The sequence below is a fragment of the Nostoc sp. UHCC 0870 genome, from assembly GCF_022063185.1.
Classification (GTDB): domain Bacteria; phylum Cyanobacteriota; class Cyanobacteriia; order Cyanobacteriales; family Nostocaceae; genus Trichormus.
Genome location: NZ_CP091913.1, coordinates 4304387 through 4362057 on the forward strand (window position 1 = coordinate 4304387; position 57671 = coordinate 4362057).

General features: G+C 41.3%; 43 protein-coding genes (2 of these 43 running past the window's edge). 24 read left to right on the forward strand and 19 right to left on the reverse strand.

Annotation, left to right across the window (positions count from 1 at the left end):
• The 8 genes from L6494_RS18150 to L6494_RS18185 all read left to right on the forward strand — a co-directional run.
• On the forward strand, positions 1-218 hold the 3' portion of the coding sequence (locus tag L6494_RS18150; RefSeq protein ID WP_237989078.1) for a hypothetical protein. It extends 61 nt beyond the left edge of the window; 218 of the gene's 279 nt are visible here — the last part of the coding sequence; its start codon lies off the left edge, out of view; the stop codon is at positions 216-218.
• Between the two features lie 255 nt (positions 219-473).
• Positions 474-5810: a type I polyketide synthase gene (locus tag L6494_RS18155; RefSeq protein ID WP_237989079.1), complete on the forward strand. Its 5337-nt coding sequence runs from the start codon at positions 474-476 to the stop codon at positions 5808-5810.
• 159 nt (positions 5811-5969) lie between these two features.
• Positions 5970-7703, forward strand: coding sequence for an SDR family NAD(P)-dependent oxidoreductase (locus L6494_RS18160; RefSeq protein WP_237989080.1), 1734 nt, complete (start codon positions 5970-5972; stop codon positions 7701-7703).
• Between the two features lie 239 nt (positions 7704-7942).
• Positions 7943-9304, forward strand: a complete 1362-nt coding sequence (locus L6494_RS18165; protein ID WP_237989081.1) for a beta-ketoacyl [acyl carrier protein] synthase domain-containing protein — start codon at positions 7943-7945, stop codon at positions 9302-9304.
• Positions 9305-9433: 129 nt separating this feature from the next.
• Positions 9434-12775, forward strand: coding sequence for a PfaB family protein (locus L6494_RS18170; protein ID WP_237989082.1), 3342 nt, complete (start codon positions 9434-9436; stop codon positions 12773-12775).
• Positions 12776-12885: 110 nt separating this feature from the next.
• Entirely contained in the window at positions 12886-14544 is a 1659-nt protein-coding gene (locus L6494_RS18175; protein ID WP_237989083.1) for a PfaD family polyunsaturated fatty acid/polyketide biosynthesis protein, read from the forward strand.
• Positions 14545-14615: 71 nt separating this feature from the next.
• Complete coding sequence (locus L6494_RS18180) at positions 14616-16148, forward strand: thioester reductase domain-containing protein (protein WP_237989084.1); 1533 nt, start codon at positions 14616-14618, stop codon at positions 16146-16148.
• A 548-nt stretch (positions 16149-16696) separates the two neighbouring features.
• Positions 16697-17551 (forward strand): SDR family NAD(P)-dependent oxidoreductase, encoded by an 855-nt coding sequence (locus L6494_RS18185; RefSeq protein WP_237989085.1) that lies wholly within the window; start codon positions 16697-16699, stop codon positions 17549-17551.
• Positions 17552-17593: 42 nt separating this feature from the next.
• On the opposite strand, the gene hetI is transcribed toward L6494_RS18185, so the two are convergent.
• From hetI to L6494_RS18205, 4 genes are all read right to left on the reverse strand, one after another.
• Positions 17594-18298 carry a 4'-phosphopantetheinyl transferase HetI gene (gene hetI, locus L6494_RS18190; protein WP_237989086.1) on the reverse strand — a complete coding sequence of 235 codons (705 nt, stop codon included), beginning with the start codon at positions 18296-18298 and terminating at the stop codon, positions 17594-17596.
• Between the two features lie 533 nt (positions 18299-18831).
• The gene (locus L6494_RS18195; protein WP_237989087.1) at positions 18832-20127 is read right to left on the reverse strand and encodes a hypothetical protein; all 1296 of its coding nucleotides are present in this window, start codon (positions 20125-20127) and stop codon (positions 18832-18834) included.
• Between the two features lie 90 nt (positions 20128-20217).
• Positions 20218-20868: a hypothetical protein gene (locus tag L6494_RS18200; RefSeq protein WP_237989088.1), complete on the reverse strand. Its 651-nt coding sequence runs from the start codon at positions 20866-20868 to the stop codon at positions 20218-20220.
• A 1109-nt stretch (positions 20869-21977) separates the two neighbouring features.
• The gene (locus L6494_RS18205; RefSeq protein ID WP_237989089.1) at positions 21978-22994 is read right to left on the reverse strand and encodes a sulfate/molybdate ABC transporter ATP-binding protein; all 1017 of its coding nucleotides are present in this window, start codon (positions 22992-22994) and stop codon (positions 21978-21980) included.
• Positions 22995-23275: 281 nt separating this feature from the next.
• Between L6494_RS18205 and chlP the strand changes: the two genes are divergently transcribed.
• On the forward strand, positions 23276-24532 hold the full coding sequence (gene chlP / locus L6494_RS18210; protein WP_237989090.1) for a geranylgeranyl reductase: 1257 nt from the start codon (positions 23276-23278) through the stop codon (positions 24530-24532).
• 410 nt (positions 24533-24942) lie between these two features.
• Here the strand turns inward: chlP and L6494_RS18215 are convergent, their stop codons facing one another.
• The gene (locus tag L6494_RS18215; RefSeq protein WP_237989091.1) at positions 24943-25686 is read right to left on the reverse strand and encodes a response regulator transcription factor; all 744 of its coding nucleotides are present in this window, start codon (positions 25684-25686) and stop codon (positions 24943-24945) included.
• 711 nt (positions 25687-26397) lie between these two features.
• Between L6494_RS18215 and ebsA the strand changes: the two genes are divergently transcribed.
• The 5 genes from ebsA (at position 26398) to L6494_RS18240 (ending at position 30138) form a co-directional block, all read left to right on the forward strand.
• Positions 26398-26775 carry a type IV pilus biogenesis protein EbsA gene (ebsA, locus tag L6494_RS18220; protein ID WP_237989092.1) on the forward strand — a complete coding sequence of 126 codons (378 nt, stop codon included), beginning with the start codon at positions 26398-26400 and terminating at the stop codon, positions 26773-26775.
• Positions 26776-27147: 372 nt separating this feature from the next.
• Positions 27148-28236, forward strand: a complete 1089-nt coding sequence (locus L6494_RS18225; protein WP_237989093.1) for a phosphotransacetylase family protein — start codon at positions 27148-27150, stop codon at positions 28234-28236.
• A 327-nt stretch (positions 28237-28563) separates the two neighbouring features.
• A complete protein-coding gene (locus tag L6494_RS18230) occupies positions 28564-29067 on the forward strand; it encodes a DNA recombination-mediator protein A (RefSeq protein ID WP_237989094.1) in 504 nt (167 codons plus the stop codon).
• Between the two features lie 75 nt (positions 29068-29142).
• Positions 29143-29538: an MAPEG family protein gene (locus L6494_RS18235; RefSeq protein WP_237989095.1), complete on the forward strand. Its 396-nt coding sequence runs from the start codon at positions 29143-29145 to the stop codon at positions 29536-29538.
• A 108-nt stretch (positions 29539-29646) separates the two neighbouring features.
• Positions 29647-30138 (forward strand): YajQ family cyclic di-GMP-binding protein, encoded by a 492-nt coding sequence (locus tag L6494_RS18240; protein WP_237989096.1) that lies wholly within the window; start codon positions 29647-29649, stop codon positions 30136-30138.
• Between the two features lie 149 nt (positions 30139-30287).
• On the opposite strand, the gene L6494_RS18245 is transcribed toward L6494_RS18240, so the two are convergent.
• Both L6494_RS18245 and L6494_RS18250 read right to left on the reverse strand, forming a co-directional pair.
• On the reverse strand, positions 30288-30857 hold the full coding sequence (locus tag L6494_RS18245) for a glutathione S-transferase family protein (RefSeq protein ID WP_237989097.1): 570 nt from the start codon (positions 30855-30857) through the stop codon (positions 30288-30290).
• A gap of 12 nt (positions 30858-30869) precedes the next feature.
• On the reverse strand, positions 30870-31322 hold the full coding sequence (locus L6494_RS18250) for a hypothetical protein (protein ID WP_237989098.1): 453 nt from the start codon (positions 31320-31322) through the stop codon (positions 30870-30872).
• Between the two features lie 421 nt (positions 31323-31743).
• Between L6494_RS18250 and L6494_RS18255 the strand changes: the two genes are divergently transcribed.
• Positions 31744-32445, forward strand: coding sequence for a tetratricopeptide repeat protein (locus L6494_RS18255; RefSeq protein WP_237989099.1), 702 nt, complete (start codon positions 31744-31746; stop codon positions 32443-32445).
• Between the two features lie 260 nt (positions 32446-32705).
• Here L6494_RS18255 and L6494_RS18260 read toward each other — a convergent pair whose 3' ends face one another.
• Positions 32706-33119: a hypothetical protein gene (locus tag L6494_RS18260; protein WP_237989100.1), complete on the reverse strand. Its 414-nt coding sequence runs from the start codon at positions 33117-33119 to the stop codon at positions 32706-32708.
• Between the two features lie 803 nt (positions 33120-33922).
• Complete coding sequence (gene psaM / locus L6494_RS18265) at positions 33923-34018, reverse strand: photosystem I reaction center subunit XII (protein ID WP_027404816.1); 96 nt, start codon at positions 34016-34018, stop codon at positions 33923-33925.
• A 159-nt stretch (positions 34019-34177) separates the two neighbouring features.
• Between psaM and L6494_RS18270 the strand changes: the two genes are divergently transcribed.
• Both L6494_RS18270 and L6494_RS18275 read left to right on the forward strand, forming a co-directional pair.
• On the forward strand, positions 34178-35425 hold the full coding sequence (locus tag L6494_RS18270) for an FGGY-family carbohydrate kinase (RefSeq protein ID WP_237989101.1): 1248 nt from the start codon (positions 34178-34180) through the stop codon (positions 35423-35425).
• Between the two features lie 634 nt (positions 35426-36059).
• The gene (locus L6494_RS18275) at positions 36060-37115 is read left to right on the forward strand and encodes a WD40 repeat domain-containing protein (RefSeq protein ID WP_237989102.1); all 1056 of its coding nucleotides are present in this window, start codon (positions 36060-36062) and stop codon (positions 37113-37115) included.
• A 7-nt stretch (positions 37116-37122) separates the two neighbouring features.
• On the opposite strand, the gene L6494_RS18280 is transcribed toward L6494_RS18275, so the two are convergent.
• Both L6494_RS18280 and L6494_RS18285 read right to left on the reverse strand, forming a co-directional pair.
• Complete coding sequence (locus L6494_RS18280) at positions 37123-38091, reverse strand: N-acetylglucosamine kinase (protein ID WP_237989103.1); 969 nt, start codon at positions 38089-38091, stop codon at positions 37123-37125.
• 80 nt (positions 38092-38171) lie between these two features.
• Positions 38172-39431 carry an MFS transporter gene (locus tag L6494_RS18285; RefSeq protein WP_237989104.1) on the reverse strand — a complete coding sequence of 420 codons (1260 nt, stop codon included), beginning with the start codon at positions 39429-39431 and terminating at the stop codon, positions 38172-38174.
• Positions 39432-39781: 350 nt separating this feature from the next.
• Here L6494_RS18285 and L6494_RS18290 point away from each other — a divergent pair, with 350 nt between their 5' ends.
• The gene (locus L6494_RS18290; protein WP_237989105.1) at positions 39782-40054 is read left to right on the forward strand and encodes a GlsB/YeaQ/YmgE family stress response membrane protein; all 273 of its coding nucleotides are present in this window, start codon (positions 39782-39784) and stop codon (positions 40052-40054) included.
• Between the two features lie 236 nt (positions 40055-40290).
• Here the strand turns inward: L6494_RS18290 and L6494_RS18295 are convergent, their stop codons facing one another.
• The 3 genes from L6494_RS18295 to L6494_RS18305 form a co-directional block, all read right to left on the reverse strand.
• Complete coding sequence (locus L6494_RS18295; protein WP_190705351.1) at positions 40291-40473, reverse strand: CsbD family protein; 183 nt, start codon at positions 40471-40473, stop codon at positions 40291-40293.
• Between the two features lie 528 nt (positions 40474-41001).
• Complete coding sequence (locus tag L6494_RS18300; RefSeq protein WP_237989106.1) at positions 41002-41790, reverse strand: hypothetical protein; 789 nt, start codon at positions 41788-41790, stop codon at positions 41002-41004.
• A gap of 110 nt (positions 41791-41900) precedes the next feature.
• Positions 41901-42872: a hypothetical protein gene (locus L6494_RS18305; RefSeq protein ID WP_442947018.1), complete on the reverse strand. Its 972-nt coding sequence runs from the start codon at positions 42870-42872 to the stop codon at positions 41901-41903.
• A 1076-nt stretch (positions 42873-43948) separates the two neighbouring features.
• On the opposite strand from L6494_RS18305, the gene L6494_RS18310 reads away from it, so the two are divergent.
• The 3 genes from L6494_RS18310 to L6494_RS18320 all read left to right on the forward strand — a co-directional run bounded on the left by L6494_RS18310 (position 43949) and on the right by L6494_RS18320 (position 47112).
• Positions 43949-45379 (forward strand): sensor histidine kinase, encoded by a 1431-nt coding sequence (locus tag L6494_RS18310; RefSeq protein ID WP_237989108.1) that lies wholly within the window; start codon positions 43949-43951, stop codon positions 45377-45379.
• 150 nt (positions 45380-45529) lie between these two features.
• Entirely contained in the window at positions 45530-46009 is a 480-nt protein-coding gene (locus L6494_RS18315; protein ID WP_237989109.1) for a DUF2267 domain-containing protein, read from the forward strand.
• A gap of 299 nt (positions 46010-46308) precedes the next feature.
• A complete protein-coding gene (locus L6494_RS18320; RefSeq protein ID WP_237989110.1) occupies positions 46309-47112 on the forward strand; it encodes a hypothetical protein in 804 nt (267 codons plus the stop codon).
• 222 nt (positions 47113-47334) lie between these two features.
• On the opposite strand, the gene L6494_RS18325 is transcribed toward L6494_RS18320, so the two are convergent.
• The 4 genes from L6494_RS18325 to L6494_RS18340 form a co-directional block, all read right to left on the reverse strand.
• On the reverse strand, positions 47335-48429 hold the full coding sequence (locus L6494_RS18325; RefSeq protein WP_237989111.1) for a tetratricopeptide repeat protein: 1095 nt from the start codon (positions 48427-48429) through the stop codon (positions 47335-47337).
• A 94-nt stretch (positions 48430-48523) separates the two neighbouring features.
• Entirely contained in the window at positions 48524-49153 is a 630-nt protein-coding gene (locus tag L6494_RS18330; RefSeq protein ID WP_237989112.1) for a sigma-70 family RNA polymerase sigma factor, read from the reverse strand.
• Between the two features lie 86 nt (positions 49154-49239).
• Entirely contained in the window at positions 49240-50385 is a 1146-nt protein-coding gene (locus tag L6494_RS18335) for a glycosyltransferase (protein WP_237989113.1), read from the reverse strand.
• Positions 50386-50590: 205 nt separating this feature from the next.
• A complete protein-coding gene (locus tag L6494_RS18340; protein WP_237989114.1) occupies positions 50591-52798 on the reverse strand; it encodes a hypothetical protein in 2208 nt (735 codons plus the stop codon).
• 387 nt (positions 52799-53185) lie between these two features.
• Here L6494_RS18340 and L6494_RS18345 point away from each other — a divergent pair, with 387 nt between their 5' ends.
• Positions 53186-54187: a mechanosensitive ion channel family protein gene (locus L6494_RS18345; RefSeq protein WP_237989115.1), complete on the forward strand. Its 1002-nt coding sequence runs from the start codon at positions 53186-53188 to the stop codon at positions 54185-54187.
• Positions 54184-55446 (forward strand): DUF2254 domain-containing protein, encoded by a 1263-nt coding sequence (locus L6494_RS18350; RefSeq protein ID WP_237989116.1) that lies wholly within the window; start codon positions 54184-54186, stop codon positions 55444-55446. Before L6494_RS18345 ends, L6494_RS18350 begins: the two co-directional genes overlap by 4 nt.
• A 555-nt stretch (positions 55447-56001) precedes the next feature.
• On the opposite strand, the gene speB is transcribed toward L6494_RS18350, so the two are convergent.
• Entirely contained in the window at positions 56002-57039 is a 1038-nt protein-coding gene (gene speB, locus L6494_RS18355) for an agmatinase SpeB (protein ID WP_237989117.1), read from the reverse strand.
• Between the two features lie 195 nt (positions 57040-57234).
• On the opposite strand from speB, the gene L6494_RS18360 reads away from it, so the two are divergent.
• Positions 57235-57671: the 5' portion of an alternative oxidase gene (locus L6494_RS18360; protein ID WP_237989118.1), read on the forward strand. Its footprint extends 226 nt past the window's final position; the window shows 437 of its 663 coding nt (coding positions 1-437); the start codon lies at positions 57235-57237; its stop codon lies beyond the right edge, outside the window.

Sequence of the window (57671 nt, forward strand, 5' to 3'; positions counted from 1 at the left end):
TAGATCATCAAACTAGTTTGGGAGAAGAAAGCGTTTCTGTCCTAATAGCTACTCCTAAGTTTCCGTTGCTCCAGTTAGATACAATTGCTCAAAATTTCTACCATTACGAATGGATGGAATTTACCGGTCCAGCAGCTACCGCGCTTCAAGATTATTTTACTAGTTTCAATAACGTCATCGACTTGTTGCCGCCATATCAAGAGTCGAACGTTGGATAACATGATTCAGAAGGCAGAAGGTAAAAGAGAAATCTTGACAGCCAATTCCCAATGCCCACAGATGCTTAACAAGAAATAACACTAGTCAGGGTAAGTAACAGCAATTATACCAATTATTCAAAATTCATTAATAGTTTCAAACTCAGAAAACCTTGTAATATCTGGCTTTCTTCATTTTGAATTTTGAATTTTGAATTTTGAATTGATATTACTGTCGCTGCACAATCCACAGTACCCCAGAACAGTATATACCCTATGTCTGCTAATTCAATTGATACTGCCTTAGCGGAGTTAGAAACCCAGATTAATAATTGCGAAAAGGCTTTGTTGCGGTGTATTGAGGAAAAAAAAATGAACTCGGAAAAACCAATGTCAATTAACAAAATTAACAGACAACTACAACAAAATCCTATCGCCATCATCGGTATGGCATCATTAGTTCCCCAAGCTAGAAATTTGCGGGAATACTGGCAAAATATCATTAACAAAACTGATTGTATCACCGATGTTCCCTCCACTCATTGGAGCGTAGAGGATTACTACGACCCCAACCCCAGAACCCCCGAAGATAAAACCTACTGTAAACGCGGTGGATTTATTCCAGAGGTTGATTTTAACCCGATGGAATTCGGTATTCCTCCCAGCATTTTAGAAGTGACTGATGTTTCGCAACTATTAAGTTTAGTAGTTGCAAAAGAAGCAATGGAAGATGCCGGTTATGGTGAATCTCGTGAATTTAACCGCGAGTTGGTGGGGGTAATTTTAGGGGTAGCCATGGCCAAGCAATTGGGTATGCCGCTATCTGCACGCCTAGAATATCCCATTTGGAAGAAAGTCCTCAAAAGCAGTGGACTGTCTGATGAAGACACCGACAAAATCGTCGAAAAAATCAAAAGTGCCTACATCAAGTGGGATGAAAACGCCTTCCCTGGGATGTTAGCTAACGTCGTCGCCGGACGCATTGCTAACCGCTTGAACTTTGGTGGGATGAACTGCGTAGTTGATGCAGCCTGTGCTAGTTCCTTCGGCGCATTGAAAATGGCCATTAGCGAACTAGTCGAACATCGCGCTGACATGATGCTAACTGGTGGTGTAGACACCGACAACACCATCATGGCTTATATCTCCTTCAGCAAAACCCCGGCTGTATCTCCTAGTGAGAAAGTTAAACCCTTCGATGCCAAATCTGATGGAATGATGCTGGGTGAAGGTGTTTGTATGTTGGTGCTGAAGCGTCTGGAAGATGCAACCCGCGACAATGATAAAATTTACGCAGTTATCAAAGGCATCGGTACTTCCAGCGATGGACGCTACAAGAGCATTTATGCACCCCGCAAAGAAGGACAAGTCAACGCCTTACGCCGTGCTTACGAAGATGCAGGTTTCTCTCCCGCTACCGTTGGTCTAATTGAAGCCCACGGTACAGGAACAATGGCTGGCGACCCCACCGAGTTCGGTTCTTTAAGAGACTTTTTCTCTAAACACGACAACAAAAAACAGCACATCGCTTTGGGTAGTGTGAAGTCCCAAGTTGGACACACTAAAGCGGCTGCGGGTGCAGTCAGCTTAGTTAAAACCGCTTTGGCATTACATCACAAAATTCTGCCCCCCACAATTAATATTACTGAGCCAAATCCCAAGCTCAATATTAACGATTCCTCTTTTTATCTCAACACTGAAACTCGCCCCTGGATTCGGGCGGAAGGGGAAGCACCAAGACGCGCGGGTGTAAGTTCCTTTGGTTTTGGTGGGACAAACTACCACGTAGTTTTGGAAGAATACGAAAGCGAACAAAACCGCCCCTACCGTTTGCACAGCACCCCCCGCGAAATCCTGTTATTTGCTGCTAACCCTGGGGAACTGCTGAAAAAGTGTGAAGAAGTTTTGGGTAACTTGCAATCAGAAGGTGGTGAAAGACACTTCGCCCAGTTAGCGCAAGAGTGCCAAGCTTTAGAAATTCCTCAGAATGCAGCGCGAGTTGGCTTTGTCGCGGAAAATCTGCAAGAAGCCTGCAAGTTTATGCAAACTAGCATTGGCTTACTGAAGCAGAAAGGTACAGCAACTAATTGGGAGCATCCCCAAGGGATTTACTACCGTGCATCCGGGATGGAATTAGGCGGGAAAGTTGTATCGTTGTTCTCCGGTCAAGGTTCTCAATACCTGGAAATGGGTAGAGAACTGGTGATGAACTTCCCCACCTTGCGCCGTCTATTCGGTTACATGGATGGGTTGTTGCTGAAAGATAACTTGCATTCCCTTTCGGAAATTGTTTTCCCCCATCCTGTGTTTGATGAGTCCGAGAAAAATGCTCAAGTTGCTGCATTGCAACGCACAGAATATGCACAACCAGCGATTGGGGCATTTAGTGCAGGTTTATATTCTATTCTTAAACAAGCTGGGTTTAAATCTGACTTTGTAGCTGGACACAGCTTTGGCGAAATCACCGCTTTATGGGCTGCGGGCGTATTGAGTGACCAAGATTATATGTACCTAGTTAAATCTAGGGGTCAAGCAATGGCTGCACCCAAAGACCCTGACCATGATGCAGGGACAATGCTGGCGGTGAAGGAAGACATCAGTAAAGTTGAAGCGATTCTCAAGAATTACCCACGGGTAACGATCGCTAATTACAATTCTCCCACCCAGTTTGTCTTAGCAGGGCCAACCACCGAAATTGCTAAAGTCCGTCAGGCTTTACAAGAACAAGGTTGTGCAGCCGTACCATTACCAGTATCCGCCGCTTTCCACACCTCCTTGATTGCTTTCGCTCAAAAGTCATTTGCGATCGCTACCAAAGCAGTAAAATTTAATGAGCCAAAAATCCCTGTATTCACCAACGTTACAGGTAAGCAATATCCCAAAGACCCCCAAGCAATTCAAAAAATCCTGGAAACTCACCTAGCTAACTCGGTGCTGTTCAAACAGGAAATTGAAAATATCTACGCGGCTGGTGGTTCTTGCTTCGTGGAATTTGGACCGAAGAGAATTTTAACTAACCTAGTCAAAGATATTTTAGGCGATCGCCCCCATATTACCGTCTCATTGAACCCCAGCACCCAGAAAAATAGCGATCGCTCTCTGCGGGAAGCAGTAGTGCAAATGCGGGTAATGGGTATGCAGTTGAAAAACCTCGACCCATACCAAACCCAGCCTACCCTACCCCCAGCCGACAAAAAGAAAACTCTGAGTGTGCCGTTAAGAGGTATCAATTATGTGTCCGAAAAAACCAAAAACGCCTTCATCCAAGCGTTGAATGATGGACACAAAGTTTCCTTCCCTGCTGTACCTACAGTTAATGTCCCCGCTACCCCAGTAGAAGAAACACCCGCCATCTCTGCACCTGCGGTAACAATGACACCAGCAATGTTTGCCCCAGTCAAAGAGACTAACGGTAACGGACGCACGCCCAAAATTGCCAATCAGTCTACTATCACCACCAAAGCACAACCTCAAATGAACTCTGCGATCCTTGCACCTCAACTAGCTGAAGAGAAGAAGATGCAAACACCAGAAAAACTGGAAAACTTCCAGCGAGTGCTAACAAGCCTAGAGTACCTCATGACTCAGTTCCAGCAAAACCAAACTGAGAACCTGCAAGTACATGGTACTTACCTCAACCATCAGATGGAATACACCAAAGCGTTCTTCCAACTGATGCAACAGCAAAATGCTTTGTTTGCTAACGCTAAGACCTCCCAAGAAGCTGCTCAACTCAAGCTAGTAGTGATGGAAAGCTTGGAACGCAGCATGATGCAGTTTCATTCCCAACAAGGTGAAACCCTCCGCATCCATGAAAAATATCTTCAGGAACAGCTAGCATACGCCCAAAATTTCTTTGACCTAATTCAGCAACAATATTCTCTGGTACTTTCCAGTGGGGTGACTGCACCAGCCAGCGAGACACCAGTACAAGAAGTTCCCGCTTTCAGCATCGACACACCAGTTGTTGAAGCACCTGCACCTGTAGCCAAAGTAGAACCCCAGCCTCAGCCTGTAGTTGAGCCTATAGCAAAACCTGAATTCACCATTGCTGACGCGCCTGCACCCGCAGCTTGGCAAATGCAGCCTGTAGTTGAAACACCCGTTGCTGCACCTGCGCCTGTAGTTGAAGTTAGCATCCCCGCAGTTAAAGAAGTTGAAGTTACTCCTACACCTGCACCTGTAGCTGCTCCCGCCCTAAATTTAGCTGAGTTAGGTAACAACCTCTTAACGATTATTAGCGATAAAACCGGCTACCCAGTGGAAATGCTGGAAGTGGAAATGGATATGGAGGCTGACTTAGGTATTGACTCCATCAAGCGGGTAGAAATCTTAGGCGGATTACAAGAAATGTATCCTGACCTACCCAAACCCAACTTAGAAGAACTGGCAGAAAAACGCACCATCGGTCAAATTATCGAGTTTCTGCAAGTAATGGCTGGTAGTAGCCAACCTGTAGAAGTTGCACCATCACCAGTAGAACAAGTTGTAGAAATACCTGCACCCGCACCAGTCGTTGCTCCCCCTGCACCTGAACTAGTAGCTGTTGTAGAAACCATTGTAGAAACGGAAACCGTAGCCGACACATCAGATTACGCAGACATAGCCCAAACCCTGCTCAACATCACCAGTGAGAAGACAGGCTACCCAGTCGAAATGCTGGAACTAGAGATGGACATGGAAGCCGACTTAGGGATTGACTCCATCAAACGGGTAGAAATCTTAGGCGGATTACAAGAAGTATATCCCAACCTGCCCCAACCCAACCTCGAAGACTTAGGCGACCTCCGCACCATCGGTCAAATTGTTGACTACCTCCAGAAACTGGTGGGAGGTGAAAAAAAAAAGTCTCAGTCTGAGCTTAACTGGCAAGCAGTCCAAATAATCGACGGTGTTCAACGTCGTCCAGCCAAGCTCAAATACCTACCAGCACCCGATAGTTTAGAGTTCACATTGCCAGAGGGACACATCTGTTTAATTACTGATGATGGCTCTCTGACTACCTCCCAAGTAGCGCAAACCTTAACAGAAAGCGGCTGGAAAGTGGTAGTTTTGAGCTTCCCCCAATCGATAGTTCCCCAGCGTTCGCCCTTACCCGCAGGTGTGCATCAAGTCACCCTTGCAGATATGAGTGAAGAACTACTCCAAGGAAAATTATCGGCGATCGCAACTAACTACGGCACGATTGGGGCTTTCATTCACCTCCACCCAGGATTTCAGGTAGATAAAACCGGGACAATACCTTTTATCCCAGAAGAAAAGGCGATCGTCAAACACGTCTTCTTCATGGCGAAACACCTGAAAAAATCCTTGACAGAAGCCGGAAGTTATGAGCGTAGTTGTTTCTTCACCGTGACTCGGTTAGATGGAAGCTTTGGATTAGAGCATAATGTTAATTTTGGTGCGATCGGTGCTGGTTTATTCGGTTTAGTTAAAACCCTGAGATGGGAATGGCCGAATGTATTTACTAGAGGAATTGACCTCAGCCCCAGTTTAGATCCGCAAATGTCAGCACAAAATATTATTGCCGAACTGCACGACTCTAATCTTTACATCGGTGAGGTTGCTTACGGTTCTCAAGGACGGGTTACTTTGATTAGTTCTTTCGAGTAGTTATATAGACTTTTTTTTCCTCGCGCAAAGGCGCAAAGTCGCTAAGAAGCTCGCAAATGTTCTGGGGTTGTTAAACAGAATCTGAAGATAATTAACACCTTTGCACCTTTGCGCCTTTGCGCGAAACAATCTTTTTTCCTCACTCTCTCCAAAATTAATATGACTACACTCACCCAGGTTCGTTCTTCATCGGTTTTTGTTGTAAGTGGTGGTGCTAAGGGTATTACAGCGCAATGTGTAACTAAGTTAGCGCAGCACCAGCCTTGTCAGTTAATTCTCCTTGGGCGATCGCAAGTTTTAGAAGGTGAGCCGGATTTTGCTCAGGATTGTTTTGAAGAGGCTGTATTAAAAAAACGCATTATGCAGCATCTGCTGACTCAAGGGGAGAAGCCTACACCCATGAGTGTGCAGAAAGTATATAACAAAATTGTTTCTAGCCGGGAAATTAAAGCAACCTTGGCGGCGATTCAAGAAACAGGTTCGCAGGTTGAATATTTGAGCGTTGATGTGACTAATGTGACGGAGTTACAGCAAAAGTTAGCGGCTGTGGCTGAACGGGTGGGCAAAATTACAGGTATTATTCACGGTGCGGGAAATTTAGCTGATAAATTAATTGAGAAGAAGACAGACCAAGATTTTGAGAAGGTTTACACCGCTAAGGTGCAAGGTTTAGAAAATCTGCTGTCTTGTGTGGATGCAAAACAACTAGAGCATTTAGTGTTGTTTTCCTCCGTGGCGGGATTTTATGGGAACATGGGGCAATCAGATTATGCGATCGCTAATGAAATTCTCAACAAGTCAGCCCATTTAATCAAACAATACAATCCCGATTGTCACGTTGTCGCTATCAACTGGGGCGGATGGGATAGTGGTATGGTGACACCAGAACTCAAAAAAGCCTTTGCAGAACGGGGAATTGAGATTATCCCTGTGGATGCGGGTACACAAATGCTAGTCAACGAACTTCACCCCAGCCATCGTGATTCTACACAAGTAGTCATTGGTAGCCCCATCACCCCCCCACCCAGAAATCTAGACCCCCAACTCCGCAGCTATCGCATCCGTCGCCGCATGACAGTAGATGCAAATCCCTTTTTGCTAGATCATGTGATTGCTGGTATTCCTGTACTACCAGCCACCTGTGCCATGTCCTGGATGATTCATGCTTGCGAAGAATGTTATCCAGGTTATCGTTATTTAACTTGCAAAGAGTTCAAAGTTCTCAAGGGTATTACCTTCAATGACACCCTAGCTAAAGAATATATTTTAGAAATTCAAGAAGTCGCCAAAGATGGTTCTGAATCTATCGAATTTAAGACCACAATTCTGAGTAAAAACCCCCAAGGTAAAACCTTCTATCATTTCTGTGCCAACATTACAATAGTACGGCAATTACCAGCAGCACCGATTTACGAAAACATGGATCTTACCGAAGATAATATCATTACCAAAACAGGTAAAGATTTTTATCAAAACGGAGATTCATCCCTATTTCATGGTGCAGCATTTCAACAAATTACCAGAGTTATCAACATTAGCCAAGATAAAATTACCACCGAATGTTTCTGGTCAGAAATATCACTAGAAGCCCAAGGACAATTCCCCGTCAAATGGCATAATCCCTACACCACCGACCTAAGCACCCAACCCTTATGGATATGGTTAAGCCATCTTCACCAAGAAGTTTGCTTACCCGGAAAACTAACATATTCAGAACAATTTAGAGCCATTCCTTGCAACGAACCCTTCTACGTTTCTTGTGACATTATCCACAAAACAACAACAGGTGTAACAGCCAACTACATCCTCCATGATAGAGAAGGAAAAATATATTCCCGCATCCTAGGAGCAAAAGCAGTAATTGCTCCCATGAACCTACACAAACCCAAGTAGACGGTACTAGGCTTCCAACTCCCGTAAATCCAACTCCTAAAATCTCTTCTTCTTTCTCCGTGTCTCCGTGTCTCTGTGGTTTCAAAATTCTTTATCTAACCACAAAGACACAGAGAACACAGAGGGAAGAAATTCAACAAAGCATTAAATCCTATCCAGTTCGGGGAATCAAGTAAATCCAAATAATTCTTAATTACGAATTACGAATTAATAACCTTACCCAAACGAGGATATAAACAGTGGAAAAAATCGCCATTATCGGATTATCATGCCTCTTTCCCGATGCTAACAATCCCGATCAATTTTGGCAGAATCTTAACGAGCAGAAAGATTCCACATCATCAATTACCGTCGAAGAAATGGGTTTAGATCCCACAATATTTTACGACCCAGCAAAAGGAAAGCCGGAAAAATTTTATTTCCTCAAAGGTGGATTTATCCGCAATTTTAAATTTGATGCCGGTGAATACAATCTGCCATCAGAATATGTGGAAAGCTTAGATAACACCTTCAAATGGTCACTATATGCAGCAAAACAAGCAATTGTGCATAGTGGTTATTGGGGAAATCAAGAAGTTCTTGCTAAATGTGGAGTAATTTTAGGAACTCTTTCCTTCCCCACAAAACATTCTAATCAACTTATCGCCCCAATTTATCACCAAACAATTGAGCCAGCAGTAGCAGAACTTTTACAAGACAAAGATTTCCATCTAGCGGCGATCCCTACAGCCACTAAAGCCGCTACAGAAAACGCCATGATTTCCGGTTTACCTGCTGCATTAGTCGCCAAAGCCTTCTCACTTTCCGGTACTCACTTCTGTATAGATGCAGCTTGTTCTTCCGCCTTCTATGCCATTAAGTTAGCATCTTATTACTTACAATCACACAAAGCTGATGTGATGTTATCTGGAGCTATCAGTTGCTCAGACCCTTTATTTTTAAGAATGCTATTTTCCGGCATCCAAGGCTATCCAGAAAACGGTGTTAGCTCACCTCTAGATAAAACATCAAGAGGCTTAGTTACATCCGAAGGTATTGGAATGGTCATGCTGAAACGGTACAGTGATGCTGTTAGAGACGGTGATAAAATCCTAGCGACAATTTGCGGTAATGGTCTTTCTAACGATGGTAAAGGAAAGCATTTACTAAGTCCTAATACAAAAGGACAAGTTCTAGCCTTTGAAAGAGCCTATCAAGAAGCCGAACTTAACCCCAAAGCTATTGATTATATGGAGTGTCACGCTACCGGCACATTACTAGGAGACACCACCGAATTTAAATCAATAGAAACCTTCTTTGGAAAACACCAAGCAGCACCTTTAGTTGGTTCAGCCAAAGCCAATGTCGGTCACTTATTAGTAGCCGCCGGTATGGTGAGTTTAACCAAAGCAATCTACAGCCTAAATCATGATGTAATTCCCCCCACCATCAACATCAATGATCCTATTAGTTCAGAAAATAACATCATTTCGCCCCAAAACATCGTGCGGACTCCCACACCTTGGCCGCAAAACAACCCAACCAAACACATAGCATTAAGTGCCTTTGGTTTCGGTGGTACAAACTCCCATTTGATTCTAAAAAAAGAAGAAACCTTATAGTAAATTTGCGTTCTTCTTTGCGCCTTTGCGCCTTTGCGCGAACCTCTAAATAATATTTTCAGCAACGCCAAAGTATTTATGCAAAAGGCCTAAAGCCCATAAATTCAACATTGATAGGCTAGTAAAGTGATGTTTGAACAAGAAAATAACAACACAGGCAAAATCGCTATTGTCGGCATGGATGCCTTCTTCGGTGAGTGCAATAGCCTAGATGCCTTTGAACGCAGTATCTACGACGGTAAACAGCATTTCATCCCCCTACCGCCGAAGAGATGGTACGGCATAGAAACACAACAAGAACTACTACAAAAGTACGGATTACTAGAAGGTAAAGCCCCCGTAGGCGCATATATCAAAGAATTTGATATTGATACCCTCGCTTATAAGATTCCTCCCAACGAAGTCGAAAAACTCAACCCCCAACAACTACTATTACTCACCGTCGCCGATCGCGCCCTCAAAGATGCGAAGATTCCAGAAGGGAGCAATGTAGCCGTCATTATCGCCACAGAAACAGAGTTATCTGTCCATCAATTACAACAACGCTGGGATTCGTCTTGGCAAGTTAAAGACGGTCTGAACGCCGCAGAAATTACCTTACCACCAGAAAAAATTGCCCAACTAGAAACCATCGTTAAAGATAGCGTTCACCATCAAGTAGATATTGGTGAGTATTTAAGCTACATCGGTAACATTACAGCCAATCGGATTTCCTCGTTGTGGAATTTTACAGGGCCTTCCTTCACTCTCACGGCTGTAGAAACTTCTGCATTCAAGGCTTTGGAAGTGGCGCAAATGCTACTAATGACAGAAGAAGTTGATGCTGTAGTTGTTGGTGCGGTGGATTTAGCTGGTGGTGTTGAGAACGTATTATTACGTAGTCAATCAGAAAAGATAAATACTGGTACTAATACTCTTAGCTATGATCAAAAAGCCAACGGCTGGACACCAGGAGAAGGTGCGGGTGTAGTTGTTCTCAAACGTCATGAGCAAGCATTAGAAAATGGCGATCGCATTTATGCTGTAATTGATGCCATTAGTATTGGTCAATCCCACTCAAATATAGATGAAGGTTGTCAAAAAGCCCTAAAAACCGCTCTTATCCAACCCGAACAAGTAAACTATGTAGAAGTTTGCGCCAGTGGGATTCCCCAGGAAGACGAAGCGGAAATTGCAGGTTTAACCAAAGCTTACCCATCGGTAGGGAATGGCTTGCACTGTGCAATTGGGAGTGTGAAAGCCAATATCGGACATACCTTTGTAGCTTCCGGGATTGCTAGTTTAATTAAAACGGCTCTGTGTCTGTATTACAGATACATCCCAGCCACTCCTAACTGGTCTGGGGTGAAGACTCCCGAAGCCTTTGAAGGTAGTCCTTTCTATGTGGCGACAGAATCTAGACCTTGGTTTCTCAGCAAGAACGCCCCACGACGCATCGCCGCAATTAATGGGATTGGTTCTGATGGTAGTTACGCTCATGTGATTTTGTCGGAAGAAGTCAAAGAACAAGAGCGTCCTCATCGGTATTTACAGCAAGCACCCTTTTATCTATTCCCCGTGGTGGCGGATGACCGTGCTAGCTTGATGTCGGCTTTAGATAGCTTGCAAAAAAGTATCAAAGAGAGTGATTCTCTATCTGAGAGTGCTAGCCAAGCCTTTAACGCCTATCAGCAGCAATCCCAAGCACAGTACGCCATATCGATTACTGGACGGAATAAGAAAGAACTCCTCCGAGAAATCGAATCAGCGCGGAAAGGGATTAATGGGGCTTTTGACAGGGGGATAGATTGGCAAACACCTGTAGGTAGTTACTTTACAGCCAATCCCCTGGGTAAAAAAGGTGAAGTAGCTTATGTGTATCCGGCGGCGGTAAATTCTTATGTCGGGATTGGTCGTAATCTTTTCCGACTCTTTCCCAAACTGCACGATAACCCCTTTGTGCAGAGTATTTACAAACGTGCGGCTGATGTGGAAAGACTTGTGTTTCCCCGTAGCTTGAGCAAATTTACCACCAGAGAATTAGAGAAGCTAGAGAAAAAATTGCTAGAAGACTCTCTAGCGATGTTTGAAGCAGAAATGTTCTTTACCAGACTCATCACCACAGTCATACGGGATGATTTTCAAGTCCAACCCAAATATGTGTTTGGCTATAGCTTGGGTGAAACCAGCATGATGGTTGCTCAAGGGGTGTGGAGTAATTTCTATGAAGGTAGTAGTTCCTTCAACTCATCAGCCTTATTTGGCGATCGCTTATCTGGCCCCAAAAATGCGGTGCGTGAGTATTGGGGATTACCAAAATCTACCACGGCTTTAGGGGATAATCTGTGGGGTAATTATGTGCTGATGGCTAGTCCTGTGCAAGTGCGGGATGCGATCAGAAATGAAACCCGTGTTTATCTGACACAGATTAATACCCCAGAAGAAGTATTAATTGCAGGTGAACCAGCAGCTTGTCAAAGGGTGATTAAAACTATCGGCTGTAATGCTTTCCCTGCGCCCTTCGATCATGTGATTCATTGTCAAACCATGCGATCGGAGTTTGATGAATTGGTAAAATTAAATACTTTGCCAAGTCAGGAAATTCCCGGCGTTGTATTTTATTCGGCTGCCGAGTATCAGACTATCACATTAGAGAGTGGGGTAATTGCGCGTAGTATTGCCACAGGCCTGTCTCAAGAACTTGATTTCCCCAAATTAGTTAACCGCATCTACGAAGACGGGACGAAAATCTTTATCGAAGCTGGTGCGGGTAGTGTCTGTTCTCGTTGGATAGATAAAATCCTCGAAGACCAAGAACACATCACCGTATCCCTGAATCGTCGCGGGATGGATGATCATAGTTCGATTGTCAAAGCGTTAGGAAAACTCCTGAGTCATCGGGTGAATTTAGACTTATCACCACTATATAGTCCAGTCACAGCCACCACCAAATCAAATAAAACCATGCTGCGGACTATCACACTGGGTGGTGAGTCAATTACTGAGAAAATCTTGACTGAAGAAAATCGTCAACTCTTCCAAGCTATAGCTGAAAAACGACAGCCAAAACAACCACTATTTAGTGATTCTCTAGGTATAAATTCGCTGAATTTTCTCCAGTCTATTACTAATAGTGAAAGTCCTGCTGTACCCATACCTAAACCCTCAGTTAAGCCAAAAGAAGATTCCATGAAAAATATCATGGAACACGATTTGAAAACTGAAGAACAAGTACAATCTTCTGAGTCAACTACTTCTGACTCTGCAACGCCTCAAAGAGACTTTTATTCACCTGTCACCGACGACGAATTCACCACCATCATCAATATGTTGGAATTAAACAGAGTTCAGTATCAAAAGCTGAACGCAAACAACGCACGCATAACTAAAAATCACACAGATTTCTTAAAAGCCAGACAAGATTTTAGTAAGCAACTGAGTGAAATCATTCAATTACAAATGGTCTGCGCCGAAGATTTATTGAATGAATAAGCTAAGTAATCAAAGTTCGTAGTAAGGACTTTAGTCCTTCTTCTTTAAGGACTGAAGTCCTTACTACAAACCAGACTGGAATTAATTGCATATCGTGCGAGGGAACGACTGTGACGACTGTGGATACGATTATAAATAAACATGATAATGGTCTGGGCTTTTCTAGCCATACCTACAATCACAATCTAGTCTGGAAAGGTTCTTTAGATTGTGTAGCTTTTGAACGAACAGATATCAAAACTAAATTACTGGCTTTAGATAAACCTTGTTACGTTGTCAAAGTCGCAGGTAAAGTTGGCGTAACTAATGATGGTTATTTAGCACCATCTGAACATGGCGTATTAGGACAATTAGAGCTATTAACATCAATTGCACCCATCCCCAGCCAACAGTTAGGCGACCCTAGTTTTCTCTCAGCTTACGGCGTGAAATATGCCTATATGACTGGAGCAATGGCTGGCGGTCTTGCGTCAGTAGCAATGGTCATTGCATTAGGTAGAAATAAAATTTTGAGTTCTTTTGGTGCAGGTGGTTTAACACCCGATACCATAGAAGCAGCCATTAATAAAATTCAGCAAGCCTTACCTCATAGCCCCTACGCATTCAATTTAATTCACAGTCCTAATGATATGGCAGTCGAACGCCGGGCTGTGGATTTATATTTGAGATATGGGGTGAAAGTTGTTGAAGCTTCGGCATTTTTAGACTTAACTCCTAACATCGTTTATTACCGAGTTGCGGGACTAAGTTTAAATGATGCGAATCAAATTGAAATCAAAAATAAAGTCATTGCGAAAATTTCTCGCCGCGAAGTAGCGAGTAAATTTATGCAGCCAGCACCACCGAGAATCCTGCAAGAATTGCTGGAACAAGGTTTAATTACTGAGTTACAAGCTAAACTTGCAGCGAAAGTTCCAATGGCTGATGATATTACTGTCGAAGCTGATTCTGGTGGACATACTGATAATCGTCCTTTGGTTTGTTTGCTCCCTTCAATGATTGCTTTAAGGGACGAAATCCAAGCTCAATATCATTATCCCCAAGCAATTAGAATTGGCGCAGCCGGCGGAATTGCTACCCCAGAATCAGCCTTAGCAGCTTTTATGATGGGTGCTGCTTATGTAGTTACTGGTTCGGTGAATCAAGCTTGTGTTGAATCTGGTGCTTGTGAGCATACCAAGAAATTATTAGCTCAAGCGGAAATGGCTGATGTAACTATGGCCCCCGCAGGCGATATGTTTGAAATGGGCGTGAAGGTACAAGTTCTCAAACGGGCGACAATGTTCCCCATGCGAGCGCAAAAACTGTATGAATTGTACCGCAGTTATAACTCAATTGAAGAAATTCCTCTGGCAGAAAGAGAGAAGTTAGAAAAACAAGTTTTCCGCAAAACTATTGCTGAGGTTTGGGAAGGAACTGCTGCTTACTTATCACAAAAAAATCCTGAAAAGTTAGGTAAAGCAGTTAATAATCCTAAACTGAAAATGGCTTTAATTTTTCGGTGGTATTTAGGATTATCTTCTCGTTGGTCTATTGGGGCTGAAAAAGGTAGAGAAGTTGATTATCAAATTTGGTGTGGCCCAGCAATGGGAAGTTTTAATGACTGGGTGCGTGGTTCTTATTTAGCTGAAGCACATAATCGTCATGTTGTTGATGTTGCTGATCATATTATGACGGGAGCAGCGTTTTTATATCGCATTCAAAGTTTGAAATTACAAGGAATGCAAATTCCTGATTTCTATATGCAATATCGTCCAGTTCGTTCTTAAGAAATAGGGGTGTAGGGGTATAGGGGTATAGGGGTGTAAGGGACGCGTAGAAAATTATTGGAGAATTGAAAATGACTGTAACACAATCTTATAGTGCAGCAGAGATTCAAGCTTGGATGGTGTCTCATCTGGCTGAGTTACTAGCAGTAGAAGCTGATGAAATTGACCCTAGTATTAATTTAGAAAGCTATGGTTTGGATTCTGCTCAAGCCATGACTATGGTGAGTCAACTTGAGAAATTATTAGGCTTTCAACCGTCTCCTTTGTTGTTGTGGCATTATCCCACAATTGAATCATTATCACAGCGTTTAGCTGAGGAAGTGGAAGAAAAATCAGATGTACAAGACACAGGTGTTGTACGTCCAAAAAATACTTCTAGTCTCAACGCTGATACCCCCACTTTGAACTTACAGGCTGAAGCTGTTCTTGACCCTACAATTCATCCTGGTGGTGCTATTCCTGTTGCTTTACCTGTAACTCAACCGAAGAAAGTATTTTTAACTGGTTCTACCGGGTTTTTAGGTGCTTTCATTATTCGGGAATTGCTCAAGCAAACTCAGGCTGATATCTATTGTTTGGTGCGTGCTGCTAACCTGGACGAAGCTGATAGTAAGCTGCAAAAGAATTTAGAACGCTATGGAATTTGTCAGGATGGGAGTAAGTCTAGAGTTATCCCTGTGATTGGTGATTTATCTGAACCGTTGTTAGGTTTAAGTTCTACACAGTTTCAAACTTTAGCGGCGGAAATTGACACTATTTATCATAGTGGTGCTTTGTTAAATTATGTTTTCCCTTACTCAGCATTAAAAGCTGCTAACGTTTTGGGAACTCAAGAGGTTTTGCGCTTGGCTTGTCAGGTGAAAGTGAAGCCTGTGCATTATGTTTCTAGTGTGGCGGTGTTTGAATCTCCTGTCTATGCTGGCCAGGTAGTAAAAGAAGATGATGATTTCAGCCATTGGGAAGGGATTTATCTGGGTTACTCCCAAACTAAATGGGTTGCAGAAAAGTTAGTCAAGATTGCGAGCGATCGCGGTTTACCTGTTACTATTCATAGACCCCCCCTCATCGCTGCTGACAGTGAGACAGGTATCGGTAACACCCACGACTTTATCAATTTGATGGTTAAGGGTTGTCTGCAAATGGGATATTTCCCGGAAGTGGAATATATGTTGGATATGTCCCCTGTAGATTATGTCAGCAAAGCGATTGTACATCTATCGATGCAAAAAGATGCGATCGGTCAAGCTTTCCACTTACAACATCCCGAACCCGTAGGTTTGAATGTCTTAGTTGACTGGGTACGCTCTTTTGGTTATGACATTAACATCATTCCCTACGAAGAATGGCAAGCTAAGTTAATTGAAAGTGCAACCTCTACAGATAATCCTTTGTATACTTTGCGTCCTTTCCTCTTAGAGCGTTGGTCTGATGAGCAATTAACTATTCCCGATTTGTACCTGAAAGCTAGAAGACCTCACATTAGTTGTGAAGAAACTGTGAAGGCTTTGGCTGGTAGTGATGTTGCTTGTGCGCCAATTGATTCTAAGTTATTCATGACCTACATCGCGTACTTACTTCAGAGTGGTTTTTTGACTCTGGCTTAGGAGAGATTTAACGCAGAGTAGCGCGGAGGTAAACGCGGAGGTACGCGGAGAGGTTACAAAAAATTAAATTTTATGCGTCCATGACCCAGTTTCGACAAGAGGCTGGGTTTTTCTTGTGATTGTCTAGCACTACTCCCTGTCACCTGTCCCCTGTCACCTGTCCCCAGTCCCCAGTCCCCTGTCACCTATAAATAAGTTTGCTATTAACACTAGCTTCATAAAATAAATGCTATAAATGAAGTTGATATAAAGTTAAACCTCACTGAACAAATCCTTGACTGTATGCCTGTACTGCAACAGAAGGCGATCAACACTGTTATAGGTCTATTTTCCTAAATTTTCTGCAATATGAGTGCAGTCTCCCAGCTTAAGTTCTCTAAGCAAGTATGAAGTGTAGCTGTCTTTATCGCATTTAGTTGTAGATGGGTGGGTAGTTGTTCTGATGGTTTGAACTGTATGTGTCTCTGTCTGAATTAGGCTGCACAGAGTTTATCAACTGTATCATGCGTGAATCCTGCCAATCAGAATACAGGTACTAGCAGGTTATAATGACAACTCTCACAGGTAAGACAGTCCTCTTGACCGATGCCTCACGCGGTCTTGGTTTGCACATTGCTCACGCTCTGGCTAAAGAGCAGGCAACAGTGGTGTGTGTTTCTCGTTCCCCTTCAGGATTAGAGCAAATTTGTCAAGCAATCAATGCCGCAGGTGGTCGGGCTATCTCTATTCCTTTCGATATCACCAATGTAGCACAATTATCATCTCTAATTCAGCAGGTTCACGCAACTGTCGGCCATGTTGATATTTTAATCAATAATGCTGGCATAGAAATTAATAGTGCTTTCGCAGATTATTCGCTATCAGAAATTCAGTCTGTCTTCAAAACTAATCTATTGGCTGCTATGGAATTAACTCGTTTATTACTCCCCAACATGATGGAACGAGGTAGCGGCCGCATTGTTAACATTGCTTCGCTGGCCGGTAAAAAAGGTATTGCTTTTAACAGCATTTATTCTGCCAGTAAAGCAGGTTTGATTATGTGGGCTGATGCCGTCCGTCAAGAGTTAGCTGGCCGCGATGTGGATATTTCCGTCGTTTGCCCAGGATATATTTCTGAAACTGGTATGACTATTGATCCGTGTGTATCTGCACCCAAGTTAGCGGGTACGAGTACGCCTAAACTAGGTTTAAATGCGGTAATGCGTGCAATTAAAGGCAAGCACACCCAAATCATTGTCAATCACAATCCAATTATGGAAGGTTTGACGAAATTGATGTTAGCTATGGGACAAATTGCTCCCACTGCGGTTGATACGCTTTATCGCTGGTTGGATATAGTGAATTTCAACCAAAGACGGGCAGAAAATAGGCGTAATTTTAGGTATGCTGCTATTGGACGTTAATAAAAATGACAGTCGGCTGATTCGGGGAAATGGCTTAGATGGTTAATACTGCCAATACTTTAGCTCCCAGCCACAACCCGCCACAGCAAGAGCAGCAACATAATTACAATCAGGCACTAGCTCTAGGAGACTCCAAGCTTGCGATGTCTGTAACCTAGCTGGTTCTGTGGGAGTTAGTGCTATCTCAATTTGTTCTAATTGTGCTAGTCCATCACCAGTGGCTTTTAAATAAGCTTCTTTACAAGTCCAATAACGGAAAAAAACTTTTTGTTTTTGATCGTCAGGTAGCGATCGCATTAAATCATATTCTTTTGGTAGAAAAAACCTTTGAGCTAAAGCTTCTACATCCGACATCGGACGCATAAACTCTAAATCCACACCAATTTGACGAGTATAATTCACCGCACACAAAGCTAAATTTTGGGAGTGCGACAAGTTAAACAACAAGCCACTGTGCTGTAAACTTGCGGCTAACAATGGTTTACCACGGGCTTCATAATCAAATTTGACTAGTTCTGGGTCAATTCCCAAATAGCCGCCTAATATCTGCCTGAGAATACCACGACCCGCAATAAAACGTTGCCGATGTTCAGGAAAATAAAATCTGTTAGCACGAGTCAGTTCATCGCTAGATAAGGTTGCTGTTAAATTCTCTAACTCTGATTCTGTTCTATCAAGATGAAATTGCCAAACATGAACCTCATCTGGTAATAAGTTTAAATTTTTGGGTGCAGGTAGCCAGGTCATTGGGGACTGGGGACTGGGGATTGGGGACTGGGGATTGGAGACTGGGGAAACGCTGTGACGCGCCCCGCAAGCTCAGTCGAGCCGCGTCAGTTGAACTGACTTTTCACGTTATGTGGAAAAGCTAACGCGAAACCTAACTCCCTCTTTCCCTAGTAGGGAAGGGGGAAAAGTTAAAGCCTCTCTCCTTGTAGGGGAGAGGTTTGGAGAGGGGTTTTCCAGATCCCGTGAAAAGTCAGGTCAGTTAAACGGTGACAGGGGAGAATAAGTAATGACTAATGACAAATAGGCATTTTGGCACACTTATTTGCAAAAGTATAGGTATGCTATGGAAGTGGGATAAATTTCGTGTGAAAAGTAATAAAACGTGTAATCTCTCAGCTGACTACTGAGGGATTTTTATTGAAACCTTATTATACTTTTTCTCTATTCATAATTTCAAAATAATATTCCCTTCAAGTATTTATATGGTTGTTAACAGACACTCATTAAATAGAGTTCATTTCCACGCGGTCTAAAAATTCTCAGTGGGATGTTTAAGTTAACTGTTGTCTACGCCTTTTTTTGTAATTGACTAGGCATAATATCAAAGTTAACAAAATAATCGCTTTCAACGCAGAAGGTTCTACTACCTTCTTCACTTCTGGAATCTGGGTTATGGGAATGTCACATTGTACTTCACTCACTTGACCACTATTCCCAGAACCACCACCAAGATTTAAATCAGGACATACATAATCGGGAGGTAGTGGTGTTGGTGTCTCAGTAATTTCAGGAACAGATGGAGTAGCAGCTCTAGCTGTACTTGATGGATTGTTTCTACCACCCAGCAATAGCAGGAATAAAGCCAATAAACCTAGCCCTGCAAAGATTGGGAACAAGCCAGGACGACCTTTTGACGGAGTTGAAAAAACTTCTTCGCCAGGAATTTCTGCTATGTCTAATACCTTGTCATCGGCTACTGACGGAAGTGTTAAATCAGCAAATGTATCCCCAGGAACTATTTCACCTCTTCCAACCAAGTTATCTGGAGGTTGAACTATTTTCCTTCCATACCAACCATCACCTTGTGAATTGGGGGTATAGGGACGAGACATGATTTCCAAAATACTTTTCTTCAGTTCCGCTTCATTTCCTGTCCGCAAAGCATTTAATCCTTTAGAGAGATTACGCAGATAAAAATCTCTCATATCTGGGTCTAGTCTCAGATCACGAATTTGTTGTGTTAGGTCAGGAATTTTTGATGCTTCTTCTAAAAAAACACGTCCGAAAGCATATTTAAAATTGAGCAATCCATTCCGTAAATTTTCTCCCTTTAATGGCGACCAAGCGAAGTTTTGAGTAACAGCCCCCAAACCACTCACAGGTCTACGACTGACAAGACCTCCCAGTGCATATTGATGGCTATCCAGAACTATTGGAGATGAGTCTCTCCAAAATGAAGTATAGGGTGTTTGAACAAGATTGGGATTGTTATTATAAAAACCAGCAAACCTACGGTAGTTATCATCTCCACCAGCTGCTTTCATCAGCATCTCTTGATAGGTAAGTCCACTATTAGATTCAATAATTTTCTGAACTACCCCACCAGTTTTATTACAGCTTAGACCAAATCCCACAACACATTCAGGGATTACTCGCATCTTACGCAAACCAGCTTCGTTGTTTTGTAGCTGGAACTGCAATAACTGTGATTCTTGTCCTGGTGGAATCTTTACCGGCGCGCCAACATTTAGTCCTCGCTGCTGTGCATTAGCTGTCTGGCTAATAATCAGTGCTGTGAGTAAAGACGAACAGACAAGTGTGATATTTTTGATAGTCGATTTCAACAAGACCCTTCTCCGGTAGATGACACAGAATAATTGAATGCTTGGTAAGAGCAATTAATGAGGCTGGAAAATCTCTATGTGAGAGATAGATAATCAGTTTTGAGGTGAAGAAGAACTGATATTTTTAGGTAATTGGATATTAATAGTAATTGCTGTTCCTTTAAGTCCTCCTGTCGTCAGTGGGTGATACATAATTAATGCGCGGTTTGGCTGATCGAAGAGAAAACCACGACGGGAGGGTTTGATTTTTCCATCCTTGACTAGAGTAATAAAGGCTTCTAAATATCTGCGTATGCTCGGTTGAGTTTCCTGCGTTACATTAGTGTGACGCTCAATCAGAGTCATAAAGAAGTCTAGACTGCGGCTGTCTTGCCCTAAAATCAGACTGCTATTATCTAAGAAAGAACTACCAATTAACTTGCCTTCCTGCTCTTTCACTTTAAACAATGTGTAGTAGCGTCCCTCTTTGTTGGGATCATTCACATAGCACACCCAAGAACCATCTTCAGCACGTGAAAAGCCTTGTTCTGCAAGGTAAGAAAACAAAGAACTAGTTTTTTGACCTGGTAGGGAAGGTAACAAATTCTCAACAGGGTCTAAAGAGCAAATCTTTTGGGTAGTTGTGGCTTGAGGAGTATTAGGTATTTCTTGAGCATTGACGTGTAACTGCTTGATATTAAATATAGCTATAGAAGCAATAGCAGTAAAGGCAATTAATCTATTTAGGTGAATAATTTGACTCATTTTTGTGTCCTCGTTGATGCTGTTATTCAAATCTGTAACTGGATATCAAAATTTTATAGCCTAGAGTGAATGCTAAGTTATTTTTGTACTTTTTTTATTACCTAGCTTTTAGTAAAAATCATTAATAATATATCTCCTAAAAGAAAGCAAAATTTCCCTATATCAATATATTCAGTATCTTGATGACAAATTTAAATGTAAATTTAATTTTCATAATCTACTAATTTGCCAAAGATATTTACTTGATTCAAATAATGCTAGATGTTTGAAAGAACAGCACAATCTACCAGTCAATTTTGCATGACCTCATAAATTAATTTCAGCGAGTGGTGGTAATAAATTCGTTGTTTTTATTTGTAAGTTACAACTATATGTGTAATAGCTATAACTTTCTTTAATAGGTTATCCAACGAATTGTGTGATTGGTCTTTACTTCAGGATTAGAGTGATGTTTATGCCATACCAATAACTTTAAGTTGGTTATACTTAATAGCTTTTATACTTTCTTGCTATTTATAACAGTGTTTCTTACCTCTCCAGAACTATGTAATATTATTTAAAAGTTTCTTGAGTTACGAATCTTTACTCAGAAACTTTTCATTGATGATACGTTGAACTGTTCACACCACTAATATTTCATGGTTGTTGCTTACAATACTGATTGCTCTTGTTCTTATTAGACAAATTCAAAAGTTATTGCACCCAAGTACCTGTGTAATCACGGTTACTTGCTGACCAATTCAATATGTTTTTTAGTTAGTGTGCAGTAATTCTACCATCACCTAGTGGGGGAGACAGGAGTAACATAGACAACTTTAAAAAGCGCACACTAGAAATTTTTCTTAGCTTTAAAATTACAGGCTGAAATAATATGAAGTATATACGTAGAAATCTGTATAGATATGTAAATGAATATAAAGCTTCAATGAAGAGGTAGGGGGAAATGACCCCCTTCTTCCTGCTGTGAAGCGCGCCAACGCGGAGCTTCCCCCAGGGAAGTGTCGAATCCCCCAACTGTCCCCCCTGCTCCCTTATCTCTTCTTCAATTAGTCATCAAAACTACGGGGATTTAAACCCCTATACTTTGTTAAGTTGCACAGACAACTCATCTAGATGGAATAGTACAAGGGAAAGGATTTAGCATCCTTTGGTTTGACATATACTTTTTGCTGTGCTTCTAACTGTAATTCGTTAAAGCGATCGCGCGTTAAGTGAGCATTCACCACTTGACCATCATCTAAGGTCAACTCTACCTGAATTTCCCAACCTAAGTGGATTAACCGACTGACTGTCGCCGGTGCAGTAGCACCGTTAGCGTGCTTTTCAATCACTACATCTTGGGGGCGTAAAAATACATCTGGGTGTGACGAATCAAACCCACTGCTTTGAAAAATCTTCGATGTGCTGGGTAAGACGTTCACGGGTCCGATAAAACTCATCACAAAAGCCGTCGCCGGATTATCGTAAATTTCTGCCGGTGTTCCTACTTGTTCTACACGTCCTTGGTTCATCACCACAACTTCATCTGAGACTTCCATTGCTTCTTCTTGGTCGTGGGTGACAAACACAGTAGTCACATGAACTTCATCATGGAGACGACGTAACCAAGCGCGTAAATCTTTGCGGACTTTGGCATCCAATGCCCCAAAGGGTTCATCTAATAGTAATACACTGGGTTCTACGGCTAATGCTCTGGCTAAAGCTACGCGCTGTCTTTGACCACCAGATAATTGTGATGGATAGCGATCGCCTAATCCACTTAATTGCACCAATTCTAGCAACTGTTCGACTCGACCTTTCACTTTTTTAGCGTGGGTCTTACGAATTTCTAAACCAAAAGCAATATTTTGCCGGACTGTTAGATGCTTAAATAGAGCATAGTGCTGAAATACAAACCCAATATTCCGCTCTTGCACACTCTGATTTGTGGCATCTTTACCTGTAAGCAAGATTTTGCCGCTATCTGGCATTTCTAAACCAGCAATTAAGCGGAGTAGCGTGGACTTTCCAGACCCAGATGGCCCTAATAAAGCTACTAATGAGCCACTGTCTATTTCTAAGCTGACTTGATCAACAGCTTTAAAACTTCCGAACTGCTTGGATACATTTTCAACTACTATGCCCACAAGTTCTGTACCTCTGCCACTCTAACTACGGCTTATTGCTAGGTTTACCGTAATTTAATATATACCATATCTAATTGCGCTGAGATTAAATTACTCGTAAAAATCTTTAGTCATTAGTCCCCCTCTAACTTGCTTGTCCCCCAGTCCCCAGAAATTATTGAATTTTGAATTAATTTTTCCCCAATTCTCCACTGAGTTTTTGTATCGAAATATTAAGGAATGTTGCATTTCTGTCAAAACCTGGAGGGAGAGCGCGAAATCAGTCAAAAGACCGTGGTACGATGCTTTCGGTAAATGTGAAGATTGGGAGAAAACCTTTGACACTACGGGTTGCTGTTGTTGGATCAGGCCCAGCTGGTTCCTCTGCTGCTGAAACACTAGCAAAGGCTGGGATTGAGACCTATCTCTTCGAGCGGAAGTTAGATAACGCCAAGCCCTGCGGAGGTGCGATACCTCTGTGTATGGTAAGTGAATTTGATTTACCACCAGAGATTATTGATCGCCAGGTGCGGAAGATGAAAATGATTTCACCTTCCAATCGTGAGGTTGATATCAATTTAATAAAACAAGATGAATATATAGGAATGTGCCGCCGCGAAGTGCTAGATGGCTTCTTGCGGGATCGGGCGGCAAAACTGGGGGCAAATTTAATTAATGCCACTGTTCATAAAGTAGATATACCATCAAATAACACCGATCCATATACTATTCACTATATTGATCATAGTGAAGGTGCTGTACAAGGGATTACCAGAACCCTGAAAGTCGATTTAATTATCGGAGCAGATGGGGCAAATTCCCGCATTGCCAAAGAAATGGATGCAGGGGATTATAACTATGCGATCGCTTTCCAAGAGCGGATTCGCTTACCCCAAGATAAAATGGCATACTACAACGACCTTGCCGAAATGTATGTCGGTAATGACGTTTCTACAGACTTCTACGCTTGGGTTTTTCCCAAATATGATCACGTAGCCGTCGGTACTGGCACAATGCACGTCAACAAAGCCAGCATCAAACAGTTACAAGCTGGTATCCGCGCCCGTGCCAGCGAAAAACTAGCAGGCGGTAAAATCATCAAAGTAGAAGCCCACCCCATTCCCGAACATCCACGTCCCCGGCGTGTAGTTGGTCGTATTGCTTTAGTCGGAGATGCGGCTGGCTACGTTACCAAATCTTCCGGTGAAGGCATTTACTTTGCTGCTAAATCTGGGCGGATGTGTGCAGAAACCATTGTGGAAATTTCCCAAAATGGTAGCCGTATTCCTACAGAAAACGAAATCAAGCTTTATATCCAACGTTGGGATAAAAAATACGGTCTAACTTACAAAGTGTTAGACATCCTGCAAACAGTCTTCTATCGTTCTGATGCTACCCGCGAAGCATTTGTAGAAATGTGTGGGGACTTGGATGTACAAAAACTCACCTTTGATAGCTATCTGTATAAAACAGTCGTCCCAGCTAACCCCTTTACCCAGTTGAAAATCACTGCCAAAACAATTGGTAGTTTAATTCGTGGTAACGCTTTAGCACCCTAATCATGAGTGCTGAGTAATGAGTAATGAGTAATGAGTAATGAGTAATGCTTTAGCACCCTCATCAGGAGTAAAACAAGTAACAATGAGTGAGTTTACAACTCAGGACTCACAACTCAGTCTCACAACCGGCTAAACGCCGCGCTACCGCTAACACAACTCAGCACTAAAATAAATGGCACTCCCTAGATTCTGCCAACAGGGAGTGCCATTTATTTTAGGAAAGTTTAGCGTTGATTTGTAGCGATGGATGTGTCAATTTGCGGGCAAAGCTTACCTGTAGGGTAATTAGCGAAGCGAAATCTAGACACGCGCAGCGCGACTGCTTGAAGAGTAGAATTTCCTGTGATACCCTACATTACAAACTGCATCTTCCTCAGTGTGTCCTATAGTTAAGGGCATTGAGCAAAATTTCATTCAACTACTGATGTGGTAGCACCCTCATTTGATGGTGGAATACTAGGCAATTCCAGGCAGTATCCCGCACCATACACGGTTTTGATATAGCGAGGGTGGCGGGGATCTGGTTCTAACTTAGTCCGCAAATGCCGGATATGCACGCGAATAGTTTCGATATCATCATCTGGGTCGTAGCCCCAAACTTCTCTAAGGATTTCACTAGGGGAAACAGTTTGACCATGACGTTGCAGCAAACAGTGCAGCAGTTCAAATTCCAGATGAGTGAGTTTCACGGTTTGATGAAACCAAATAGCCTCAAATCGCTCTGGAACTAAAGTCAGAGGTCCATAGTTCAAAATTTCACTGTGCTTTGCTGCTTGGGGAATGCGGTCAGTACGCCGCAATAATGCCCGGACTCGTGCCAGCATTTCTTCCACCTCAAAGGGCTTGGTAAGATAGTCGTCTGCCCCGGCATTAAAGCCTTCTACCTTATCTTGAGTTTGACTAAGGGCAGTCAGCATCAAAACAGGTATTTCGGCTGTGCGTTCGTCTCGACGCAGGCGTTGGCAAACTGTAAAACCATCTACCCTTGGCAACATGAGATCAAGCATGATCAAGTCTGGTTGTAGCTGGAGAGCTAAGGCTTGACCTTTAATTCCATCTTCAGCTTGACTTACATCGTAGCCAGCCATTTCCAAGTTGACGGCAACGAGTTCTGAAATTGCTGGGTCATCGTCTATGACAAGAATCCTCGGCATTCTTAAAAAATTATTACTACTTATTAAGGATAAATAAGAACCTTTGGTAGATACAAAGATTTCTGTCTTGATTATAAAAAAGATTTTAAATCTAACATAAACCTTAAAACTGACATAATTGCGAAATCACGAATAAATTACCTGAAATATTCACTAGGATATGTGACGCTCCCTACAATCTGCCTTTGTTTCTCCAAAATAGAGTGTAAACCGCTTGATGACGAAGACTTAGTAAAACCATCAACTTAGTAGTCACATACCACAAAATGAAACTTTTAAATGAACGAAGTGTGCCAGTTGAGTAGGGTGCGTCAGTATAAATAATTTCTGAGTATAGTTAGGTTCTATCGCACTGACGCACCCTACAGTTTAGATATTTTTTATCTAGAAGTCCCTTCGTAAGATTAAGGTGTGGTTGTAGGGATTGTGGGAAACATAACTAAATTATCCGAACTTGATATCACTACTCAGTACCGACTAACCGCCGCGCTACCGCTAACAGCACTCATTACTCATTACTCATTACTCATTACTCATTACTCATTACTCATTACTCATTACTCATTACTCATTACTCATTACTCATTACTCATTACTCATTACTCATTATTCAGCACTCAAAAACTGTGTACAACACAAGTTTTTTGGGAATACTGCATTGAGAACTAACCATATTCCTAGTTGTCAACTAATGTTGAGGAAGAGTCAACAATGTCTATTGAGCAACTCCAGCCTGTTAATGCCCAACAAGCAAACGTCTACTTACCTTATGTTCAAGGTGCGGCGAAGCGTAATTTCTTACCCTATGCTATCGGTCTTTATCAAAAAGGAAATTTAGAAGGACATCGAAAAATAGAAGCCGGTGAAAACGTTCCCTTTGTCGCCTCGTGGAATGTGGCTACCCTACCTTCTGATTTAACCCGTTGCCGAATGCAGTTTGATGGCAATGCTGAGTTCAGTTATGAAATAATGATGGCTAGTTTTGAATTTATTAGTTTTTTAATTGAACTTATGGAAAACTATAAACGCTATAAAGTAACTGATTTCTCACAATCTTTTTACCGGAAGCTACTACGTGCTGACGAATAATTCAGTTAATTAAAGCTTGAGGGTTGTCAGAGTAAGTTATGATTAAAATATCCTGACAACCTTGTTTTTGTTGGTTAATAAACTTATTTTCCTCTTTTTTGTACCCTGTACCCCGTCTCCTGCGTCGTTTAGGAGTCGGCATAACAAGACTATCGAGTTGAAAGTTAAGCTAAAAATTATATCTTAATAAATAATAAAAATATACCAATTTAATAGTAAAAATATATAACTATAAAAGCAAGAAATGTTACTTTAAGAAAGAATTTTTAGGGAAATTATATTTTGCGATCGCCTAATCATTCGGCCAGAACCAATTAAAATTAATAAACACCTGGCTGGATTTTACTTCCTTTTGAAATTAGGAGTGCATGTGTGCCAAAATCTGCTAAATATTTGCTGATTGGCTCAACCGAAACTTACAGTGGTAAGTCGGCAACAGTCCTGGGTTTGTCTCATCAGTTACAGCAAAAAGGATTAGATATTGCTTATGGTAAACCCCTAGGCAATTGTCTGAGTACGCCTGATGCCACTGTAGTTGACGAAGATGTCCAGTTTATTACTCTTAGTCTCAATCTATCGGCAAACCGCATTGTGCCGACAATGCTGGCTTTGGATGAAGCCAGTGTGCAAAGACGCTTAAATGGTGAAGACAACACTAATTATCGTCAGTCTTTAGTAGAGCAGTATTTACAAATTCCTAGAGGCGATCTAGTGCTGCTTGAAGGCCCTGGTGATTTGGCGGAAGGTTATCTGTTTGATTTATCTTTGCTCCAGGTAGCTGAGGTGTTAAATGCTAGTGTCATGCTAGTAACTCGCTACAACTCACTACTGTCTGTAGAGTCGATATTATCTGCCAAGGAGCGTGTAGGCGATCGCTTGATCGGAGTTGTCATCAATGATATTCCGTCAGCGCAGCTAGAGACAGTTAATCATGTGATGCGCCCATTTTTAGAACAGCAGGGCATTCCTGTGATGGCGATGCTACCCAAAAACGATTTACTCCGTAGTGTCAGCGTGGGTGAATTAGTTAAGCAGCTCAACGCCGAAGTTCTCTGTCGCAGCGATCGCTTAGATTTAATGGTGGAGAGTCTAGCGATTGGCGCGATGAACGTGAATGCGGCTGTCAAATATTTCCGCAAGCGGCGGAATATGGCAGTAGTGACAGGAGGCGATCGCGTGGAAATTCAACAAGCCGCTTTGGAAACTTCTACCCAATGTCTCATCCTCACCGGACAACTACCACCACCCCAATTTATTCTCACTCGCGCTGAAGAGTTAGAAATCCCGATTTTGTCTGTTGACTTAGATACCCTCACCACGGTAGAAATTGTTGACCGCACCTTCGGTCAAGTACGTGTTCATGAACCGATTAAGGTTCACTGCATCCGCCAATTAATGTCTGAGCATTTTGACATTAACCGCCTGTTATCTAAGTTAGGTTTAACACCTGCAAAAGTCTGATTTGAGTGCTGTTAGCGGTAGCGCGGCGTTTAGCCGGTTGTGAGTGCTGTTAGCGGTAGCGCGGCGTTTAGCCGGTGCTGAGTGAGCATTAGTTAGTGTCCCTTCCAGTCCCCAGGAGTTAATTAATTTTGACTTTTGACTTACCCTTCGGGTACTCCTGCGGAGAACTCATAGAGTAGCCGCTTTTGCGTCTACGACTTTTGACTTGATTTGTCCCTACTCCCTCGATCTATTAAGAAAACTTAGTAGTATGTAACTCAAGTTCGCTTCGGACTTACACGCTGTTTGGTAGAATAACGGGGTTGTTTAATCTGATTACCTCCGTCTTTGAGCCAGTCAACAGACCTTATTAACCTCGATACGTTGGCGCAAGAACTGGCGACAATCCAGCAAACAGGTTCTAAACGAATCGCCTTGTTGGGGTCGCGTCATGTGCCAATTACGCATCAAAATCTCATTGAAATGATGACCTATGCCTTAGTTTTATCAGGCAATCGAGTCATTACATCCGGTGCTGCGGGTACGAATTCAGCTGCTATTAAGGGAGCAATGCGGGCTGATCCGAATTTGCTGACGGTAATTTTACCCCAAAGCTTAGAACGCCAGCCCCATGAATCTCGCCAGCAACTAGAGCAGGTTATGCACTTAGTAGAAAATCCTAGTAATGATAACTTGTCTCTGGCTGAAGCTAGTTACATCTGTAACAAAGAGATTGTCTCCCGTTGCCAGCAGCTGATCTGCTTTGCATTTCATGACAGTCGCACTCTGCTACAAACTTGTGGAGATGCTGAAGAACAAAGAAAGGTGGTGACACTTTTCTACTTTGATTAGTCAGCAGTCAACAGTCCACAGTCGAACTAATGACTGAGTATGAACTATAGACTAATGACTATGGAGTAGAGACTGATGATTATTTTTTTGTATGCGATCGCCGCAGCTGCGGTGTTAATTTACCTGCCATTTTTAGTTGTAGGGTATGCCCGTGTACGAGTTGGGTATGATGTTTCTGCCCCTCGTGCTATTTTTGATAAATTGCCACCTTACGCGCAAAGAGCTACCTGGGCGCACCAAAATTCTTTTGAAACATTTATGGTGTTTGCTGCGGCTGCACTAATGGCTTATGTAACTGGTGTGAATTCTTCTATAGCAGCATGGGCTGCGATCGCCTTTGTTGTGGCTCGCCTGCTATTCTCGATATTTTATATTTTGAATATACCGCTATTGCGATCGCTCATGTTTGGCATTGGCTCTCTTAGCTCTGGTACTCTCATTGTCCTGAGTATCATGCAAGCTAAGGGTTAAATTGGGAATAGGGCAGAAAAAGTCAAAAAATTATTTCTTGTCTCCTCTGCTCTTCTACTTCCCATTTTCCCCAGTCCCAATTCCAACATTTCACGTCCAATATTTCTTATGGCTTCTACTTATTCCTTTGACATTGTGAGTGATTTTGATCGGCAAGAATTGGTGAATGCTGTTGATCAAGTCATCCGTGACCTCAAAAGTCGTTATGACCTCAAGGATACCCAAACTACTGTTGAGTTGGGTGAAGAAAAAATTACTATCGGCACAGATAGCGAGTTTACCCTAGATTCTGTTCACAATATTTTGCGTGAAAAGGCTGCCAAGCGGAATCTTTCCCAAAAAATCTTTGATTTTGGCAAAGTAGACTCCGCAAGTGGTAATCGCGTCCGTCAAGAAATCACCCTCAGAAAAGGTATCAGCCAGGATATTGCTAAACAAATATCCAAATTGATTCGTGACGAATTCAAAAAAGTCCAAGCGTCAATTCAAGGTGATGCTGTGCGAGTTTCTGCCAAAGCTAAAGACGATTTGCAAGCCGTTATGCAACGCTTAAAGCAAGAAGACTATCCTGTAGCTTTGCAGTTCACAAATTATCGATAACTATTTTAGTTGAGATAATTAGGGCTTGCTGTCCCATCGTCATTAAACCCCACCCCCAACCCCCTCCCCGCTTGCGGGGAGGGGAGACGAAGCGTAGCTTTGGCGGGGTGGGGTTCTTGGTTTGTCCTGAGCAATCAAGCAGAAACGAATTACGAATTAGAATTACCCCTTGTGGCGATCGCTTTTTGATATGCTGGCCTTTCTATCATGCGCTGGATATATTGCTCAACAGCTGGGTAAGGACTCAAATCTAGCTTCAGCATTATGGGAATGTAAGCCAAGAGAGACCCCACCGCGACATCAACAACGCTGAATTCCTCTCCTAGTAAAAAAGGTTGTCGGGCAAAAATTTCATTCAAGGGAGTCAACAAACGGGGTGTTTCCCGTTCCCGGTTGGCTTCGAGAAAAATACCATTCCCCAAAGTAGCATTTGCAAATAGTACCCATTGATTAATGATCGCCTGCTCCTGTGGCGAAACTGGGTGTTTGCCATACTTATCAGCTAGATAAAGTAAAATTGCCCCGGATTCCCATAGTATAAAGTCTCCATCTACTATGGCTGGTACTTTGCCGATGGGGTTAATTTTCAAGAATTCAGGCTGGAGATGTTCTCCCGCCTGCATATCCAGCATGACAAACTCGTAGGGAACTTCTAGTTCCTCTAAATACCATTGGACGATAGTAGCCCGACTACGAACGCCGCCATACAGTTTCAACATAACTACCTAAGATTAAAGAACTTTGTGAGTGTGAGAATGCTGTTTGACGTTATCTTCTTTTGTTACCAATCTAGCGGCGTTTAGTATACGCTTGCGATCTACGGAATATTTAAAATCAGAGTAGGTTGAACCTACGGGGATCAAAGCTTGTGCGCTTTCACGCCGCTTGTAAGTACGAGCTGCTGCAAACACCCGTGACACAAATTCATCTGCAAATTGAGCTGAATCAGGAAACCCTGTGGGGAAGGTTGGCTGTTCATCGTTTACCACTGCACCCACATTGGTTGCAGAAGCGAATTTATAGGACGTGGGAATACCTTTGAAAATTGCTTCTAAAGCTGCTGAAGGAATTGGTTCTAGGACTTCGACTTCATGAACTTCTCCATCTTCTTTGATGAAGCAGGTTGCTAGACCAATCACAACATAATCATCAGCCGCTAAATCAGGTGCATTTTGGTAAGTCATTGTTGTCGTGGGAAATAGGATTGGGGAGGAATTAATTCAAAATTCAAAATTCAAAATTCAAAATTAAGAACTTCTGGGGGCTGGGGATTGGGGACTGGGAGAAAAATTCTACCTTGTCTACCTTGTCTCCCCTGCTCTGTCTTTGGCATTTTACCAATTTGTCTCTCTAACTCCTGGAATGTTCGTAGAGATTAATATTTGATGCTTCGTTTCAGGAATTTAACCTGGGGAAGAAGTATCTGTAACTAGGTTGAAGCATTAATTGTCTGTATGAAGTGTATTTTTTACTGGTTGCAGTTCCTGAAATGTGATTTGGTCATTGTAAATAAGTAATCATAGACACCTGCACAAGTGACACACAATCACCGCTACCGCAACAGTAAAATTCTAACTTGATTTCAAGGAGCATTTAGGCGAAAACATGAACATTCAATCATTCCTAGCTGCTGGAGAACAGCAAAATAACTGTTATCAATTTGTTGTTAATAATACATTTACTGACAAACAAAATGGGGCTAACGGTGACAGTTACTTACGTTCTTGCGCGTTGAGTTCAGCTCAACAGGGGAATTATACTGAAGCGATCGCTCTTTTAACCGAATTAATTAAACGCCATCCACACAATGCTGTAGATTACAACAACCGGGGGTTAATTTACTTCCAAAGTGGCGAACTGCACAAAGCACTCCGGGACTACAACAAAGCACTGCAATTAAATCCTCATTTGGCTAGTGCTTACAATAATCGCGCCAATTATTACGCGGCTTGTGGGGAATTAACGGCTGCACTGGCTGACTATGATTGCGCCATTGATTTTAATCCTGGCCATGTGCGAGCCTGGATTAACCGTGGAATTACTTTACGGGATTTGGGACAATACGACCAGGCAATTGAGAATTTTGATAATGCGTTGCTATTTGGTCAGTTAGAAGGGCATATTTGGGCTGAAAGGGCTAGAACTTATCATGTTTGGGGAGATTGGAATTGTGCGATCGCTGACTATCGTCGCGCCCTCACTCAATTACCTGTCCTAGCTAATAAAAAAGATGTTCCTGGTTATCGTTTGCGATTACAAATAGAAAATTGGCTCAATGAATTATTGCCCGCACATCCTATGCAATAAGTAAAAAGCTGATAAATAAAGGTTTTTACTTTTGCCCTTTGAGGCTATGTAAAATGAAAAATCCAAAATTAAATAGAATTTTTAATTTAAATTTGGTGATGTATTCTCTCTAATAGCTAATAGATGATAAATAAAATAACACTACAAAACGTTAGATGTTAACTATTAACTGTAAGAAATTTGCACCCAGGGTTATTGTTTAGCAATAATTACTTCTGTCAGCAACTTGTATGATGCCAATCACCAATTTAATATTTTGCTTAGGGTGAAGGCTCTGAAATGTCTATTTCCTGTCCATATTGATTGGTTAAAACAACCGGACGTTGACCAGGTTCAAATTTATATGTTTGTTGCTGCATAACACTTCTAGTTTGGCGCGGATCAAAATTACGGCTAAATTCTGCCTGTAAAATGCTGACGCGTTTTTCTATTTGCTTAACTTCTGTACTAACTTCTCGCAACTTGCTTTGCTGTGAAAAATGATTTGGCACAAGTTGAACTAATGCGAATATTGCTGTTGCTGAAAGGACAAAATTGACAGCTACCTTGGCTGAAACTTCTACAGCCATCACCTTGTAAGAACGTTGGCGAAGATGGCGTTTTGGCCGAGGAACAGCCTGTTGTTTTTGTATAGGTGGTTGTTGTGGAGGTCTAGAAGGTTGAAAAGCGTTCATGATGCTTAAAAAGAGAAATTTCCTGATGAATAAAGTAAGCCATAAAAAGCCTATTAGCTAGGATTACGACTAAGATTAGCTGACATATTACTTCATTTTTTCCAAATTGCTACACGTATGTTAATTGTCAAAAAAACACAAAATATACGTAAGTAACTGGTTTAACTTGATGGTATTTGTCCACCAGTTTATGGAAACTGCACCTGATCTGCCAGGATTATTATTCTTTTAGTAATTAATGTCAATTCCAAACCGTATTCTCACTGGTGAGTCACAAGTTGTTGTATCATGTCCTTTTTGCTGCTTTTTTAGTCTTTACCTGTCTTCAGGTAGGACTAATTGCTTCCAAGGTATCAAAACAATCTTGCTATTGTCAATTTTAATTTGCTCACACCTGTTAATACGTTTGTATTTATATTGATTTTTCTAGCTTTTAGCTAATTTTTGCAGTTATTAGAATTTCAGTATTAATATTTGGTTGATTAAACAATTTAAGTTATTAATTATACTAGTTATTAATCATGGCAAAATGCAATAGGGTAAAACTTTCATTAATCGCCGAAATTTCCTATAGGCTACGAGGGTAATTAATTTTCAAGTTTAACAAAATGTGGGGGTTTAAATCCCCGGCTTCTATCAAGCCGCAAATGTTGTGTCCGGGTCTAAATCCCCGTTACAACACGTAATTGCGAATTGCGAATTGCGTTAGCGGAGCGGGACGTTAGTCCATTGCGAATTGGTTTAATGCTTCCAAGAGTGGAGCATAAATAATTAGACTCCACTCTTGATAACGTATGGTGGCGTTATTTGTAAAGTTCTGTCGCTAACCGCCAAGCCAAAATGCCTGGAATTAGTGCCACAACTAGAGCAATGTAAACTTGAGTATCAGAGATAGGCATGGTTGTAAACCTCCTGAGCGTCAAACTGATTTTTAAGAGTTCGTTTACTACTTTTCCTTGTTTTGCCAAAATTGTGGCACATCTTGTTGCATCTTGTAACAAAATCCGTGATGAATTCGGTAGTCTGAGTTATTTTTCATCAAAAAAATTTATAAAACTATGAGTTGTTATTTGGGGATCGACTTTGGTACTTCTGGGGCGAGGGCAGTGGTAATTGATGAGGCAGCCCAAATCCAGACACAAGTAAGATATCCTTGGGCAACAGAGGCGATCGCTGATGTAAAATCATGGGAAACAGCATTATGGACGTTGCTGGCGCAAATACCGCAGAATTGGCGGCGAGAGATGAGAGCGATCGCTATTAACGGCACTTCCTCAACTGTGTTATTGTGTGATGATGCTGGCAACCCCATATCTGCACCCTTACTCTACAACGACCCACGGGGATCAACGGTGTTAGATAAATTGAGCAAGATAGCACCGCCAAATCATACCGTCTTAAGTGCAACTTCCAGCTTGGCTAAACTTTTCTGGATGATGCAATTACCCACCTTCAGCGAAGCTAAATATTTTTTGCATCAAGCCGATTGGCTGAGTTTTCTGCTGCATGGCAAGTTGGGGATCAGTGACTACCACAATGCTTTAAAGTTGGGTTATGACGTAGAACAGTTAAAATACCCAGAATGGTTGACAAGTCTGCAAATACCGATTCAACTACCCGAAGTATTAACGCCTGGGACTCCCATCGCAGAATTACGTCCTGAAATTGCCAATCAGTTTTTGTTACCGCCTCATTGTTTAGTCTGTGCTGGTACTACTGATAGTATTGCCGCCTTTTTAGCCAGTGGTACAACATCACCAGGGGAAGCCGTGACTTCCCTAGGTTCAACATTGGTACTCAAACTTTTGAGTCGTACCCGCGTAGAAGATGCGCGATATGGAGTTTACAGCCATCGCCTGGGTGATTTGTGGTTGACGGGAGGTGCTTCTAATACTGGGGGTGCGGTGTTAAGGGAATTTTTTACTGATGCAGAGTTAGAAAATCTGAGTCGTGAAATTGATAGTTCTCAGTCCAGTAAGTTAGATTATTATCCCTTGTTAAAAGCAGGGGAACGCTTCCCCATTAACGATCCCAATTTATCCCCACGACTCACACCACGCCCAGATAATTCAGTGGAATTTCTATATGGCTTGTTAGAAAGTATCGCTCGTATAGAAGCGCGGGGCTATGAATTATTGCAACAATTAGGTGCAGATAGCTTAAATCAAGTCTATACAGCCGGTGGTGGGGCAGAAAACCCTACTTGGACGGCAATTCGTCAACGATGTTTAAAAGTGCCAGTAGTTTCCTCTGTGCATACAGAAGCCGCCTATGGAACAGCACTTTTGGCGAAGTCCAAATTTTGAACTCAATCAGTATTATCTGTTCACAAAAATCTTTTAAATCCGTATCTCTCCCAGTGACAATCAACATATCACGGCTGATACTGGGTTTATTAGATACCAGATTCTAAAGTTCCAGGTTCGTCATCTGGGCAGCTATTTGGGGGTAGATGCTTCGCCGCTAGCGAATGTCATCTATCCCCTTAACTCATTTTTCGTATTACCGCAAATAATTTTAGGACTTACGCAACTGGTATATTTTGAATTTTGAATTTTGAATTTTGAATTGATTTATGTAGGGTGTGTGACGCTGCGAAAGTATTTGAACGTAGTTATGAGACTGATAGCGTCACGCACCAACCATCGATTGTGACACTTGGGTAAGTCCTGAATTTATTGAAATAACTTGCGTGGTGCGCGCAACGCGATAGGCTGCGAGTAGGAACTAGCCAAGTGAAAGAAGGACTAAAGTCCTTACTACAAACCTTTAATTAGGGCTTGCCGTTCTACTTATACAGCAAACAAGCAACTAATAACTAGTTATCACGCAGATTAGCCATTGTTTCCGTAAATACCCGGTGTTAAGCAGTAGTAACTTCTTAAAGCAGATCAGAAAAAATAATTTCTGCTTCTCAACATCTTTAAGCAAAGTAAAATTATGCTTGTTCTCAAGTTTAGACAAAGATTCTTACAAGGTTTTACTGCCTTAATGCTGGGATTATTTATTACTTCTGCATATAGTTATTTGCGCTATAGATTTATTGCTAATCCCATATATTTAATTAATAGTTTGCCTAGCAGTTTATTTTTAGAAAAAGCCTTACCTGTAAATTCCCCAGTTGATTCTATTCACTTCAGTCCTGATGGTCAAACTATCACGATTAGTAGTGGGAAAAACATCCAACTTTATAATCTGAAAACGGGAGAAGAAATTGACATTCTCAGTGGGAATTCTTGGGGTGTTAATTCCGTAGTCATCAGTCCCGATGGCAAAATTCTGGCGAGTGGTGGTAGTGATGACACTATCAAACTTTGGGATCTGACAACAAGGAAAGAAATACTTACTCTCCGAGGACATGACTTGGGGATTAATTCCGTAGTCTTTACCCCCGACAGCAAAAAGTTGATTAGTGGTGGTTGGGATAACACTATTAAAATTTGGAATATAGCTACAGGGAAAGAAATCCATACCATCAAGGATGATGAACTCAAGATTACTTCCATAGCTTTGAGTCCTGATGGTAAGACTATTGCTAGTGCTAGTTGGGAGATAGATAAAACTATCCAACTCTGGGATGTAGAAACAGGTAGAAAAGTTCGTACTCTAATAGGACATTCTTCTACACTGCGAGCGATCGCTTTTAGTTCTGATAGCAAAACCCTTGCTAGTGCCGCTAATGATAACACTATCAAGCTGTGGAATCTAGCAACAGGGCAAGAAATCCGCACCTTACAAGGACTTACTGCTAACTCTCTCAGCTTTCATCCTAATGGTCAGATCCTAGCAAGTGCAACTAACACGACTCCAAGCGTCAATCATAGTGGTGTGTGGGACAACGATATCAAACTGTGGAATGTCGCAACGGGAGAACAAATTCGCAGTCTCAAGGGACATATATTTGGGGTTTTCTCTCTGGCCTTTAGTCCAGATGGTAAAACTCTTGTAAGTAGTGGTGGAGATGAGACTGTCAAAATTTGGCGGGTGTCACCTTAAGACGGCGTTATTGTTTTTCTATTAGTCTCTGCAAAGCCAACAAACCAGCACCATAAGCAGGTTCATAACGAGGAAAGATTATATTTACGTGAGGATATTTTTTCACAATAGATTTATTAAATCTCTCCTGCATCTTACATTTACCCCGCCACACACTTCCTGTTGTGACTATTTCAAAGTTTGAGTCAGAATTGAAACTTCCTTCAATTACTGTAGATGTCGCTTTTGCTAATTCTTGAACAGCATCATCAATTAGATGATTAGCTACTTCATCACCAGAAGCGGCTGCTAAATCTACAATTGGAGCTAAAGCAGCTATTTCTTTGACCCCCCACCCACGCCGATAGATAACTTCGATTAAATCTTCTATACTTGCCAAACTCAGATGTTGTGTAAAATCTTCTACAAGTCTGGTGTGTTTTTCACGTCCATCATAAGCTTTTAATGCTGCTTGCATCCCAGCAACAGCAATTTGATAGGCACTACCTTCATCGCCTAAAATATATCCCCAGCCACCTACTCGCTTGGTTTCTCCCTGAGAATTACGACCGAAAACTATAGAACCAGTACCTACTGCAACTACAATTCCTACAGCATGACCAATTCCGCCAACTAAAGCAATCAAAGCATCATTACAAATAACAATATTAGATGGTTGTAAATCCCAGATAATAGGTAAAGATTGGTTATTTTTTAATTCTTTGACGATATCTTTGACTATTTTAATATCTTCGGCACGAGCGACACCAGCTAACCCAAGACATAGTGATGTAATTGTGACTGAATTTGTTAATTTTAAAGCTTCATTAGCTGCTTGGTAAATTGCCGCTTCGATAGACTTTAAAGCTGCTGCTTTGCCTATACTTTGATAGTTGGCTGCACCTGCTTGACCGCGACCTATTATTTTATGCCTATCGTCCATTACAATACACACGGTTTTGCTACCGCCGCCATCTATTCCTAAGACATAACTCATGGCTTATTGTAGTATTTCTTGTGTTTGTAGTAACCACTTTAGTGCTGAGATAAATTAGGACTAAAGTCCTGACTAAGAACTTAATTTTTCCTGTCCGATTTTAAAGGAATGAAAAATAAAGTCATCATTCCAGGGATAGTAAGGAAACAAACTAAAACAAAAAATAAAGGATATCCCAGAGAACTTTGCAAATAGCCGCTAACTATTCCTGGTAACATCATTCCTAAAGCCATGATACCTGTAGATATGGCGAAGTGAGAGGTTTTATATTCTCCTTGAGAAATGTACATTAAGTACACAGTAAAAGCCGTAAACCCAAAACCATAGCCGAATTGTTCTAAGGAAACTAGGGGATAGACTAATGTTAGTGAAGGTTTAGTATAAGCCATATAGACATAAAATAAATCTGGTAAGTTCAAAGCTAAAGCCATAGGTAAGATACATTTTTTTAATCCATATCTAGCTATTACTAAACCGCCAAGTATACCGCCAAAAATCAGAGATACTACACCAAATGTGCCATATACTAAACCAACATCTGATGTATTTAGTCCTAATCCACCTAACTCTGGTTTATCCAATAAAAATAATGAGGCTATTTTTACAAGCATCGCCTCACCTAATCTATAGAGCAATATAAAGGCTAAGATAGCCAAAATCTTTTCTTGCTGAAAATAAGAAGTAATGATTTTGATAAATGGTATCTGGTTAGTTGCTTGAGGCTGTCTGGAATTCTCAGATTCTGCGAAGGGGAGAACGAGGCTATGAAATATAAATAGAATAGCGAAAATGATAGCAGAAAAGCCAAGTGCTATAGTCCAGCTTAAAGGAATATTATTGAGGTATCCTTCTAGGAAACCCGCTATAACTACTAAAAAACCAGAGCCAAAAATAACAGCCAGTCTGTAAAATAATGAGCGAATACCAGAAAAGAAGGCTTGTTTTTCTGGAGTTAAAGCTAAAAGATAAAAGCCATCTGTAGCTATATCATAGGTTGCTGAAATAAATGCCCCTAATGTCAAAGCAGCCAGGGAGATAAAAAAGAAATTTGGCAATTGTAAACAAAAGGCTACTATACCCAAACAGCAGCACATTGCTAACTGGGTGTAAAGTATCCATTTTCTTTTTGTTGAGTAAATATCTACAATTGGCCCCCAAAACATCTTGATTACCCAAGGTAGATAAAGAAAGCTAGTCCATAGGGCAATTTGTGCGTTACTTATACCAAGTTTTTTGTAAAAGATAACAGAAACAGTGTTAATAATGACGTAAGGTACACCAGAAGTGAAATATAGAGTAGGGATATATTGCCAAGGGGAAGATTTAGAATGATTCCGCATTAATTTCCCTTAAAAAAGGTTGTAAAAGCTTCTAAATGAGGTTGATAATGTTTACCTTTTTAGGAATACTTCTTGAAGATTATAAACGTCAATTGCAGTATTAAACAATTTTAAAAAATATTGATCATCCTATCTTTGGTGCGCTAAGTGATATTTTTGTACTTATTGTTCTAATGACAATCGCCAACTCCGTACAACTTGCAAAGGCTCATTCTCTATTCCCTACCTACGTAAATAAGTTGAAAAATCAAAACAAGATTACTATAGTTATTAATACTTATTTCTTCTGGCGGAAGGAAAACCAGATTTTAATTAATAAATTACTGGTAAGTGTTTTGCAAAATTAAATTATGAACATTATTGCTTGGATAATTCTTGGTGTGATTGCTGGAGCGATCGCCAAGGCTATTTACCCTGGTCGTCAGGGTGGTGGTATCATATCAGCAATGATATTAGGTATCATTGGTGCTTTAATCGGCGGTACTGTAGTCACTCTTTTAGAAACGGGAAGACTACAACTGACAGCAGCTACTCTCAGTATTCCTGGTCTCATTGTGGCTATTATCGGGGCAATAATTGCTATTTTTATCTGGGGTTTAATCACTGGACGTACCAGTCACTAAGAAAGTATAAAAATTATCATGGTTAGAGTGAATTAATTCCCAGCTAACCTTTACTTAATCATATAAAATATAAAGAATTGTAATGTGGGCTATGCCAGTAACGTAAAATCTGTGGTTTCATGTCACTAAAAGCATTGCCCACACTACAAAAGATAAGCCTAAGAATAAATTTTCAGGCGTGATATAAGGTAAGTGCAAGATGTGAGCGAATTGATTTGATTTATGCTTTTTGACTATTAATCAATAGCTTTCTTCAACTCATCTTTGATATTTTCTGTAGTGTGGATTACTTGGGCTTCAACTTGCTTTGCTTTACCTTCTGCTCTATCAGATGGATTGCCAGTAATTTCGCCAATTCCTTCTTGCAATTTGCCTTCAATATTTTTGATTGTTGCTTCAACTCTTTTTTCATTACTCATATTAAATACTCTCAAAATTGGAAACCATTAGTATCATGTAAAGTATCAAAATTAAATATTTTTTATAACTATCACTAGACAGATCATCCAATTTATTCTTTCATTACCTGGGATAGATGAATAAAATATAAAAAGTATCAAATATTAAACGTTACAAAAGGAGCGTGATTTATTTGCATACGCAGTCATACCGAAATTTTAACCATTATGGAGCGGTTCTCGGTTGAGTGAGGTACAAGAACCCCACCCCCAACCCCCTCCTCCGAAGTTCTGTTCGGCGGTTTCCGCCGCTCAGACTTCTCTCCGCCGCAAGGAGGGGGCTATGATATACTTCATGTGATTAGGAAACGCTATATTGGTCTTGTCAGACGGTCTACATGGCTAAAAATCAGTTACAGCAACCTACTATACTGAGTTGTGCAACTCAAATAGAAGAAATTCATGGTTGCATTGTACAACGTTAATGCCAAGTTTTTGCTGTACCAGAAACATCTCAAAAATCTGGTCTGGTCTCAAAACATTTGTTGTTTAACGCTTATTCAAAGCAGCCCGTAACTGCTTAAGAATCTTACCAATCTCTAAAAATTGTGGGTCTTTTGTCAACTTCTGAAGCACTTCAGGACTACTTTCCATCACAATATTATTGTAAGCAGTAATAGCAGCATTCAACTTATTCAAATCCACACTTGGTTTAGCTGCACTCTGAGCAATTTCTGTTTTTAAATTCTTAACACCAGCTACTAACTGCACTGGTTGTGAAGACCCCATATCAACACCAGATGTAGATGCTGATGATTTACTAATCATGCCTTGGAGAGCGTTAATCAGACCTTGTATTGCAGATGGTGAAATGCCTAAATTACCCAAAGAACTTTGTAACTGATTGACAGAAGTTTCTGCATTAGCACCACCTTGTAAAATAACTACAACAATGGCAAATACACTATTAGAACTACCAGCATCACTCAAGACATTACCATCAACACCAACACTACTGACTGGTACTGAGCTATCAGCATCTTCAGCTTGTTGCAATATCTCATCAGCAGTTTCATTCACATTGTCCTGAACTTCCGGTGAGGCACTAACATTAACCTCAGAACCACCGCTATTTACCTCAACATTAGTACCAGGTACAGGTTCAACAACTGGTTCTGAATTAACAGGACTAACATTATCACCAGATGAGCTAGCAGAATCATCACTAACACCGACTACATTAGCACTACCTGCATTTACTCTCAGGGGCGCACTGACTAAACCAGTCAATAAAATTAATACCAAACCTAAATTGAGAGAGAATTTTTGTTTTTTCATGACTATTACTGCTAAATATTGTGTCCGTTTAATTACTTATAGGACTTGTCTGTACATCGTAGCCCCACAAGTAGGGAAATAATTAAATTAGTTCCACAATAACTCAACATTTAAAACCGAAAAGTATACCCTGCACTTAAAGTAAACCCAAGACCGGTTTCAAAATTGCTAGTTACATCTGTGAAAATAGTATTGATAACTATGGGAATATCGTTAAAAGGTGCAAAAGATGCTCCCATATTGAGGCGATTTCCCGTCCAGCTACTTACTAAAGACATTTGTGGAATCACTCTTAAACCCACACTTCCAAAAACATTTACAGAGTTATCACCTGCTTCTATTGCACCTTTAGAACGAAAACTACCACTACCAATACCAGCAGAAATAGTCAGAGGTAATTTATGGTTTGGGTTATCTGGTTGCAGTGGAAATGACTTAGTAACTACCCCATAGATAGTATCTTCAGCATCGGTAGCATCGCCCCATTTGACAGCATTTGACCAACCAACAGCCACAGCCGTACCATCAGTAAAATATTTGTGTAGCTTAAAACCGACACCGCCACTATCGCCAAAATCAAAATCATTACCACCACCGACACTGGTAATATTGGCGTTAACTTCTAAGCCTACAGATTTAACTGCATCACCTAAACCAAAACCCACCGACAAAGAACCGTCTACGTTATCCTTATCTTCATCAAGAGGGAAGCTTAACCCACCCCCAATATAGGCTTGACCGAAACTTGCACCGTAAGCAGAAGGAGTACCCGCAGATGAACCAGGAGTAGCTTTAAAAGTCTTACGAACTCTGATAATTGGTTCAATTAAGAGTTCTTGGCGTAATTGATTAGTATCTCCTAGAGTGTCACCTACAACCCCAGAAGAGTCAGTTTGTGCAATGATTTGAGTTTGATTGTTTGGCTGTAATTGCTCTTGTGACTGTAATTTGTTATTTGTATTGTCGGATGTTAGTAACTTCTCTTTTACGTTTTTCCCTATCTCTGGGTTTGAGTGAGTTGAAAATATTTCAGCAGTATCAACCTTACTAAATTCTGGTGGCTGAATATTTTGACTTTTCATCTCATGGATAAAAGTCATTGATTTACCTCCATTCCCTGTAAGAGAAGGGGGAATATGTAGAGATGTTGTATGCAACGTCTCTACAGTTATAGAGGAGAGGTACAGTTGGTTGGTGTTGAATGAAGAGGGGTTTTCTATATTCTGTGAAAATTCAGTTTGAGTATTAGGCTGAGAAGTATTAGTTTCAGATAGCGTTTGAGTAGAATTTAATTGTACCTCTGGTTCAGTAACAACATGATCTGAAGCGTTTGCTGATGGTACTGCAATAGCCGTTAAACCTATCAGAAAGGTTGCTAAGGTTGTGCCTAAATGTAAGTAAATATACTTTGCAAGCTTGACTTGAAAAATAGCAAGATTGCTAATAATTTTAAGTTTTTGTCTATGTTTTGGAGTCACTGTAATATTCCTTAATATGTTTTGTTAAAAAAATCCTATGAACGCAACATGAATTTATACTCACAACATGATGAGAAGAAACAGTATTTTTACTGTTTTAATTCATAATTACCTTTTAGTCCTCAGAGGATATGGGGAACTGTTGGGCAAATATAGCGTTTCTTGGTTGAGCAAGTTACAAGAACCCCACCCCCAACCCCCTCCCCGCAAGCAAGGAGGGGGCTATGATGTATCTCATGTGATTAGGAAACGCTATAGCGGTTCTCACAAGAACCCCACCTCCAACCCCCTCTCCGCAAGCAAGGAGGGGGCTATGATGTATCTCATGTGATGAAGAAACGCTATATGGCAATCCTAGTTGATTCGTAATGTATCGAACATTGGTTTATCTCAGTACCTTAGTGATACCGGAATTATGCGACCCTAAAATATGTTTCATCAGTAACGGAACATTCTCAGGATTATTATTGGTTTTAAGTAAGGTTCTACTAGGTCATTAAATTTGAATTGAGGGATAAGTAAGTTTGTAGTAAGGACTTTCGTCCTTAGAAAAATCAGGACTAAAGTCCTTACTACGAACCGTCAAAACTAACTTGATAGACCTACTACTGTCGTAGAACTATTCGCCAACCATAATTTAACATTCAAAAGATAAGATCAGATTTTCTCTACATTGCCAAATGTTCCAAGCTACTCGTCGCCGTCTGGCTATCTGGTACACTGCCGTAACTGCGGTATTACTCTTACTCTTCGCCAGTGGTGTATATTTATATGTCCGTAATACCTTGATTGAACGTGTTGATGATACGCTCAATCATGTAGTGGAAATAGTCGAGCGATCGCTAGTTATTGAACCCATTAACAATGAGCCTGAACAATTTCGCATAAATGTAGAAGCCAGTTTTCGCACCAATGCCAACACTGTAGAAGATGACCACATTGATTTAGAGTGGTTTAGTTCCACTGGTGAGTTAATTTGGTCTACTTTTTCTGAACCTCTCAATATTCCCATACATAGCGATCGCACCGGGGAAACTGTACGTATAGTTAAACAAGAAAAATGGGAAAACACAGAAACTCCCCACTCTCCACTCTCCACTCAGGACTCAGCACTACTATTACGTCAAGTTACCCAACGCGTAGAAGTTGGACGACAGGTTTTAGGATATCTGCGAGTGAGTCATCCTTGGTTTGAAGTGACTAAACCAAGTCGCCAGTTAATTTTTGATTTGGCGTTGGGTACAGGGTTAATGGTGGTGTCTGTAGCTGCTAGCGGTTGGTTTCTTTCGGGTAAGGCGATGCAACCTGTTGGCGAATCTTACCAACGGCTAAAACAATTTACGGCTGATGCTTCCCATGAATTAAGAAGTCCCATCACGCTAATTCAAACTAATGTGCAAGTAGCTTTGACTGACTTGGAATTAACAGAAACAGAGACGACTGTTACTAAAAATTATCGCCAACAGTTAAAGGCGGTGGAACGGCTAACACAGCGTTTGGGTAGGTTAGTTAATGACTTATTATTTTTAGCACGTCAAGATAGTGGCATGAGTAAAGATGGCTTTGCAGCTTGTCCTATGGATGCTTTATTAATGGAAGTGGTAGGAGAACAACAACTGTTAGCCACAGAAAAAGCCATTACCTTGAACTTACACCTCATAGACTCTCCCCCTTTTGAAACTAGCGCGGAATTATTAGAAAATTGGTTCACACTGTGGGGTAACTGGGATCAGTTGGTGCGTTTATTCACGAATTTGATTAGTAATGCTTTGCAATACACCCCAGCCGGTGGCGAGGTGAATGTAGAATTAGCACGGATAGATAGAATTCGCTACAACAGTGCTGCTTGTTTGCAAATTAAAGTGAGTGATAGCGGTGTGGGGATTCCGGCTGAGGCGTTACCCAAGTTATTTGACCGTTTTTATCGAGTTGATCCAGCACGCACCCATAAGGCGGGGAATCTAGCTACAAACAGTGCTACAGGTTCAGGATTAGGACTGGCGATCGCACAAGCTATTGTCGAACATCATCACGGTCAAATTCAAGTAGAAAGCATTTTAAGCAAGGGTACTACTTTTATTGTGACTTTACCAGTCACTCTTGAGTCTTAATTTTTTAATTAATATTTGTTTCCTGTGGTAGATGAATTATCCTCACTTTATTTATTACATTATTTACTAATGGTTGCATTATCAGTGGTGAAATAACTAATTTTTTGTTGCCAATAAAATGTAACGATGAAGTAATTTTTGGAGTATTAAATGTCAACTGCTATCCAAGAAAGAGATATTCCATTTTTAGAAAAAGTTAAACTAGAGAGTGGTTTATCAGATGTCTATGATGCCAGAGATATCACAGAAGTAGTTTTTCGAGTCATGCGTGATTTGATGACGACAGAAGCAGCTGATCGCGTTGAGGCAGAATTACACGAACCAGCAGAAATGACTGATGATAAATCTCTGCAAATGGAAATTGCTGATTTGTGGCATGATACAAATCCCCTTGTAGGGTTTTTGAGCCGGGTACGTCCACCCTGGCAAGGCCCTGGAATTTTTAAAATTGATAGCGATCGCTTTCTATTTCGAGTAGCTAATGAAGGCGGAATGCCCCCTAATGTAGAAAGAGAAAAAGTTGTTAAGGCTATTTTTTCTGCTACTAAAGATGAATTATCACCAGAAAGAATAGAGGAAATCGCTAGTTGGCTACCCGACAAAATTCGCCAACTGTGGCAAGAAGCTTAGTCAGAGTGTTGACAAATAATTGATCCTAAATTAGGAGTGCAAGGATTTGCGCTCCTAAGAATAATTTATCTATTACTGATATTTTGCTACATATCATACCCAGAGAATAGATATTAATTAATGTTTGAGTCCTTGGTTACAAGCCTAAAGTTAGAGATAGACAAAAGAACTAATTGTTAAATTGAAATTGCTTAAAAATTTAATTTTTAAGTCAGGTTTTATCTTAATTATTACCAAGGCAATCAAGTAAATCACAAATCTACATATTGAGCAAAAATAAATCTAATCAGGAGTAACGTATGAAGACATATGCTCAAAAATTATTTAGTGCTATCTGCGGAGGGTTACTAATCGGTATACCTGTAATTCCTCAAGTAGCATCAGCACAACAACCCATTCCCAAGGTGAATCCTTGTCCTAGTATTTTCTACGAAGAACCTCATAACAATCGGGTTATAGTTCCTCAAGGTTGTCCTCCCAACGCGTTAACTCGCAGATTAGCGGCGCAAGGACTTCTACCACCAATCACTCCCCCTGTCACCCAGTCACCATACCCACAAGGTATGGGTGGGGAAGCACCGCGATCGCGTATCGGTGGAGTTAATCCCTGTCCTCGCATTTATTACGAAGAACCTTTCAACTCTAGAAATGTAGTCCCCCAAGGATGTCCCCCCAATGCTCTCACCCAACAAATGCAAGCACGGGGGATTAATCCAGAACAAATGATTCCCCCCCGTCCACCGGTTTCTGTGATTCAACCTCCCCTTCCCAGAGAACGTCAACAACCCAGTGCTAGACTCGCTCTAGTGAATAATCAGGTTAACGTCCGGTTGGTGAATGATACAGGTGCTGAAGTTACTTATGAAGTAATTGGCGATACATCACCGCGATCGCTACAAGGTAAATCAAATGTAATGCTGCAAGGTTTAAACGCACCTGTTACACTCACGCTTTACCGTCAGGATGGTGGACTGATTCAAGTGATTCCACAACCGACATCAACCCAAGGAATGTTAGAAGTGCGACTAGACGAAACAACTAACTTTGGTCAGGATAAAGGTACAGTCAGAATCCAAGAAGATGGTACAGTATTTTTGAATTAGTTAACGCGAAGAACCCCACCCCGCCAAAGCTATGCTTTGTCTCCCCTCCCCGCTTGCGGGGAGGGGATTAACAAAATGTAGGGGTTTAAATCCCCGGCTTCTATCAAGCCGCAAGTGTTATGGCGGGGTCTAAATCCCTGTTACAACAAGTAATTGCGAATTGCGAATTGCGTTAGCGGAGCGGGACGTTAGTCCATTGCGAATTGGTTTAAGGGGTGGGGTTTACTTGACACGCCGCTTTAACATTTGGGTTAAGCGATCGCGCAATAGCACTTCCTGTTGACGATCTTCTAGGGTTTGTGAAAGTATAATGGCTCTTTCATAAAAATTACGGGCGGTGGGATAATTACCTAACTGCTCGTAAAGTTGGGCGTAGGATTGAAAAGATTTTAATTGTTCTGGCAAGTTTTGTAATTCTTGCGCCAAAATTAAACGTTTTTGGAGTAATTCAAAAGCACGTTCGTAGCGTCCTACAGCACTGTGGGCGGTGACTAAACCATCAATTGCTCGGATTTGGTTGGTGCGATCGCGGTTGATCCTCGCCATCCCCATCGCCGCGCCATAGGTAGCAATGGTATCTTGATAGTTACCAGCCGCTAGATAAGTATCTCCTAAATTATTTAAAGTATTGAGTTCAGCACGCAAATCACCACTGCGGCGGCGGTAGATTAAAGCAGTTTCATAGAGCTTAATTGCTTTATTATAATCTCCCTGTCTCGCTGATACCAAACCCAAATTACTTAAAGATAGCCCTTCACCTTCTATATTTTTGACATTGCGAGCAATTATTAGTGCTTCCTCTAGGGTTTTACCTGCGGGGATGGGTTCACCAACTTGCAAAAACAAAGTCCCAATGTTATTTAAGGCAAAAATCTGAGATTGAAAGTCTTGAGTATCCCGTGCGATCGCTAAATGTCGGCGTAATGCGTCTTCACCTTCTTTGTAGCGTCCCAGTTGAATATAAGCCTTTGCTAGTAAATCATAAGTTAAACCTTTAGCTCTAAGGTCGCCAATTAAGTGATAAATCTCTAGTGCTTGCAAACTAGAGCCAATAGACTTTTCCGGGTAGCCACTAGCATATTGCTTTTGACTAACACGTAATAACGCGTCTGCATTATCTCTGGATTGTCGTCCAAAAGAACTATTTAATGGACGATGCAACTGCTGAGTAATATCAACTGCATTCGCCACTAGAGGATTGAACAGTACAGCCCAAAGTAACAAGTAAGAACTAAAAAATTTATATTTGTTCACCAACCGATAACTTAAAATTTTCGGGGTGGGGAATAAATTTAAAACGGTATGCTTTTGTCTCATAAAACTTACCCCTGGAATTTCGGGTTTAAGTAGAAGCTCGCAGAAAATAATTCTGTAAGTATGAAGACTAGCAAATTACGGATATATACTTAGATTACGATTTAACTAAATCTTCCCCCAAGTAGATATCGCGGATATCTGCGGGTAATTTGTCCTCTAGCATACGATAGCCTTCCTGGAGAAAATTAGCTACATCAGGAGGCGTAATTTTTTCCCCTTCAGCTTGCAAATAAGCTGCAATACGAGTTTCACTCCAATGAAAAGTTTGAGCCATCAACACCATTAATCTTAAAATCGGGGGTAGTTGATCTAATGCCTGTTCGATATAGCACCATAACGGCGGTGAAGTGGCTTGTAGGGAATAATGTATAGATTCTGTGGGTGGTAGTTGAATTTCATTAATGCAGACAGCCGTGATATTAATTAGCCAATTTTGCAAAGTCAAACCGTCTTGGCCAGATGAAGGGTTGTTTAAATCCAGTCCACCCAGTTCATAATAAATGTGCCGCCAAGTCAGAGCAAATAGATATTCAGCTTGTACAGGCGATCGCGCCGAATGTTGAATCAAAGTATAAACTATCGGGCTATAACGGCAAAAAATCACTGTAAAGTATTTGCCAGCATCGGGGTGATGTTGAAACAATTCCAGCAGTTCTTGGTCACTATGATGAAACAGGGACTTAACTAGCGGGTGGTTCGTTTCAGCAAAATGAGGAATTTGCATAAAAATAATATGATATACCTGCGGCAAGATTAAATAATACTACGCGTTTCGTCTTGTAATATTAATCTTGATTGACCTTGCCAATTTTAGATTTTAAATTGCTTTTTCGGTAAACGACGCAGGATATTCTCACTCGTTACAGATTCGCTATCATCTATTTTCAACTCAGAATAAATTGCCAAAGTTTGTTGATTAACACGTCCAACGGTCAGCCATTCCAAATTTTGTTGTGCTTGGTTTTGCCAATGCTTGAGTAGATGAGGTTGGCTAAGTAATTTGGCTAGAGCATCTGCCAAAGCAGTGCTATCTTTTGGGGGAACTAAAACACCAGCTTTGCCATTGTCTAGTGCTTCAGGAATGCCATCTACATTGGTAGCGATAATAGCACAGCCAGCTTCACGGGCTTCTGGAATCACAAGGGGAGAAGGATCACGGTGAGAAGCAAGTACGAAAATGTCTGCTGCTAATAGGTAACGTTGCGGCTCTGGCTGAAAACCTTCAAAATGGATGCGTTGGTGTAGTCCGCCGCAAGCATCGCTCAAACCTATTTTCTGGGCTTGTTTCACAAAAGTTTCTCTGTCTGGGCCATTCCCCACTAAATAGAGATGTGCTTCGGGAAATTCGGTAGCGATTTGCGCGAAGGCATCAATTAACTCACTGATACCCTTGCGTTGATACATACCCGCTACGGTAGCGATCGCTGGTCTTTGTAATTCTACAGGCTGGTACTCTTTAATATTACGGGTGCGGACACTACCCAATGTCCCATTAGATATCACCCTTAATTTATGCTCTGGAATCCCCCGCCGTGCCATTGATTTAGCAACCGCCTTGCTTACCGCAATTACCCGATCCGCTAAACCCATCAGTACCGCGCTGCGTTGAAATTCGTTGTGTACTGTGGCAACTAAGCCGTAGCTAGCAGAAGCTTTGAGAAATCTTCCTAATACAACTCCCGTCATCATGTGGGCATGGACAATATCTGGCTGAAATTCTTTGATAATTGCTCGATAACGTCTAACCGCATTAATTAAATTGATTGGTGTCCTAGTTTGGTCTAATTGAAAGTGCTTGACACCATAATCTCCTAATAATATTTCATATTCCCCGCCAGCAGATGCAATAGCCACTTCATGACCGTTTTTTGCTTGCAGACAAGCTAAGTCTACGGCTACATTGACGATGCCGTTACCAATTTCTCGGACGTGGTTCAAAATATGTAGTACACGCATTTACTTCCCAGTGTTTTAGTTAAAGTTTGAGTGAGTAAGGAGTGCTGAGTGCTGAGTAATGAGTAATGAGTAATGAGTAAGGAGTAAGGAGTAAGGAGTAAGGAGTAAGGAGTAAGGAGTAATGAGTAATGAGTAATGAGTAATGAGTTTGTCTCCCCCTACACCCCTACACCCCTACACCCCTACCCCCCTACACCCTCACTCTTCACCCCGGTAGGCGATACATCATCACTTTACCTTTGGCATTTTCTTCTACAAATACTAGATACTCACCATTTGAGCGTTGAAAAGCGCGGATACCGTAGGGTATATCCACCCAGCCACTTTCTCCGTTGACTTCTGGGCCTGGTTTTAATATTTGTAGTTGTTTTCCTGTGGTGGCGTTATAGGCGTAAACCTCCGCCATTTTACTCGCCACTGCAAAAACTCTGTCTCCTGCTACATCCATTGATTTGATGTGCAGTTTGGGACTAGTGTTGGTTTCATAAGGTAGGGCTATTCGCCAGCGCAAAGTTCTTTTTTTACTCCAGTTGTCGTAGCGCACTATCTCTGTACCAACTAACCCCCAATCACCATCTAAGTTGGGGCGATCGCTTGTATACCCTCCTAAATACATAACATCCTGTTTGGGAATATACTTAATCCTGGTGAGGGTGGTGAAAGGTGCGGGCATGGAGATTTTTTCCCCAGTGCCTTGACCATAAATTGGACAGCCATGTTTATCTAATTTTTGATAAGGATAGTGTTTGATGTAGCCGGCTTCTGCGGCTTGCCAAATATCTCCTTTGCTGTCAACTTCCCAACCCCAGACAGAAGGATCTTCTTCACCTAGAGTTTTGTATTCATTGGTTTGAATCGCACCATCACCATTGACATCGTGCCATAACCAACTACCGTTTTTGGGTTGATTAGCTGGCCATTTAAGATGATTCTTGCCAAAGATGCCACAAGGAACGGCAATTTCACCATCAAAACGGTAGATTAACAGACGTTCGGCCATCATTTCTGAGGAGAGATACATTAACCGTTTTCCTCCCAGGCGACGCATAAAGACAGATGTGGGTGTGGTGTGTAGTCTCCCGTCGTCAGGATAGCGAAATTTATCTAAGGTATAGGCTTTATATGTCCATTCTTTGCCACTGTTTTTGCTGTAGTCCATGACGAAGTGTTCATTTTTAGTAAACACGTCTTTACCATCGCTATCAGGATCAGCATCAGCATTATCTAAGAATTGCAAACCCAATAACCGCCACTGGAGTTTTCCTGATGGCGAGAACTTCCTTAAATCTGCACCAGTGTTATTGAAACCATGATTGCTAATGTAGATATTGCCTGCTGTATCTGTACCGACTCCGGTAATACCGTACAGTTTTGAGTCTTTGACTTCACCACGAATCCCGCTATAAATGCCGCCTTTGTCGCCCAAAGTGCCAATCTGCACTGGTTTTTTAGCAATGTCGTAAATTAATACTTGCTGACGCTGGCTATTGTCTGCCACTAAAAGTTTATCTTGGGGAGTTACAGCGATCGCAGTTGGCTGCACTACATCTGTAATCTGTTGGGGTAATTGCTTGCCTTGGGGGGTATAACGTACAATCTTGGCAGCAGTTTTATTCTTTTTGTTTTGAACAACCCATAGATTATTTTGCCGATCAATAGCGATCGCACCTGGATTAGTCACGCTAAAACTGCGTAGTTCCTGCATGGTGTCACTGTTGTAAACCCGGATACTATCAGTAGCAACATCACTTACATATAACTCGTTACCGCTAGTTGCTAATCCAGCAACTTCATTTTTAGTATTGATAATGAGCATACTTTTATCCCAACCACGCCCCCCAGCAAATGGGGCTGGTTTGCCAGACAAGGTATAGCGTCTGACACAGTACCAAGTCGTTCCCTTGGGTGGATAATCGTCCTCTGGTTTCCCTTCAGGAGATTGCTGCATACCTACATAGAGATACTGTTTATTGGCTGTAATTGCTATTCCTCCCAGTCTTCCCCAGCCGTGCAAGTCATCAACTTTACCGATGACATCGCCATTCTTATAAATGCCTACTTCCCTACCTGCTTCATCCCAATGACTATTCACATAAACTGTGCCATCTGGGGCAACATACATCCCAGCCATTTGAATCTGTACCCACTTTTTACCACTAAAGGTATTACCGAGCCAAGATGTTTTGTAAGCTGGTTTTGCTGATACCTGGTAAGAAGTTGTTGTTACTCTATTTAAAGTTACAGTCTCAGATATGGGACTACCTATGGGAGCAATAATCACTGCCATAGATAATAACAGTATAAAAAGATATATTTTTAACCCACGAAAATTTCTATTAAGAGAGAGTTTGTTGATATATTGACTACAATTTTGGTACAAGTTACTCAACTGTGTTCCTAATCTTTTTTCCATACTTAGGTTGATTTTTTAATTAGTTTTAATTCATCAATACTCACAGTTCAAATAAACTATCAATTTTTTATAGATTTGAACTTGATGAACCCTATTTTTGGTAGAACACGTACATAAGCTAACAGATGATTAATAGGTTTTTATTATATTCACTAGATTTTTATCAAAAACTTACATTTTTTTAAAGACAATATTTTAGGAATAATTTTGATGTATTAATATTTACTTGGTTAATCATTGTAAAAATGCAAAACTCCGGTTTCTCTCAGATAAATTTTGAATTGTTACATCTCTCTCTTGTGGAACACTGATTTACAAACTATAGACAGATTCTATCTTCTGTATTTTTCAGTATCATCAGCTACGATTGATGAGTGAGGAAAATAAATGAATGTAGAGATATCTGCACTTTTGGAGCAAATCCAAAAAATGTTTAACGGCTTCATGTCGTTGCTACCGAATATCATCCTGGCGTTAATTGTATTTGCAGTATTTATTTTTATAGGCAGGCAAATTAAGCGTATAGTCAAACGCTTAACTCGTCATCACCGTTATGCTCGTAATTTAGGTATGGTGTTGGGAAGATTGGCACAAGGTGCAACGGTTTTAGTAGGGTTATTTATCTCCTTATCTATTGTCATACCAACACTTAAAGCCGGGGATTTGGTACAGTTATTGGGAATTAGTGGGGTAGCAATTGGTTTTGCATTTCGGGATATTCTGCAAAACTTTTTAGCGGGTATTTTAATTTTATTAACAGAACCTTTTCAAATTGATGATCAAATTGTTTTTAAAGGTTTTGAGGGGACAGTAGAAAATATTGAAACACGGGCTACCACTATTAGAACTTATGATGGTCGCAGAATTGTCATCCCCAATTCTGAGTTATTTACTAATTCCGTGACTGTGAATACTGCCTTTGATCATCGGCGATTGGAATATGATATTGGTGTCGGCTATGGGGATGATTTAGAGCAGACAAAGCAGTTGATGCTGGAAGCAATACATAGTGTAGATGTAGTGTTAAAAGACCCAGCCCCAGATGTATTGGTGATGGAACTAGCGGAAAGTACAGTAAATATTCGTGCTAGGTGGTGGATTAAACCGCCTTTTAGGTTAGATGCACTAGAGTCACGAGATAAAGTCATCTCTGCAATCAAGCAAAAACTGTATGTGGAACATGGCATAGATTTACCATATCCTACTAGACAAATTTTATTCCATGACCAAACCGAAGAGACAGACGGCGATCGCTCCCGTCAACGTGAAGGATGGCCTGCGGGTAAGAAAGAAGTTCCCAAACCTCGCAGTATTAGCGGTTCGCTGCGACGTTTGGCTGAGGGGGGTAACGGTAAAGTAGACACTCCCACAGGTAAGGAACAGTCATGAATAACGTGCGTTTGAGAAAGTTATGGGATGCACTCCATTCTAGCTACTGGTTTTTACCTAGCTTAATGGTTTTGATGGCGATCGCTCTATCATTTATTATGCTCACCCTTGATCGCTCCATCGGGTTTGGAGATTGGAGTTTAATTTATACAGGCGGCCCCGATGGTGCAAGAGAGGTACTTTCCGCCATCGCCGGCTCAATGGTAAGTGTAGCAGCTACAGCTTTCTCAATTACCATTGTCGCACTGCAACTAGCGGCTGCTAACTTTGGCCCCCGATTGCTACGCAATTTTATGCAGGACACAGGTAATCAAATAGTATTAGGTACATTTATTGCTACCTTTATTTACTGCTTACTGGTACTGCGGACTATCTACAGTGAGGGCTATAACCCGTTTGTACCTCATTTGTCTGTGACATTTGGGATTGTGCTAGCCATCTTCAGTATTGGGGTGTTAATTTACTTCATCCATCACGCCTCAACAATCATTCAAGCTTCTCATGTGATTCATAGTGTGAGTGAGGATTTACACAAAGCCGTTGATCGTTTGTTCCCCGAAAAAATTGGGATGAGTCCACCACCAAACCCACAACACACAGAAATACTTCCTGAAGATTTCGAGTCCTTGGCTTGTCCCGTTGGTGCTAAACGCAATGGTTATCTGCAATTTATCGATGACCAAGAATTACTAAAAATTGCTTGTAAGCATAATCTACTACTACGGTTGGAATTACGACCAGGAAAGTTTGTGATTGAAGATAGCATTCTCGTCATGGCTTTCCCATCTAAACGGGTAAATCAAAAACTCATTGATGAAATCAACAAAGCTTTTATCTTGGGTAGAGAACGCACTGAACAACAAGATGTAGAGTTTCCCGTGAATCAGTTGGTAGAAATAGCAGTGCGTGCGCTGTCTCCGGGAATTAACGATCCTTTTACGGCTATCCGGTGCGTTGATAGATTGTGCGCGGGGATGTGCTATTTAGTCCAAAGAAAATGTCCTTCACCCTATCGTTACGATCGCGATCGCCAATTACGCATCATCGCTGAACCCGTCACCTTTGCTGGAGTGATGGATAATGCTTTCAACCCCATTCGTCAGTATGCCCGTAGTGATGCAGCCGTGACCATTCATCTTTTAGAAGCGATCGCCCGTATTGCCCAGTATACCAACAATCCCGAATACCTAGCTATTCTGCGTCGTCACGCTGACATGATTGAACGGGGAGCTTTACTAAGTAGCCAAATTGTTAGCTAAATCTGCTTAAAGATATCTAAAAAAAGTAGCGTTAAGTCCTGTAAAATCATAGTATGTCCGAAAACCAAGGACGCACAAACCAATCAGCTTTTTAGTTGAAAAACAAAAAGTAAGGTCGGCTTGACCTGAACTTAACGCCTGTGGACAAGAAGTAGCCTTCTACCTTGGAAGAAGCAGGAAGAAATCACTAAACCTAGTTTTACTAAGTTTAGGTAAGTATTTCAGAGCAGGAAAAGAGGGATTACCAGAACCACAAGACCGCCAAGACTTGCAAGAAAAATATCTCAGCGTCATTCAAGCTGTAGAGCAAAATCGTTGGATTTCCATGTAGGTTCAAAGGATATTAGACCTCTTGCATAAATGCTTAAGCTGTCATGTTGAGCGAAGCGAAACATCTCAAAGATTATACATTTCATTCAGAATGACACATCTCATTTTTGGCATTTTGCAAGAGGTCTATTGATTACACCGCCTTTTGGCTTGGTGAAACCACCCCAACCCCTCCCCGTGTACACGCAAGCCTATCTATAAGGGTTGATATTAAATCCTATGAGATTATTGCTGAGATAAATCCATTAAATTGGCAAGTTTGTAAACAATTCGCGCCCCGACATTACCATCCCACTCAGCATCACCAACTTCACACACATCAAAACCAATAATTTTTCTCCCACTCTTCGCCAATTCTCGGAACAAACAAAAACTTTGTTCTAATTCCAAACCTCCAGGAACAGGAGTACCCGTATTTGGACAAAGTTTGGGATCTAAACCGTCTACATCAAAGCTAATGTGAACATATTCTGGTAAATGGTTAATAATTTCTTGGCATAAATTTATCCAGGTTGTTCCCGAATATAGCCTCTGTTGAATAGCTGGGTCATAATATGCCACAATTCGACTATTTGATTGGTCAATTATTTGCACTTCATCATGACAAATATCACGCAAACCTACCTGCACTAATTTGGAAATTTCCGGTATTTTCATTGCATTAAACATGATAGAAGCATGGGAAAATTCAAATCCTTCATAGGCATCACGTAAATCTGCGTGTGCATCAATGTGTAGAATGCCAAAGTTGGGATATTTAGCTGCTAAGGCTTGGAAATAACCTAATGGTGAACTATGATCACCACCAATCACAGCAACTTGTTTCCCCTTATTTATTGCTGCTTGACACTGTGTAAATAGCCATTGATTCACTTGTTCAGAAGCCTGATTAATTTCTGTTAAAACAGGTGTTAAATCAGGTGTGTCTGTTAATTCTTTACCTTGCGCTAATCGTTCAATAATTTGTGCAGCTAAGTCACGATAGTAATCATTTTTCTCTAGAATATCTTGGGGAATTTCTACTAGAAAAATTCCTTGTTTCCAGCCATCAGGGTTGTCGAAGTCAAATAAATCCATTTGAATGGAAGCATCAAGAATACGCTGTGGCCCGTTAGCTGTACCTGCACCATAGGAAACAGTAACTTCCCAAGGTACAGCAAAAACAATTAAGTTCGCAGAGTCATAATCACAAGGTAAACCCAAGAGATTACCGTTAATTTCGCCTACGCCGCTAGGATTATAGTCTTGAAGTTGATTACTCATAATGTTAGGTGACAGGTGATAGGTTACAGGTTACAGTCTATCCCCTGTCCCGTGTCCCCTGTCCCCTGTCCCCTCTAGTAAGTATCATTCCTCACAAGTTCCTCACGTTTTCTGGTTATAACTACTTTGATGGTGAAGGCGAGAAATTAAAGATTTTAGCCTGATTCACCTGGTTGATGCTGGATGGAGAATAATATGATTCGTTTGCTTGTTGGTATCTTAGTTTTTGTCATTAATACAATTTATCGCGATCGCCCTTATCCTCGCTTTTATGTTTTAGAAACCGTAGCACGAGTACCTTATTTTTCTTACCTGTCGGTGCTACACCTCTACGAAACTCTAGGTTTATGGCGTAAGGCTGACTGGCTCAAGGTTCACTTCGCTGAGTCTTGGAATGAATTGCATCACCTGCTGATTATGGAACATTTGGGGGGTGCTGGTTTTTGGGGCGATCGCTTTTTAGCTAAAACAACTGCTTTAATTTATTACTGGATTATTACAGCGTTGTATCTTGTCTCTCCCGGTGCTGCATACAATTTCATGGAATTGGTGGAAAAGCACGCCTACAATAGCTATGACAAGTTTCTCACGTCTCAAGAGACTGAATTAAAAGCTCTACCCGCTCCAGAGAT

Bases quoted from the DNA above. Each gene is read 5' to 3' on its own strand.
- L6494_RS18270 (WP_237989101.1), top strand. From the start codon at position 34,178: ATGAGTTGTTATTTGGGGATCGACTTTGGTACTTCTGGGGCGAGGGCA.
- L6494_RS18170 (WP_237989082.1), top strand. From the start codon at position 9,434: ATGTTTGAACAAGAAAATAACAACACAGGCAAAATCGCTATTGTCGGC.
- L6494_RS18275 (WP_237989102.1), top strand. From the start codon at position 36,060: ATGCTTGTTCTCAAGTTTAGACAAAGATTCTTACAAGGTTTTACTGCC.
- hetI (WP_237989086.1), bottom strand. From the start codon at position 18,298: ATGACCTGGCTACCTGCACCCAAAAATTTAAACTTATTACCAGATGAG.
- L6494_RS18260 (WP_237989100.1), bottom strand. From the start codon at position 33,119: ATGAACGCTTTTCAACCTTCTAGACCTCCACAACAACCACCTATACAA.
- L6494_RS18350 (WP_237989116.1), top strand. From the start codon at position 54,184: ATGAATAACGTGCGTTTGAGAAAGTTATGGGATGCACTCCATTCTAGC.
- L6494_RS18295 (WP_190705351.1), bottom strand. From the start codon at position 40,473: ATGAGTAATGAAAAAAGAGTTGAAGCAACAATCAAAAATATTGAAGGC.
- L6494_RS18310 (WP_237989108.1), top strand. From the start codon at position 43,949: ATGTTCCAAGCTACTCGTCGCCGTCTGGCTATCTGGTACACTGCCGTA.
- L6494_RS18155 (WP_237989079.1), top strand. From the start codon at position 474: ATGTCTGCTAATTCAATTGATACTGCCTTAGCGGAGTTAGAAACCCAG.
- L6494_RS18245 (WP_237989097.1), bottom strand. From the start codon at position 30,857: ATGTTGAAACTGTATGGCGGCGTTCGTAGTCGGGCTACTATCGTCCAA.
- L6494_RS18250 (WP_237989098.1), bottom strand. From the start codon at position 31,322: ATGACTTACCAAAATGCACCTGATTTAGCGGCTGATGATTATGTTGTG.
- L6494_RS18305 (WP_442947018.1), bottom strand. From the start codon at position 42,872: ATGAAAAGTCAAAATATTCAGCCACCAGAATTTAGTAAGGTTGATACT.
- L6494_RS18185 (WP_237989085.1), top strand. From the start codon at position 16,697: ATGACAACTCTCACAGGTAAGACAGTCCTCTTGACCGATGCCTCACGC.
- L6494_RS18315 (WP_237989109.1), top strand. From the start codon at position 45,530: ATGTCAACTGCTATCCAAGAAAGAGATATTCCATTTTTAGAAAAAGTT.
- psaM (WP_027404816.1), bottom strand. From the start codon at position 34,018: ATGCCTATCTCTGATACTCAAGTTTACATTGCTCTAGTTGTGGCACTA.
- L6494_RS18160 (WP_237989080.1), top strand. From the start codon at position 5,970: ATGACTACACTCACCCAGGTTCGTTCTTCATCGGTTTTTGTTGTAAGT.
- L6494_RS18280 (WP_237989103.1), bottom strand. From the start codon at position 38,091: ATGAGTTATGTCTTAGGAATAGATGGCGGCGGTAGCAAAACCGTGTGT.
- chlP (WP_237989090.1), top strand. From the start codon at position 23,276: ATGCTTTCGGTAAATGTGAAGATTGGGAGAAAACCTTTGACACTACGG.
- L6494_RS18255 (WP_237989099.1), top strand. From the start codon at position 31,744: ATGAACATTCAATCATTCCTAGCTGCTGGAGAACAGCAAAATAACTGT.
- L6494_RS18235 (WP_237989095.1), top strand. From the start codon at position 29,143: ATGATTATTTTTTTGTATGCGATCGCCGCAGCTGCGGTGTTAATTTAC.
- L6494_RS18290 (WP_237989105.1), top strand. From the start codon at position 39,782: ATGAACATTATTGCTTGGATAATTCTTGGTGTGATTGCTGGAGCGATC.
- L6494_RS18215 (WP_237989091.1), bottom strand. From the start codon at position 25,686: ATGCCGAGGATTCTTGTCATAGACGATGACCCAGCAATTTCAGAACTC.
- L6494_RS18180 (WP_237989084.1), top strand. From the start codon at position 14,616: ATGACTGTAACACAATCTTATAGTGCAGCAGAGATTCAAGCTTGGATG.
- L6494_RS18335 (WP_237989113.1), bottom strand. From the start codon at position 50,385: ATGCGTGTACTACATATTTTGAACCACGTCCGAGAAATTGGTAACGGC.
- speB (WP_237989117.1), bottom strand. From the start codon at position 57,039: ATGAGTAATCAACTTCAAGACTATAATCCTAGCGGCGTAGGCGAAATT.
- L6494_RS18345 (WP_237989115.1), top strand. From the start codon at position 53,186: ATGAATGTAGAGATATCTGCACTTTTGGAGCAAATCCAAAAAATGTTT.
- L6494_RS18320 (WP_237989110.1), top strand. From the start codon at position 46,309: ATGAAGACATATGCTCAAAAATTATTTAGTGCTATCTGCGGAGGGTTA.
- L6494_RS18340 (WP_237989114.1), bottom strand. From the start codon at position 52,798: ATGGAAAAAAGATTAGGAACACAGTTGAGTAACTTGTACCAAAATTGT.
- L6494_RS18300 (WP_237989106.1), bottom strand. From the start codon at position 41,790: ATGAAAAAACAAAAATTCTCTCTCAATTTAGGTTTGGTATTAATTTTA.
- ebsA (WP_237989092.1), top strand. From the start codon at position 26,398: ATGTCTATTGAGCAACTCCAGCCTGTTAATGCCCAACAAGCAAACGTC.
- L6494_RS18285 (WP_237989104.1), bottom strand. From the start codon at position 39,431: ATGCGGAATCATTCTAAATCTTCCCCTTGGCAATATATCCCTACTCTA.
- L6494_RS18325 (WP_237989111.1), bottom strand. From the start codon at position 48,429: ATGAGACAAAAGCATACCGTTTTAAATTTATTCCCCACCCCGAAAATT.
- L6494_RS18330 (WP_237989112.1), bottom strand. From the start codon at position 49,153: ATGCAAATTCCTCATTTTGCTGAAACGAACCACCCGCTAGTTAAGTCC.
- L6494_RS18200 (WP_237989088.1), bottom strand. From the start codon at position 20,868: ATGAGTCAAATTATTCACCTAAATAGATTAATTGCCTTTACTGCTATT.
- L6494_RS18240 (WP_237989096.1), top strand. From the start codon at position 29,647: ATGGCTTCTACTTATTCCTTTGACATTGTGAGTGATTTTGATCGGCAA.